This window comes from Kribbella deserti (assembly GCF_042434725.1).
GTDB lineage: Bacteria > Actinomycetota > Actinomycetes > Propionibacteriales > Kribbellaceae > Kribbella > Kribbella deserti.
In genome coordinates this window covers 401600-457947 of record NZ_JBHLTC010000018.1, presented here as the reverse complement: position 1 = coordinate 457947, position 56348 = coordinate 401600, and the positions used below count along the sequence as shown (strand labels likewise).

The 56348-nt window shown below is 68.3% G+C and carries 53 protein-coding genes (2 of these 53 running past the window's edge); 25 read left to right on the top strand and 28 right to left on the bottom strand.

Going from position 1 to position 56348, the window contains the following annotated elements:
* Together ACFFGN_RS15430 and ACFFGN_RS15425 are read right to left on the bottom strand one after the other, a co-directional pair.
* Positions 1 to 335: the 5' portion of a 3-hydroxyacyl-CoA dehydrogenase NAD-binding domain-containing protein gene (locus tag ACFFGN_RS15430; RefSeq protein WP_380047920.1), read on the bottom strand. The gene continues 1810 nt to the left of window position 1, outside the view; 335 of the gene's 2145 nt are visible here — the first part of the coding sequence; its start codon is at positions 333 to 335; its stop codon lies beyond the left edge, outside the window.
* Positions 332 to 1555, bottom strand: a complete 1224-nt coding sequence (locus ACFFGN_RS15425) for an acetyl-CoA C-acetyltransferase (protein WP_380047918.1) — start codon at positions 1553 to 1555, stop codon at positions 332 to 334. The genes ACFFGN_RS15430 and ACFFGN_RS15425 overlap by 4 nt, the downstream gene beginning before the upstream one ends.
* A gap of 91 nt (positions 1556 to 1646) precedes the next feature.
* Between ACFFGN_RS15425 and ACFFGN_RS15420 the strand changes: the two genes are divergently transcribed.
* Together ACFFGN_RS15420 and ACFFGN_RS15415 are read left to right on the top strand one after the other, a co-directional pair.
* Positions 1647 to 2399, top strand: a complete 753-nt coding sequence (locus ACFFGN_RS15420; protein ID WP_380047916.1) for a MerR family transcriptional regulator — start codon at positions 1647 to 1649, stop codon at positions 2397 to 2399.
* A gap of 112 nt (positions 2400 to 2511) precedes the next feature.
* Complete coding sequence (locus tag ACFFGN_RS15415; protein ID WP_380047914.1) at positions 2512 to 2940, top strand: VOC family protein; 429 nt, start codon at positions 2512 to 2514, stop codon at positions 2938 to 2940.
* 30 nt (positions 2941 to 2970) lie between these two features.
* Here the strand turns inward: ACFFGN_RS15415 and ACFFGN_RS15410 are convergent, their stop codons facing one another.
* The 3 genes from ACFFGN_RS15410 to ACFFGN_RS15400 form a co-directional block, all read right to left on the bottom strand.
* A complete protein-coding gene (locus ACFFGN_RS15410; protein ID WP_380047912.1) occupies positions 2971 to 4113 on the bottom strand; it encodes an acyl-CoA dehydrogenase family protein in 1143 nt (380 codons plus the stop codon).
* A gap of 85 nt (positions 4114 to 4198) precedes the next feature.
* Positions 4199 to 5320 carry a CaiB/BaiF CoA transferase family protein gene (locus ACFFGN_RS15405; protein WP_380047910.1) on the bottom strand — a complete coding sequence of 374 codons (1122 nt, stop codon included), beginning with the start codon at positions 5318 to 5320 and terminating at the stop codon, positions 4199 to 4201.
* Positions 5321 to 5727: 407 nt separating this feature from the next.
* Positions 5728 to 7188 (bottom strand): cobyric acid synthase, encoded by a 1461-nt coding sequence (locus ACFFGN_RS15400; RefSeq protein ID WP_380047908.1) that lies wholly within the window; start codon positions 7186 to 7188, stop codon positions 5728 to 5730.
* Positions 7189 to 7627: 439 nt separating this feature from the next.
* On the opposite strand from ACFFGN_RS15400, the gene ACFFGN_RS15395 reads away from it, so the two are divergent.
* From ACFFGN_RS15395 to ACFFGN_RS15385, 3 genes are all read left to right on the top strand, one after another.
* Positions 7628 to 8026 (top strand): GNAT family N-acetyltransferase, encoded by a 399-nt coding sequence (locus ACFFGN_RS15395; protein ID WP_380047906.1) that lies wholly within the window; start codon positions 7628 to 7630, stop codon positions 8024 to 8026.
* Complete coding sequence (locus tag ACFFGN_RS15390; RefSeq protein WP_380047904.1) at positions 8023 to 8544, top strand: YbaK/EbsC family protein; 522 nt, start codon at positions 8023 to 8025, stop codon at positions 8542 to 8544. Before ACFFGN_RS15395 ends, ACFFGN_RS15390 begins: the two co-directional genes overlap by 4 nt.
* Positions 8545 to 8608: 64 nt before the next feature.
* Positions 8609 to 9538, top strand: a complete 930-nt coding sequence (locus ACFFGN_RS15385) for a 1-phosphofructokinase family hexose kinase (protein WP_380047902.1) — start codon at positions 8609 to 8611, stop codon at positions 9536 to 9538.
* A 51-nt stretch (positions 9539 to 9589) separates the two neighbouring features.
* On the opposite strand, the gene ACFFGN_RS15380 is transcribed toward ACFFGN_RS15385, so the two are convergent.
* The gene (locus tag ACFFGN_RS15380) at positions 9590 to 10015 is read right to left on the bottom strand and encodes an organic hydroperoxide resistance protein (RefSeq protein WP_380047900.1); all 426 of its coding nucleotides are present in this window, start codon (positions 10013 to 10015) and stop codon (positions 9590 to 9592) included.
* A gap of 28 nt (positions 10016 to 10043) precedes the next feature.
* Positions 10044 to 10997 carry a quinone oxidoreductase family protein gene (locus ACFFGN_RS15375; protein WP_380047898.1) on the bottom strand — a complete coding sequence of 318 codons (954 nt, stop codon included), beginning with the start codon at positions 10995 to 10997 and terminating at the stop codon, positions 10044 to 10046.
* Between the two features lie 80 nt (positions 10998 to 11077).
* Here ACFFGN_RS15375 and ACFFGN_RS15370 point away from each other — a divergent pair, with 80 nt between their 5' ends.
* Positions 11078 to 11725 carry a TetR/AcrR family transcriptional regulator gene (locus tag ACFFGN_RS15370; protein WP_380047896.1) on the top strand — a complete coding sequence of 216 codons (648 nt, stop codon included), beginning with the start codon at positions 11078 to 11080 and terminating at the stop codon, positions 11723 to 11725.
* 3 nt (positions 11726 to 11728) lie between these two features.
* On the opposite strand, the gene ACFFGN_RS15365 is transcribed toward ACFFGN_RS15370, so the two are convergent.
* The 5 genes from ACFFGN_RS15365 to ACFFGN_RS15345 form a co-directional block, all read right to left on the bottom strand.
* Positions 11729 to 12478, bottom strand: coding sequence for a sulfite exporter TauE/SafE family protein (locus ACFFGN_RS15365; protein WP_380047893.1), 750 nt, complete (start codon positions 12476 to 12478; stop codon positions 11729 to 11731).
* Positions 12479 to 12627: 149 nt separating this feature from the next.
* The gene (locus ACFFGN_RS15360) at positions 12628 to 13761 is read right to left on the bottom strand and encodes an SPFH domain-containing protein (protein ID WP_380047891.1); all 1134 of its coding nucleotides are present in this window, start codon (positions 13759 to 13761) and stop codon (positions 12628 to 12630) included.
* A gap of 922 nt (positions 13762 to 14683) precedes the next feature.
* Positions 14684 to 15202: an SPFH domain-containing protein gene (locus tag ACFFGN_RS15355; RefSeq protein WP_380047889.1), complete on the bottom strand. Its 519-nt coding sequence runs from the start codon at positions 15200 to 15202 to the stop codon at positions 14684 to 14686.
* A gap of 2 nt (positions 15203 to 15204) precedes the next feature.
* Positions 15205 to 15684, bottom strand: a complete 480-nt coding sequence (locus ACFFGN_RS15350) for an NfeD family protein (RefSeq protein ID WP_380047887.1) — start codon at positions 15682 to 15684, stop codon at positions 15205 to 15207.
* Positions 15685 to 15760: 76 nt separating this feature from the next.
* Positions 15761 to 16543, bottom strand: coding sequence for an ABC transporter ATP-binding protein (locus ACFFGN_RS15345; RefSeq protein WP_380047885.1), 783 nt, complete (start codon positions 16541 to 16543; stop codon positions 15761 to 15763).
* A gap of 77 nt (positions 16544 to 16620) precedes the next feature.
* Between ACFFGN_RS15345 and ACFFGN_RS15340 the strand changes: the two genes are divergently transcribed.
* On the top strand, positions 16621 to 17364 hold the full coding sequence (locus tag ACFFGN_RS15340; protein ID WP_380047883.1) for an Rv1486c family protein: 744 nt from the start codon (positions 16621 to 16623) through the stop codon (positions 17362 to 17364).
* A 546-nt stretch (positions 17365 to 17910) separates the two neighbouring features.
* Positions 17911 to 19131, top strand: a complete 1221-nt coding sequence (serB, locus tag ACFFGN_RS15335) for a phosphoserine phosphatase SerB (protein ID WP_380047881.1) — start codon at positions 17911 to 17913, stop codon at positions 19129 to 19131.
* Positions 19132 to 19146: 15 nt separating this feature from the next.
* On the opposite strand, the gene ACFFGN_RS15330 is transcribed toward serB, so the two are convergent.
* Positions 19147 to 19560: a hypothetical protein gene (locus tag ACFFGN_RS15330; protein WP_380047879.1), complete on the bottom strand. Its 414-nt coding sequence runs from the start codon at positions 19558 to 19560 to the stop codon at positions 19147 to 19149.
* A gap of 200 nt (positions 19561 to 19760) precedes the next feature.
* Between ACFFGN_RS15330 and ACFFGN_RS15325 the strand changes: the two genes are divergently transcribed.
* From ACFFGN_RS15325 to ACFFGN_RS15305, 5 genes are all read left to right on the top strand, one after another.
* A complete protein-coding gene (locus tag ACFFGN_RS15325; protein WP_380047877.1) occupies positions 19761 to 21200 on the top strand; it encodes a glycoside hydrolase family 16 protein in 1440 nt (479 codons plus the stop codon).
* An 86-nt stretch (positions 21201 to 21286) separates the two neighbouring features.
* Positions 21287 to 22348, top strand: coding sequence for a cyanophycinase (locus ACFFGN_RS15320; protein ID WP_380047875.1), 1062 nt, complete (start codon positions 21287 to 21289; stop codon positions 22346 to 22348).
* Positions 22345 to 25152, top strand: a complete 2808-nt coding sequence (gene cphA / locus ACFFGN_RS15315; RefSeq protein ID WP_380047873.1) for a cyanophycin synthetase — start codon at positions 22345 to 22347, stop codon at positions 25150 to 25152. The genes ACFFGN_RS15320 and cphA overlap by 4 nt, the downstream gene beginning before the upstream one ends.
* Positions 25153 to 26237: 1085 nt before the next feature.
* Positions 26238 to 26780: a SigE family RNA polymerase sigma factor gene (locus tag ACFFGN_RS15310; RefSeq protein WP_380047871.1), complete on the top strand. Its 543-nt coding sequence runs from the start codon at positions 26238 to 26240 to the stop codon at positions 26778 to 26780.
* On the top strand, positions 26780 to 27340 hold the full coding sequence (locus ACFFGN_RS15305; protein WP_380047869.1) for a RodZ family helix-turn-helix domain-containing protein: 561 nt from the start codon (positions 26780 to 26782) through the stop codon (positions 27338 to 27340). Before ACFFGN_RS15310 ends, ACFFGN_RS15305 begins: the two co-directional genes overlap by 1 nt.
* Before the next feature lie 163 nt (positions 27341 to 27503).
* On the opposite strand, the gene ACFFGN_RS15300 is transcribed toward ACFFGN_RS15305, so the two are convergent.
* The 5 genes from ACFFGN_RS15300 to ACFFGN_RS15280 all read right to left on the bottom strand — a co-directional run bounded on the left by ACFFGN_RS15300 (position 27504) and on the right by ACFFGN_RS15280 (position 31987).
* A complete protein-coding gene (locus tag ACFFGN_RS15300; protein ID WP_380047867.1) occupies positions 27504 to 28367 on the bottom strand; it encodes a hypothetical protein in 864 nt (287 codons plus the stop codon).
* Positions 28368 to 28407: 40 nt separating this feature from the next.
* Positions 28408 to 30105, bottom strand: a complete 1698-nt coding sequence (locus tag ACFFGN_RS15295) for a Mur ligase family protein (protein ID WP_380047865.1) — start codon at positions 30103 to 30105, stop codon at positions 28408 to 28410.
* A gap of 35 nt (positions 30106 to 30140) precedes the next feature.
* Positions 30141 to 30911 carry an enoyl-ACP reductase FabI gene (gene fabI, locus ACFFGN_RS15290; protein ID WP_380047863.1) on the bottom strand — a complete coding sequence of 257 codons (771 nt, stop codon included), beginning with the start codon at positions 30909 to 30911 and terminating at the stop codon, positions 30141 to 30143.
* A 50-nt stretch (positions 30912 to 30961) separates the two neighbouring features.
* Positions 30962 to 31666 (bottom strand): 3-oxoacyl-[acyl-carrier-protein] reductase, encoded by a 705-nt coding sequence (gene fabG / locus ACFFGN_RS15285; RefSeq protein WP_380047861.1) that lies wholly within the window; start codon positions 31664 to 31666, stop codon positions 30962 to 30964.
* 108 nt (positions 31667 to 31774) lie between these two features.
* Positions 31775 to 31987 (bottom strand): dodecin, encoded by a 213-nt coding sequence (locus tag ACFFGN_RS15280; protein ID WP_380047859.1) that lies wholly within the window; start codon positions 31985 to 31987, stop codon positions 31775 to 31777.
* A 155-nt stretch (positions 31988 to 32142) separates the two neighbouring features.
* On the opposite strand from ACFFGN_RS15280, the gene ACFFGN_RS15275 reads away from it, so the two are divergent.
* Both ACFFGN_RS15275 and ACFFGN_RS15270 read left to right on the top strand, forming a co-directional pair.
* Positions 32143 to 32442: a DUF3099 domain-containing protein gene (locus ACFFGN_RS15275; protein ID WP_380047857.1), complete on the top strand. Its 300-nt coding sequence runs from the start codon at positions 32143 to 32145 to the stop codon at positions 32440 to 32442.
* 212 nt (positions 32443 to 32654) lie between these two features.
* Positions 32655 to 32867, top strand: coding sequence for a hypothetical protein (locus ACFFGN_RS15270; RefSeq protein WP_380047855.1), 213 nt, complete (start codon positions 32655 to 32657; stop codon positions 32865 to 32867).
* A gap of 34 nt (positions 32868 to 32901) precedes the next feature.
* Here ACFFGN_RS15270 and moaA read toward each other — a convergent pair whose 3' ends face one another.
* A complete protein-coding gene (gene moaA / locus ACFFGN_RS15265) occupies positions 32902 to 33918 on the bottom strand; it encodes a GTP 3',8-cyclase MoaA (protein WP_380047853.1) in 1017 nt (338 codons plus the stop codon).
* 149 nt (positions 33919 to 34067) lie between these two features.
* Here moaA and ACFFGN_RS15260 point away from each other — a divergent pair, with 149 nt between their 5' ends.
* The 3 genes from ACFFGN_RS15260 to ACFFGN_RS15250 all read left to right on the top strand — a co-directional run bounded on the left by ACFFGN_RS15260 (position 34068) and on the right by ACFFGN_RS15250 (position 37497).
* A complete protein-coding gene (locus ACFFGN_RS15260; protein ID WP_380047851.1) occupies positions 34068 to 34892 on the top strand; it encodes an SURF1 family cytochrome oxidase biogenesis protein in 825 nt (274 codons plus the stop codon).
* The gene (locus ACFFGN_RS15255; protein ID WP_380047849.1) at positions 34783 to 36618 is read left to right on the top strand and encodes a glycoside hydrolase family 15 protein; all 1836 of its coding nucleotides are present in this window, start codon (positions 34783 to 34785) and stop codon (positions 36616 to 36618) included. Before ACFFGN_RS15260 ends, ACFFGN_RS15255 begins: the two co-directional genes overlap by 110 nt.
* A gap of 120 nt (positions 36619 to 36738) precedes the next feature.
* Complete coding sequence (locus ACFFGN_RS15250; RefSeq protein ID WP_380047847.1) at positions 36739 to 37497, top strand: SDR family oxidoreductase; 759 nt, start codon at positions 36739 to 36741, stop codon at positions 37495 to 37497.
* Between the two features lie 30 nt (positions 37498 to 37527).
* Here ACFFGN_RS15250 and ligD read toward each other — a convergent pair whose 3' ends face one another.
* Positions 37528 to 38586: a non-homologous end-joining DNA ligase gene (gene ligD, locus ACFFGN_RS15245; protein WP_380047844.1), complete on the bottom strand. Its 1059-nt coding sequence runs from the start codon at positions 38584 to 38586 to the stop codon at positions 37528 to 37530.
* A gap of 168 nt (positions 38587 to 38754) precedes the next feature.
* Between ligD and ACFFGN_RS15240 the strand changes: the two genes are divergently transcribed.
* The 3 genes from ACFFGN_RS15240 (at position 38755) to msrB (ending at position 43326) form a co-directional block, all read left to right on the top strand.
* On the top strand, positions 38755 to 40350 hold the full coding sequence (locus ACFFGN_RS15240; RefSeq protein ID WP_380047842.1) for a M4 family metallopeptidase: 1596 nt from the start codon (positions 38755 to 38757) through the stop codon (positions 40348 to 40350).
* 126 nt (positions 40351 to 40476) lie between these two features.
* Entirely contained in the window at positions 40477 to 42870 is a 2394-nt protein-coding gene (locus ACFFGN_RS15235) for a DUF8508 domain-containing protein (protein ID WP_380047840.1), read from the top strand.
* A gap of 36 nt (positions 42871 to 42906) precedes the next feature.
* Complete coding sequence (gene msrB / locus ACFFGN_RS15230; RefSeq protein ID WP_380047838.1) at positions 42907 to 43326, top strand: peptide-methionine (R)-S-oxide reductase MsrB; 420 nt, start codon at positions 42907 to 42909, stop codon at positions 43324 to 43326.
* Between the two features lie 66 nt (positions 43327 to 43392).
* On the opposite strand, the gene ACFFGN_RS15225 is transcribed toward msrB, so the two are convergent.
* From ACFFGN_RS15225 to hemE, 5 genes are read right to left on the bottom strand one after another with little or no spacing between them, the layout of a single operon-like run.
* Entirely contained in the window at positions 43393 to 44205 is an 813-nt protein-coding gene (locus ACFFGN_RS15225; RefSeq protein ID WP_380047835.1) for a putative protein N(5)-glutamine methyltransferase, read from the bottom strand.
* A 28-nt stretch (positions 44206 to 44233) separates the two neighbouring features.
* A complete protein-coding gene (locus ACFFGN_RS15220) occupies positions 44234 to 44629 on the bottom strand; it encodes a VOC family protein (RefSeq protein ID WP_380047833.1) in 396 nt (131 codons plus the stop codon).
* Positions 44626 to 45339 carry a hydrogen peroxide-dependent heme synthase gene (gene hemQ, locus ACFFGN_RS15215; protein WP_380047831.1) on the bottom strand — a complete coding sequence of 238 codons (714 nt, stop codon included), beginning with the start codon at positions 45337 to 45339 and terminating at the stop codon, positions 44626 to 44628. Before hemQ ends, ACFFGN_RS15220 begins: the two co-directional genes overlap by 4 nt.
* The gene (gene hemG / locus ACFFGN_RS15210) at positions 45336 to 46760 is read right to left on the bottom strand and encodes a protoporphyrinogen oxidase (RefSeq protein WP_380047829.1); all 1425 of its coding nucleotides are present in this window, start codon (positions 46758 to 46760) and stop codon (positions 45336 to 45338) included. Before hemG ends, hemQ begins: the two co-directional genes overlap by 4 nt.
* Positions 46757 to 47875 (bottom strand): uroporphyrinogen decarboxylase, encoded by a 1119-nt coding sequence (hemE, locus tag ACFFGN_RS15205; RefSeq protein ID WP_380047827.1) that lies wholly within the window; start codon positions 47873 to 47875, stop codon positions 46757 to 46759. The genes hemG and hemE overlap by 4 nt, the downstream gene beginning before the upstream one ends.
* A gap of 74 nt (positions 47876 to 47949) precedes the next feature.
* Here hemE and ACFFGN_RS15200 point away from each other — a divergent pair, with 74 nt between their 5' ends.
* Together ACFFGN_RS15200 and ACFFGN_RS15195 are read left to right on the top strand one after the other, a co-directional pair.
* Positions 47950 to 48552, top strand: a complete 603-nt coding sequence (locus tag ACFFGN_RS15200) for a DUF3000 domain-containing protein (protein ID WP_380047825.1) — start codon at positions 47950 to 47952, stop codon at positions 48550 to 48552.
* Positions 48549 to 49865, top strand: a complete 1317-nt coding sequence (locus ACFFGN_RS15195; protein WP_380047823.1) for a ribonuclease D — start codon at positions 48549 to 48551, stop codon at positions 49863 to 49865. Before ACFFGN_RS15200 ends, ACFFGN_RS15195 begins: the two co-directional genes overlap by 4 nt.
* Positions 49866 to 50951: 1086 nt before the next feature.
* On the opposite strand, the gene ACFFGN_RS15190 is transcribed toward ACFFGN_RS15195, so the two are convergent.
* From ACFFGN_RS15190 to ACFFGN_RS15180, 3 genes are all read right to left on the bottom strand, one after another.
* A complete protein-coding gene (locus ACFFGN_RS15190; RefSeq protein ID WP_380047821.1) occupies positions 50952 to 51440 on the bottom strand; it encodes a glutathione peroxidase in 489 nt (162 codons plus the stop codon).
* A gap of 10 nt (positions 51441 to 51450) precedes the next feature.
* Positions 51451 to 52167, bottom strand: coding sequence for a dienelactone hydrolase family protein (locus ACFFGN_RS15185; protein WP_380047819.1), 717 nt, complete (start codon positions 52165 to 52167; stop codon positions 51451 to 51453).
* A gap of 63 nt (positions 52168 to 52230) precedes the next feature.
* Entirely contained in the window at positions 52231 to 52926 is a 696-nt protein-coding gene (locus tag ACFFGN_RS15180; protein WP_380047817.1) for a hypothetical protein, read from the bottom strand.
* A gap of 188 nt (positions 52927 to 53114) precedes the next feature.
* Between ACFFGN_RS15180 and ACFFGN_RS15175 the strand changes: the two genes are divergently transcribed.
* Together ACFFGN_RS15175 and ACFFGN_RS15170 are read left to right on the top strand one after the other, a co-directional pair.
* The gene (locus ACFFGN_RS15175) at positions 53115 to 54314 is read left to right on the top strand and encodes a thiolase family protein (RefSeq protein WP_380047815.1); all 1200 of its coding nucleotides are present in this window, start codon (positions 53115 to 53117) and stop codon (positions 54312 to 54314) included.
* Positions 54311 to 56348, top strand: partial view of a 3-hydroxyacyl-CoA dehydrogenase NAD-binding domain-containing protein gene (locus tag ACFFGN_RS15170; protein ID WP_446685194.1) — the 5' portion only. 89 nt of this gene lie beyond the right edge of the window; only the first 2038 of its 2127 coding nucleotides appear in the window; its start codon is at positions 54311 to 54313; its stop codon lies beyond the right edge, outside the window. Before ACFFGN_RS15175 ends, ACFFGN_RS15170 begins: the two co-directional genes overlap by 4 nt.

Genomic DNA, 56348 nt, shown 5'->3' with positions numbered 1-56348 from the left:
CCACCACCCAGGGCCGCCCCGTTGATCGCGGCAACTACCGGGACACCGAGCGTCTCGATCACCCGGAGCTGGCGCTTGACCTCTTCCAGCGTTTCGAACACCTCGGCGGCGTTCTCCGGCTTGATCTGGCTCAGCATCTGAAGGTTGCCACCGGCAAAGAACGTGTCCTTCGCGCTGGTGATCACGATGCCGGTGATCGCGTCCTTCTCCGCCTGCAGCCGCTCGACCGTTTCGGCCATCGCCGTGATGTACCGGTCGTTCATGGTGTTCGCGCCGGCTTCGGGATCGTCGATCGTCAGCGTGACGACGCCGTCGGTGTTGCTCCAGGAGATCATGCGAGCCTCTCGATAATCGTTGCGACGCCCATACCGCCGCCGACGCACAGGGTGGCCAGGCCGTAGCGGAGCTCACGCCGCTCCAGCTCGTCCAGCAGGGTTCCGATCAGAATGGCGCCGGTCGCGCCGAGCGGGTGGCCGAGCGCGATCGCGCCGCCGTTCACGTTGACCTTGTCGTGCGGCACCCCGAGATCCTTCATGAAGTGCAGTACGGCGGCCGCGAACGCCTCGTTCATCTCGAACAGGTCGATATCGCCAACCTCCAAACCGGCCTTCGCCAGCGCCTTACGGGCGGCGGGCGCCGGTCCGGTCAGCATGATGGTCGGCTCGGCACCACTCACGGCGGTAGCGACGACCCGGCCGCGCGGCGCCTGACCGAGCGCCTCGCCGGCCTTCTCGCTGCCGACGGCGACCAGCGCGGCGCCGTCGACGATGCCGCTGGAGTTACCGGCATGGTGGACGTGGTTGATCCGCTCGACCGTCACGTACTTCTCCAGCGCCACCGCGTCGAACCCGCCGTGCTCACCGATCGCCGCGAACGACGGCGGCAGCCCGGCCAGCGTCTCGACACTCGTACCAGGCCGGACCAGCTGGTCGTTGTCCAGAATCGGCAGGCTGTTGCGATCCACGACCGGAACCACCGAGCGGGTGAAGTAGCCGTTGGCCCAGGCCTTCGCGGCACGCGCGTGCGACTCCGCGGCGTACGCGTCGACATCGGTGCGGGACAAGCCGTCGATCGTCGCGATCAGGTCCGCGCTGATGCCCTGCGGAACGAAGCTGGTCTGGATCGCGGTCTCCGGGTCCATCGCCCAGGCGCCGCCGTCGGATCCCATCGGCACCCGCGACATCGACTCGACGCCGCCGGCGAGAATCAGGTCTTCCCAGCCGGAGCGAATGCGCTGCGCGGCCTGGTTCACCGCCTCCAGCCCGGAGGCGCAGAAGCGGTTGAGCTGCACGCCACCGGTGGTTTCGGGATAACCCGCCGCGAGCACCGCCGTACGGGCGATGTCCATGCCCTGGTCGCCGATCGGTGTGACGACGCCCAGGACGACGTCGTCGACGACCGCCGGGTCCAACTCGGGATGGCGCGCGCGTAGCTCGGTGAGCAGGCCGGTGATCAGCTGGATCGGTTTGACCTCGTGCAACGCGCCGGTGGCCTTACCCCTGCCTCGGGGCGTCCGGATCGCGTCATAGAGAAAGGCGTCGGATGGTGCGGTCATGGTGGTCCCGTCGGTCGACCGGTAACGGATGAGTTGATTGTGACAGTTCCACTGTCACGATGGTCAAGTGGGTCCCACTATGATCTGCGCCATGTCACTTGAGCGCACGGCCGAGGGTGCCAGCGGTTCGGCGACGCTGACCGTCGACGAGCTGTCGGCCCGCGTCGGCATGACCGTGCGAACGCTGCGGTTCTACGCCGGCCGTGGCCTGATCCCCCCGCCGGTACGGCGCGGCCGCGTCGGCTACTACGGCCCTGAGCACATCGCGCGCCTCGACCTGGTCCGCGAGCTGCAGGCCCACGGCTTCACCCTGTCGGCCATCGAGGGCTATCTCGAGCGCATCCCGGCGGACGCCACCCCGCAGGACATCGCGTTGCACCGCACGCTGCTCACCCCGTGGATGCGGGACCTGCCGGAGACCCTCGACCGCAAGGCCCTGGTACGTCGTACCGGGCGGGACCTGACCGACGACGACATCGAGATGCTGGTGGCTCTCGGAGTGGTCGAGCCCACGCCCGACGACGACGTGTTCCAGGTGGCGACGGCCCACCTCAGCCTCGGGGTGGAACTGCTCGACCTGGAACTCCCGGTCGAGGCGGCGCTCGCGGCCGGGCGCATCTTCACCGAACACGGCCGGGCCATCGCCGAGGAACTGACCGAAGTCTTCCGCAAAACCGTCTGGCCACACTTCCGCGACGGCGGCAGCACGCCAGAACACCTCCAGCAGCTGATCGAACGGTTCAAGCCTGTCACGATCCAGGGCCTGGTCCTCGCCTACGAACGAGCCGTCGGCGAAACCCAGCGCGACACGATCCGCCGTACCAGCAACCGTCCCAAGCGCTGAGTTCGCACAAGCCTGTCTCCGCCGACAAGGTGGCCGGTTGAGCGTGCTCCGGCTGCGGTGGATCGAGGATAAGGCAGGTGCGTCTCCCGAGGCGCCTTGTTACGGTGCAGCGGTGTCAGCGATCAGGCAGTTTCAGGTGACCTTCGATTGCGCGGAGCCGGAGCGTCTCGCTCGCTTCTGGTGCGAGGTGCTGGGGTACGTCGTACCGCCACCGCCGAAGGGGTTCGAGACTTGGGACGAGTACAACAATTCACTGCCGGCTGAGAAGCGCGGGTCGTCGTTCGCCTGCGTCGATCCGACCGGCGTTGGTCCGCGGCTGTTCTTTCAGCGCGTGCCCGAAGGCAAGGCCGTGAAGAACCGGGTCCACCTTGACGTACGGGTCGGCACCGGACTCGTGGGCGAGGAACGCCTCGCCGCCCTCGAGGCCGAATGCGCGCGCCTGGTTCCGCTCGGCGCCGTACACGTCCGCACGCTGTATGACGGCACCGACTCGTGCATCCCGATGCTGGATATCGAGGGCAACGAGTTCTGCATCGACTGACCGCCAAAGGCGCATGGTGCGGAGTGACCGTCACAGGCCCATGGTGCGGCCGATGATCTCCTTCATGATCTCGGTGGTGCCGCCGTAGATGGTCTGCACTCGGGTGTCGAGGTAGGCCTTCGCGATCGGGTACTCGGTCATGAAGCCGTAGCCGCCGTACAACTGCAGGCACTTGTCGACCACCTTCTTCTGCAGCTCGGTGGTCCACCATTTCGCCATCGCCGCCTCGGACACGGTCAACGTGCCGGCGGTCAACTCGGTGATGCAGCGGTCGACGAAAACCCGGGCGATCTGGGTTTCGGTGGCCAGCTCCGCGAGCACGAAACGGCTGTTCTGGAAGGAGCCGATCGGCCGTCCGAAGGCCGTACGTTCCTTCACGTACTCCACGGTCGAGGCGAGCATGTTCTCGCAGGCCGCGGCCGCGACGACCGCGATGGTCAGACGTTCCTGCGGCAGCTTCTCCATCAGGTAGATGAAGCCCTTGCCCTCTTCGCCGAGCAGGTTCGTCGCGGGCACGCGCACGTTGTCGAAGAACAACTCGGCGGTGTCCTGCGCTTTGAGCCCGATCTTGTCCAGATTGCGCCCACGTTCGAACCCGGGCATGCCCCGCTCGACAACGATCAGCGAGATCCCCTGATATCCCGCGGCCGGATCCGTCTTCGCGACGACGATCACCAGATCCGCGAGAATTCCGTTGGAGATGAAGGTCTTCTGGCCGTTCAGGATGTACGAGTCGCCGTCGCGGACCGCCGTCGTCTGAATGCCCTGCAGGTCACTCCCGGCCCCGGGCTCGGTCATCGCGATCGCGGTGATGGTCTCGCCCGAGCAGAACCCGGGCAGCCAACGGGCCTTCTGCTCGTCGTTCGCGTAGTCGAGCAGATAGGCCGAGTTGATATCGGTATGAATGGTGAACCCCGGACCACTCGCTCGCGCCCGGGTGATCTCCTCGATCAACACGGCGTTGAACCGGAAGTCCCGCGCGCCACCACCGCCGTACTGCTCGGGCATCATGAACCCGAGCAGGCCCTTCTCCCCCGCCGCGGCCCACAGCTCGCGCGGCACGATCCCGGCCTCTTCCCAGGACTCGTGGTGCGGCACGATCTCCTTGTCGCAAAAGGCCCGGGCGGTTTCCCGGAACGCGTCATGGTCGGCATCGAAGATCTGACGTTCCACGCGAACTCCTAGCTGGTGGCGGGACCTCTGCTTGCTGGACTGCTGCTGGCTGAACGGCTGCTGATGGCTAGACGACTGCTGTGGCTCAGGCTTGTACGGCGGCACCGGAGGCGAGTAGGTCCTCGACGGCGGTGACACCCCAATCGGTGAGGGCCGCGCGGGTGTGCTCGCCGGGGCGTGCGGGCGGTTGGCCCAGGGCACTCGGCGTACGGCTGAACCGTGGCGCGGGCGCCGGCTGCCGTACTCCCCCGTGGTCCACGAAGGTGCCGCGGGCAACGAGATGCGGGTGATCGTTCCCCAACGGCAGTACGGGCGACACGCACGCGTCCGTCCCGTCGAAGATCTCGGTCCACTCGGCCTGGGTCTTCGACGCGAAGGCCTCGGCAAGAACCTTGCGGAGTTCGGGCCAGTTCGCCGGGTCGTAGCGATCGGGCGGGGTGATACCGAGCAGCCGGATCAACTCGTCGTAGAACGCTGGTTCGAGCGCGCCGACGGCCATGTGCAGGCCATCCGCAGTCTCGTACACGTCATAGAACGGCGCACCGGTGTCCAGCAGGTTGACCCCGCGCTCGTTGCGCCAACCACCCGAGGCAAGTCCACCCAGCAGGAACGTGGTGAGATGCGCGGCGCCATCCACGATCGCCGCATCAACGGTCTGCCCCTGACCACTCGACCGGGCCTCCACCAGGGCCGCGAGTACGCCGACCACCAGGTACAACGAACCGCCGCCGAAATCCCCAAGCAAGTTGACCGGCACCTGCGGCGGCCCACCAGTGCGACCGATCGCGCCAAGCGTCCCGGCGATCGCCAGGTAGTCGATGTCGTGCCCCGCCGACTGCGCGAGCGGCCCGTCCTGACCCCATCCGGTCATCCGCCCGTACACCAGGCGCGGGTTGATCTCGCGGCAGTCCTCCGGCCCGAGCCCCAACCGTTCGGCCACGCCCGGGCGAAACCCCTCGATCAAGATGTCCACCTGCGCAACAAGCTCCCGCACGGCGTTGACGGCCGCCGGATTCTTCAGGTCCATCGCCACGCTCCGCCGCCCCCGGTTGAGCAACTCCAACTCAGGCGGCCCCAGCATCAGCCCTCCACCCGGCCGGTCGATCCGCACCACGTCCGCGCCCAACTCGGCCAACATCATGCAGGCAAACGGCGCCGGCCCGATCCCAGCCAACTCCACAACCCGAACCCCACTCAGCGGACCCATACCAGCATTGTGACAGTACAACTGTCACAGTAGTCAACCCACCCCGCCCCACCCGACCTTCCAACGCCCGACCCGGAGTGCCCCACCACCCCGAAACTTTCCAACGGTCGGACCCGGAATGCGGCACCACCACGCCAAAACTTTCCGACGGTCGGACCCGGAATGCGGCACCGCAAGGCATTTCACGCCCCCCGTGGGCGGTGACGCTCGACAGGTCCGAATTCCGGGTCCGACCGTTGGAAAGTTTCGGCGGTGGTGGTGCCGCACTTCGGGTCCGACCGTGGCCGGGGGAGCGTCAAGTGAGGCCGACACGGTGGGTGCCGAAGGGGCGGAGGGGGTCGCATTTCGCGTCCGACCGTCGGAAAGTTTTTGACGGCGGCTGATCCCTGGGGAGGGCGTGGGGGCGGTTAGGGCGTGGGGGCGCCTGGGGGGATGAAGGGGAGGTTGGGTGGGGCGCCTTGGTCGATCAGGGCCAGGAGGGCCTTGGTGTCGAGGTGTTCTTCGATGGCGTCGGCGAGGGTGTCGAGGCGTTGTTCGCGAAGCGCCGCGAAGCTGGTTCGGCCGTCGGGGGCTGGTTTGCCGGTCAGCGCGGCCACTTCGGTGAGGAAGGCTTGCCGGGCCTGGTCGTCGTCGAGTAAGCCGTGCCAGATCGTGCCCCAGGTTGTGCCCGTGCGGCAGCCGCCGGGAAATGCCTCCGCGGGTCCGGTCACCGAGACCACCCCGTGGTGGATCTCGTACGCCGTTGGGGCCGGTCGGGCGAGGACCTTTTCGCGTTCGAAAACAGTTGATACCGGCAACAACCCGAGCCCGGTGGTGGTGCCGCCGCCCTCCACGCCGTACGGGTCGTCGATCGAACCACCCAGCAGTTGGTACCCGCCGCAGATCCCGAGCAACGGCCGGCCCGCGGCGGCCCGGGCCACGACCGCGTCCGCGAGACCCGTTGAACGCAACCAGGCCAGGTCCGCGGCAGTCGCGCGCGAACCCGGTAGAACCACCAGATCGGCATCGCGGACATCGGCCGGATCCGCGGTGAAGAAGACGCTGGTCGTTGGTTCGACGGCCAGTGCGTCCAGATCGGTGAAGTTGCTGATCCGCGGGAAACGCACCACCGCGATGGTCAACGCACCACCCGACGTCGCGCGCCGGGCCGGTACGTCGAGGGCGTCCTCCGAGTCCAGGTACAAGTCGGGCAGCCAGGGCAGCACGCCGTACGTCGGACGGCCGGTCGCGTTGCGGAGCATGTCGATCGCCGGTTGTAGCAGGGTCTGATCGCCGCGGAACTTGTTCACCACATATCCGCTGATCAGCGCCTGGTCCTCGGCGTCGAGCAGCGCCACCGTGCCGAACAGCGACGCGAACACCCCGCCGCGATCGATATCGCCCACCACGATCACCGGCGCCGCCATGTGCCGGGCAAGACCCATGTTCACGTAGTCGGATTGCCTGAGGTTGATCTCGGTCGGACTGCCCGCGCCTTCGCAAACCACCACGTCGTACCGGCCGGCCAGGTCGTCATATGCCGCGAACGCCGCCTTGGCCAGTTCAGCCCGCTGGGTGAGGAAATCCCGGGCGGACAACTCGCCCCACGGCTCCCCCATCAAGACGACGTGACTGCGGCGGTCGCTGCCGGGTTTGAGCAGCACCGGGTTCATCGCGGCCTCCGGCTCCGCGCCCGCCGCGACGGCCTGGATCCACTGGGCCCGGCCGATCTCGGCACCATCCGCGCAGACCATCGAGTTGTTCGACATGTTCTGCGCCTTGTACGGCGCCACCCGCACGCCTTGGCGCGCCAGCCACCGGCACAGGCCCGTCACCACGGTCGTCTTGCCCGCGTCGGAGGTCGTACCTGCGACCAGAATCGAGTTCACCCGCCGATCCTAGAGCCGCCCTCACCACCGCCATGGCCTGGCCGCCGTGTGACAACGCTTGCCAATGGGTACCAGGCTCCGATCGATCGACCGAGGAGGGGACCAATGACAAGTAAGCCCTGGGTGCAGCGTGGCGTCGTCACGCTCGTTTTCGCTCTCCTGCTGCTGGTCAGCAGCACTACCGTCCTAGGCCAGCTCTAACGCCTGGTGAATCTTGGGCACTCACCCCATGACGCCAAGGCCGCGAAAATGTCCAGCAGGCTCACCAAGACGGGGTCGGCGCAAGGCAAGCGGTGACTGGGCCGATCGGTCACTGCTCATGCACGCCTCTCCTCCCGGCCTATCCCACGGTTCCGGCGCCCGCACCTCGCGTGAGCGGAATCAAAACGTCCCGCTCGTCCTGCCCGGCACCGCGCCAGCGCCCTACTAAGGTGGAGACATGGAGAACGAGATCACCGTTGCCGATGCCCGCGAGAAGAGCCGCTACGAAGCGCATGACGCCGACGGCAACCTGATGGGCTTTGCCGACTACCGGTTGACCGGCAACACGATCGCCTTCCTGCACGCCGAAACGCTGCCCGAGTACCGCGGCCGCGGTGTCGCCGGCCGGGTCGCCCGCAAGTCGCTGGACGACGCACGCGACGCGGGCCTCCGGGTCAAGCCGTCCTGCCCGTTCTACCGCGACTACGTTTCCGAGCACGATGAGTACGCCGACCTGGTGGATGCCGACGGCCCCGACTCCCTGGAGCCCGCCGGCGCCTCCGACTCCGAAGCCGAGCCGCAGGAGCACCCCAACGGCGAGAACGAGACCGGCGCCGGCGAGGTCTCCGCCCGATGAGCAAGCTCGACTGGCAACCCGCGAAGACCCAGCCCGACCTGCTCGCACCGCCCGTGGTCGCGGCCATCGACACCATCGAGGCCCAGGTCGCGCCGATCGACCCGGGCCTGGCCGACACGGCCGCCTTCTGCGCGGAGTACGACGTACAGCTCGGCGAATCCGCGAACTGCGTGATCGTGCACGGCAAACGCGCGGGCGAGTCGACGTACGCCGCGGTGCTGGTGCTCGCCACCCACCGGGCCGACGTGAACGGCGTGATCCGCAAGCACCTCGGCGTCCGGAAGATCTCGTTCGCGGCGCAGGATGAGGCGGTCGGCTCGACCGGCATGGAGTACGGCGGCATCACGCCCGTCGGCCTGCCCGCCGACTGGCCGATCCTGGTCGACAGTGCCGTCGCGGCGGCGGGACCGGTCGTCATCGGCAGCGGCCTTCGCGCCTCGAAGCTGCTGGTCGAGGGCGCCGACCTCGCGAAACTGCCCAACGCCGAACTGCTCGACCTGGCCACCCCGACCGCCTGATCGCGCGCGATTGCGTCGCGCGGCCCCGGGTACCGGTGCGACTGACCGATCGGAAGGGGTAGCGATGAACGAGCGGGTGATGGTTTTCGCGCCGGCTCCACAGTTGACGGTCACGATCGAGCAGCTCGGCGACGAGCCCGAGTTGCACCTGCACGCGGGCGGGCAGGGATTGTGGCAGGCCAGAATGATCGCGTCGCTGGGTGTGCCGGTGACGTTCTGCGCGGTTCTCGGCGACGGCGAGGTGGGCCGCGCGCTCACCTCCTTGATCGAGGCCGAAGGCCTGGAACTGAAGGCGATCCGGCGCGCCGCCGACAGCGGATGGTACGTGCACGATCGCCGCGACTCGGAGCGGGAGACCGTCGCCGAACATCCCGGTACTCCGCTGGGCCGTCACGACAGTGACGAGTTGTACGCCCTGGCACTCGCCGAAGGTCTTCGCGCCGGTATGTGCGTGCTGAGCGGCGCGGCCGATCCCGGGCTGATCGCGCCCGAAACCTACAAGCGCCTCGGCATGGATCTGCAGCACAATGGCGCGCGGGTCGCGGCGGACCTCAGCGGTGACCACCTGGGCGCCATCCTCGAAGCGGGCCCGATGTTCCTCAAGGTAAGTGACGAGGAGCTGTACGCCGACGGGCTGGCGAACGAGTCCGACGGCAACACCGGCATCGTGAAGGCGATCCACCAGCTCCGTGAACGTGGTGCCGACACCATCGTCATCAGCCGGGCGGAGAAACCCGCGGTCGCTCTGGTGGAAGACGAAGTGGTCGAGGTCCATCTGCCCGATCTCAGCGTCAAGGAACATCGCGGCGCGGGCGACTCGATGACCGCGGGCGCGGTCGCCGTACTGGCGAAGGGCGGCGACATCCGGTCCGCCATCAAAACCGGCGCTGCCGCGGGCGCGCTCAACGTCACCCGGCACGGACTCGGCACCGGCCGTCCCGACGCCATCGCCGAACTCGAGAAGCGGATCCGCCTCGAGCCCCTGGAAACGTGACGGAAGCCCGGTCCTCGCGAAGGAGGGACCGGGCTTCTGAACGAAGGCGGATCAGGCGACGGCGTGGCTCACGTCGATGTTGCCGCGGGTGGCGTTGGAGTACGGGCAGACCGAGTCGGCCGCGGCCACGAGCTGCTCGGCGACCTCACGCTCGATGCCAGGCAGCGTCACTACCAGGCGAACCTGCAGACCGTACGCGGCACCGCCGTTGATCGGGCCAATACCGACCTCAGCCTCGACGGTCGACTCCCCCGCCTCCTGGCGAGCCCGGCGGGCAACCAGCTTCAGGGCGCTGTGGAAGCAGGCCGCGAACCCGGCGGCGAACAGCTGCTCGGGGTTGGTGCCGTCACCGGAACCACCCATCTCCTTGGGCGGCGAGACAACTACGTCGAGCTTGCCGTCGTCGGTGGCGACGCGACCGTCGCGACCACCCTCAGCGGTGGCGTGCGCGGTGTAGATGACCTTGTCGAGAGACATGCGGTATTGCTCCTTCGAGGGTTGGGGATCAGCGGGAGGGGTCGAGCACGAGCTTGCCGACGCTGCGGCGCTCGCGGAGATCAAGGTGGGCCTTGGCGACCTCGGACATCCCGTACTCCCCGCCGACCAGCGGCTTGAGCTCACCCTTGGCCGTCAGGTCGAGCAGCTCGGCCACGGGGTCGGCCAGCAGCGACGGGGTCGTGAAGCAGTCGGCGAGCCAAAAGCCGATGACCGACTTCGAGCCCTTCATCAGCCGACTGGTCTCAATCGGCTTCGCGTTCTCGCGAGAGGCCGACCCGAAGGTCACGAGCCGGCCGAACCGGCCCAGCGCGTCGAACGACTCGTCGAAGGTCGGACCGCCGACCATCTCCAGCACGATGTCGATCGGCTTGCCGCCGTTCGCCTCGATGATGCGGTCCTTGAGGCCTTCGGGGTTGCCGTCGATCGCGACATCCGCACCGAGTTCCAGCGTCTTCTGGCGCTTCTCGTCACTGGAAGCCGTCGCGATGACCCGGCCGGCTCCCCAGCGCTTGGCGAGCTGGATCGCGAGCGAACCAACACCACCCGCACCGGCGTGCACGAGCACGGACTCGCCCGCCTGCAGATGCGTCGACGTCTTGAGCAGGTGCCACGCGGTGGTGCCCTGCAGCACGATGGCCAGCGCGTCGCCGTCGCTCACCTCGTCGGGAAGATCAAAGGCGTACGCCGCGTGGGCGACGGCCTTCTCGGCGTAGCCACCGGAGCCGACCAGGGCCACGACGCGACGGCCGTCCTCGGTCCGGCCGACCACCTCACCACCCGGAATCATCGGCAACGTGGCGCGCTGCAGGTAGCTGTTCTCGACCTGATGAGTGTCGGCGTAGTTGATGCCGGCACGGTCCACATGGATCAGCACCTGGCCGTCGCCCGGCTTGGGCTCCTCGACCTCGCTGACATTGAGTACCTCGGGGCCACCGAACTCGGTGATCTGCACGGCTCGCACAACAATTTCCCTTCTGGTGGAAAGCTTCTCTACGTTGTACTGTACACCGTACGTTATCGATTCCAAAGGAGACCCACGTCATGCCCAGAACGCCGCGGAATACGCTCAGTCCAGAGCTGATCGTCGAGACCGCGCTGGGCTTGATGGAGGCCAAAGGCACCAACGGCTTCAGCCTGCGCGCGCTGGCGGGTGAACTGGGTGTCGGCCCGATGGCGATCTACACCTATTTCCGCAACAAGGACGAGTTGTACGACGCCGTCCGGGATCACCTGCTTGCGACGGGCGCGCCGACACCGGGTGACGGCCCGTGGCAGGACCAGGTCCGCTCGATCTGCGGCGGACTGCGGGACCTGATGCTGCAGCACCCTTGCCTGGTGCAACTACTCGGGGGCCGGCCGTTGAGCGGGCAGGAAACCGTCGGGCTCGCCGAGATCCACCTGCGAGTGCTGCGCTCGGCGGGGTTCGGCCCCGAGGACGCGGCGCGGGCGCACATCGCCTTGTTCACCTACGTGCTCGGGTCCACCTCGTGGGAGACCCAGCTGAAGGCGGAGCGCCAGGACCCGGAAGGCCGGCGGCGGTTGCGTGCGACGATGGAATCGCTGTCTTCGGCGGATTACCCAACGGTGGTTGAGCTGGCGCCGGAGCTTTCCCTGACGTCGGGCGGTCCTGAGCAGTTCGAGTATGGCCTGGACCTGCTGCTGGCCGGCCTCTCCGCGCGATTGGGCTGACGCCTACAGCAACATGGTGGCGACAGCGGTGACGCCGATGATCACGATCAAGGCCCGGAGCGCGATAGGCGGAAGGCGCCGGCCGTAGCGGCCCCCGATCAGACCGCCAACGGTAGAACCGAAGGCGATCAGTGCGACCGCCAGCCAATTGACGTCCGCCACGATGACGAAGAGTACGGCGGTGATGCCGTTCACCACCGTAGCCAGCACGTTCTTGAGGCCGTTCATTCGCTGCAGGTTCGGGTCCAGGCCGATACCGAGAATGGCCATCAGCAGAACGCCTTGGGCCGCGCCGAAGTAGCCGCCGTAGATACCGGTGAGGAACACCGCCGGGATGACCCACCAGGCGCCGCGATGCTTGGCGCCGTTCGGCAGGTTGATCTTGCGCGAGAGCCACGGCTGCAGAACAACGAGCGTGCAGCCGAGCAGGATCAGGCCGGGAACGACGGCGTCAAAGGCGGATCCGGGCAGCTTCAGCAGCAGCACTCCCCCGACCACGGCACCGATCAGCGAGGCCGGCACCAACCGGAAGATCCGTCCGCGCTGTCCGGCGAGTTCGCGGCGATAGCCGATCGCGCCCGCGGCCGTACCGGGCGCGAGGCCGATGGTATTGCTGACGTTCGCCAGCACCGGTGGCAATCCAGCCGCCAGCAAGGCCGGGAATGTGAGCAGCGTGCCCGATCCCACGACCGCGTTAATGGTGCCCGCGCCGACTCCGGCCGCCAGCACGAGGACCGCCTCGAACCATGTCATCGTCGTCAGACTCTACGCACCTGGACATCGTTTGCCGTATCAGTCTCGTCACACGGAAGGTGATGTCGCGCAGCTCACAACTCCACGCAGACGCAAAGCGCCCGGTGACTCCGCAAAGGAGCCACCGGGCGCTGCGTGCGTTCGAGAGGTCAGATAGTCGGAGGCTGGTCCTGGACCGGCGAGGTGGACGACGGCGTCACGGGCTTGCCGGAACCGACGGCGGCCTTCTGGGCAGCCGCGATGGCTTCCTGCACGGCGTTGTCGGCCTCGGCCACGGCCTGGGCCTGGTCCGTCGGCGATCCCGACTCGACCTCCGGCGTGGAGGACGGGCTGTCCAGCTCGGGCTCGGGGAACGGGCCCTCGGCCTTCTGCGGAATACCGGCGATCTGGCCGACGGCACTGCCGAGGCCTTCCATCGCCTTGCCGATCTCGCTCGGAATGATCCACAGCTTGTTCGAGTCGCCCTGGGCGATCGAGGGCAGCATCTGCAGGTACTGATAGGCCAGCAGGCCTTGGTCCGGCTTGCCGGCGTGAATCGCGTTGAAGACGGTCGTGATGGCCTGCGCCTCACCCTGGGCCTTGAGGATCCGGGCCTCCCGCTCGGCCTGCGCACGCAGAATGCGGGATTCCTTGTCACCCTGAGCAGTCAGAATCGCCGACTGCTTCTGACCTTCGGCCGAGAGCACGGCCGACTGGCGCATACCTTCGGCGGTCAGAATGGCGGCGCGCTTGTCCCGGTCGGCACGCATCTGCTTCTCCATCGAGTCCTGGATGGAGGGAGGCGGGTCGATCGAGCGCAGCTCGACGCGGTTGACGCGAATACCCCACTTGCCGGTGGCCTCGTCCAGCACGTAGCGCAGCTTCTCGTTGATCTCCTCGCGCGACGTCAGCGTCTGCTCGAGGTCCATGCCACCGATGATGTTTCGCAGCGTCGTCATGGTGAGCTGCTCGATGGCCTGGATGTAGTTCGAGATCTCGTACGTCGCGCGGACCGGGTCGTTGACCTGGAAGTAGATGACGGAGTCGATCGACACCATCAGGTTGTCCTCGGTGATGACACCCTGCGGCGGGAATGCGACGACCTGCTCACGCATGTCGATGGTGTAGCGAACCTTGTCGACGAACGGCATCAACAGGTTCAGGCCGGGCTGCAGGCCGACCTTGAACTTGCCGAACCGCTCCACGATGCCGACCGTCTGCTGCTGCACCACCCGGACGGATTTGATCAAGGTCACGATCACCAGAACGGCGACCAGTGCCAGGATGACTATGAACGCGGTCACGGGACCCTCCAACTCGAACTGCACCTGAGAACCGACAGTCTTTCGTATGGACGGGCCAGCCACCACCGGGGTTCCCTCACGATCCGGCCACACCTTGCCGGCGGCCTTCAGTTCTTTGTCGCGAGTGGTCGCGTGTGAACCACCCGTGGCCGGATCCACCGACGCCCGGTGGTCACCGCACGATGCGCCGGGCGGTCCCACGCGCGCCCTCCTGGCAAGCATCGTGTCGCTTGTGCTGGTCGTGCCGATTGGGCCGGTTGGGCCGGGTTGTGCGGTTTGGCCGGGTTCGTTGGTGGGTGGCGCCGCTGGTGGTGGCGGGGGTAGATCCTTTCCCACGGTCGGACGCGAAATGCGGCGGTTGAGGCCGGCCAGTACCGGGTTTTGGTGCGGCTGCCGGGTATTCGTACGACTACCTGGCTGCAACCGGGTAGCGCGCAAACAGCCCGGCAGCGGCCGCGCTACAACCCGGCAGTCGCGCAGTAGCCCGGTACTCGGGCAACAATCGGCATCCAGCCGCCACCTCGAAACCGCACGGGCCAGCTGGCGCGGTGTCGTGCGCGTGGCCAGCCATCGCGCCGGTGGGTTAACCCCGGAATCCCAGGTGGTAACCCACGTCGACCGTGGCCAGCCACTCTCTCGCCGGCCATCCGTCGGCCTTCTCGCCGGGCCTGGCCGACCGTGTCGGCGTCCCCATCTCAAACGCGACCACGCGGCGGATCGCAGCGACGTCCGCCCGTCTGATCGCCGCGGATCGCCTGGTGAGCGCGGGGGTTAATCCGTGAAAAGGGAGGTGGCCCCGTCGAATCGCGGACGTTGACCTTCCGTCTCGCGAGTTTACCCTCGAAGAGTCGGATTCGCTCTGCAGGTAAGGGGATTCAGTTCATGGCGCGCTCAAGCCGTCGCCTCGGCGGTGAGTCAGGGCTTAGGCGCTTGGTGCTGAGGGCAACGAGGCCCGTTCGACGGCGGGTACGTCGACTTCGGTGATCCGGAGTCCCCAGGCCGCCGCGGGCTGCGCGAGGGCTGTCGCGATGGCCTGGCGGATGTGGTGCCGCCCGGTCAGGGCGCCGTACTCGTCGAGGGTGCCGGTCACCTGCCGCGCGGCGAGCGTCGCAACCTGCTCGAGGCCCTGGTGGAAATTCGCGACCTCGTAGACGGCGAGGCGCGGATCGATGACCTGGAAGTGGATGACGGGTTGAGCCGAGACCACCTTGTTGTCGTTCGTCACGAGCGGCATCGCCGCCAGCTGCAGCACCATCGGCCGCAGGCTGACCCGATGCGCGACCTTGTCCACGAACGGAATCCGAAAAGCCACACCGGGCTGCAGTACGGTCTGGAACTTGCCCAGCCGTTCAACCAGGCCAGCGGTGTCCGGGGCCACCCGGGTCACCGAGGCCGCCAGCAGGACGAGCACCAGCAGCACGGCGACGAGCAGAACCACCACGACTAACCAAGCTCCTTGTGCGGAGGCGGATCCCCGATCGGATAGACCACGGCGGTCGCGCCGTCGATCTTCATCACCTCGACGCGAGTGCCGGGCGGAATCGTCGACACGTCGTCGTACGGCCGGGCGGTCCACAGCTCACCGCCGAGCCGGATCGAGCCGCCGCCGTCGGGATGGATCTCCTTCACCACCACGCCACTTCGGCCGACCTCATGCGCGTGACCGGTCTTCAGCTCACCATGGTGATGCAGCTTCTTCACCAGCATCGGCCGGATCGCCACCAGCATGGCCGCCGCGGTGATGATCGCGACGAGGATCTGCAACCAGACCAGGCCCGGGAACACCACCGCCGCGCCGGTGGCGGCGAGCGCTCCGGCGGCCAGCATCAACAGGGTGAAGTCGAGGGTCGCGAGTTCGGCGAGAGCGAGCAGCGCCGCGATGGCGGCCCAGATCGCCCAGGGGTTGTCGCCCAGCCAGTCCATGCGCCCAGACTAGCCGTTGTCAGGGCCTCGGAGACCGGCGCGCACGACGTGTTCGCGTCGTACGGCGTCGGTGGGGTCAGACAGCGCGGGCGGAGTAGCGGTTGTTGGCGAACTCGAGGGCCAGCGGCAGACCGAACGTCTCGCTCAACGTCTGCGAGGTAAGGGCCTCGTCCATCGGCCCGGCCGCGACGATCTTGCCCTGCTTGAGCAACAGGGCGTGGGTGAATCCCGGCGGGATCTCCTCGACGTGATGCGTGACCAGCACCATCGCGGGCGCGCCTTCGGCCGTCGCGATACCGGATAGCGAACGCACGAGCTGTTCGCGCCCGGCGAGGTCGAGACCCGCGGCCGGTTCGTCCAGCAGCATCAGCTCGGGATCGGTCATCAACGCGCGCGCGATCTGAACGCGTTTGCGCTCGCCTTCGGACAACGTGCCGAAGGTGCGTTCGGCCAGGTGCCCGATGCCGAGGTCCTTCAGCAACGCGGCGGCCCGTTGGTGGTCCAGGTCGTCGTACTCCTCGCGCCACCGGCCGAGCACGGCGTACGACGCGGAGACGACAACGTCCGAGACGCGCTCCGACTTCGGCAGGCGATCCGCGAGGGCGGCGCTGGTGAGACCGATCCGCGGCCGCAGTTCGAACACGTCGATCGTGCCGAGCACATCGCCGAGCAGCCCGGCGACCCCTGTGGTCGGGTGGATCTGGGCCGCGAGCACCTGTAGCAAGGTCGTTTTACCGGCGCCGTTCGGCCCGATCACGACCCACCGATCGGTCTCGTCGACCGTCCAGTCGATGCCGTCCACCAAATGCGAGCCGCCCCGCACCACCGAGACGCCCGCCAGCTCAACCACCGAAGTCATGGACCAAAACCTACGGGGTCGGTCCAGCGCCTTCGCAGCAGGGCCGCGCGGTTGGCCGGGATGAGATGATCTCCGACGTGCTGACCACTGCTGCCTCGGTGCGTTTCACCGTCTGGACCAACGCGATGCTGACCAGTGCCTGCGACCCGGACACGGCCGCGCGCAAGATCCTCGGCGACGACGTCGGCCACCACGTCGCCGGCCTCGCCGCCCATCCCGCGCCCGCGACGTTGCCGGTCGCCCTCAACCTTCTGCGTACGGCGGGCGCGACCGAGGCCTACCTCGCCCTACCCGTGCCGGGTGATCCGATCGGCCTCGCTGGCCCGACCGCGTTCAACGAGGCCGCGCTCGAATCGGGCGAGGCCGTCGTCGTGGCCGGGGCCTCGGTCGGCCTCGTTCCCGCGTACGTCGGCCCGGCCGTCCAGTGGACGGTGATGCCGGCCAGCACACCACCTCCCGCGGATCTCGGTGAGGCCGACCGTGGTCTGCGTCTGGCCCTGATCGACGCGGCCGAGTCCCTCGCGGCGCTGGATGTCGCCAAGTGGAAGCCGGAAATCGCCGACGCCCTGCTGGACATTCGCAAGATCGGCCGGGGTGATGGGGATGACCTCGCCCCTGGCTACGAACCCCGCGCGGTCAAAGCGGCCGCGACCGCCCGTCGCTGCCTGGCGATCGCCGAAGCCGCCCTCGAAGACGACGGCGCCGCCGTCACCCGGGTAGACGCCGACCTCCGCCGCCGCGCCGTACTAGACCTTGCCGCCGCCGCCCGCCGCGCCCTGGTAGCCGCCTGCGGCCCACCCCTCCCCGACCTCCTCCGCTGACAGTCATGAGGTGAGGGCGATGAGGCTCGCCTCGCCGCCTTCCGCTTAGCCCGTCAGGGCGGGGCGGACCGCCGCACCGACAGTTGACGGGAGGTGTCTGTGAACGCTCGGCGCATCGATGCTCGGTCAAGGCCCATCCGCGTCGTCTGACAGGTAGACGCCGAAAGAGTGCGGCTCGACGTCTCAGCTGAGGGCTCGACGATTGCGTCCTGCGCGACTTCGCGGGTGCCGGGACTTCGCGCCACTACCGGGTTGTGGTGGCACCAGTGCCGAGTAGTTGTACCGCTACCCGGTTGAAGGCAGGTACCCGCAACAAAAGTCGGCAGCCGACCACGGCTTGTCCGGCCAGCCGGTATCCGCCAGAAGTCGATCGACCGGAGCCGAACCAAATGCCGCCAGCTCTCCCCCGCACCGTTCGCTCACCTTGGCGGAAGCAGTGCAACACGCCGAGCGAAGGCGCCCAGGCTCGCGGCCACCTCGACCGCAGCTTGAGATTGGGGTCCGGTGGGCGGACGGGGGTGGGGGTTCGGTAGATTCAGGTATGCCATGAATGCGCAGCCGCCGGTCTCGCCCGAAGCCCCGCCGAATCGCCCGACTCTGCTGGTCACGTTGACCGGTACGGATCGTCCGGGCCTTACCTCGGCGGTGCTCACCACGCTGGCCGGCAAGAACCTCGAGGTGATCGACGCTGAGCAGGTCGTACTACGAGGGCATCTCGTGCTCGGGGTGCTGCTGAACGCGCCGCGCGACGACTCGTCGCTGAAGGCGGAGCTGGCTCAGCTCGCGGCCGACCTGGATGTCGAGATCGAGGTCAACATCGGCCTTGGCGACAACGAGCCGCGCCGCAAGGGCCGTAGCGGTGTCACCGTGATCGGGCATCCCCTGACCGCCTCGCAGCTCGCCGCGATCGCCGGCCGGATCGCGGATACCGGCGCCAACATCGACCGCATCAGCCGGATGGCGCGTTACCCGGTGACGGCCATCGAGATCGCGGTGTCCGGTGCGGATCCGGAGTCGCTGCGTACGGTCCTCGCCCTCGAAGGCGTGGCCCAGGGCGTCGACGTCGCCGTACAGGCTGGTGGGCTCTATCGCCGGTCGAAGCGGCTGATCGTGATGGACGTCGACTCGACCCTGATCCAGGGCGAGGTGATCGAGATGCTCGCGGCCCACGCCGGTCGCGAGGCAGAGGTCGCCGCCGTCACCGAACAGGCGATGCGCGGCGAACTCGACTTCGCCGACTCCCTGCGGTCCCGGGTCGCCACCCTCAAGGGGCTCGACGCCTCGGTGCTGGACAAGGTGTACGACGCGATCGAGCTCGCGCCTGGCGCCCGTACGTTGGTCCGCACGCTGAAGCGTCTCGGTTATCGGTTCGCCATCGTGAGTGGCGGGTTCAGCCACATCACCGATCGGCTCGCGGCGGATCTCGGCATCGACTACGCGATGGCCAACCAACTCGAGATCGTGGACGGTCTGCTCACCGGCCGGGTGATCGGCGACATCGTCGATCGCGCCGGTAAGGCGACGGCCCTGCGCCGGTTCGCGGCGGACCTGGACATTCCGTTGTCCCAGACGGTCGCGATCGGCGACGGCGCGAACGACCTCGACATGCTGGCCGCGGCCGGTCTCGGCGTCGCCTTCAACGCCAAGCCCATCGTCCGCGACGCCGCCGACACCCACCTGTCGGTCCCCTACCTCGACACGATCCTGTACCTGCTCGGCATCAAGCGCGAAGAAGTAGAAGCCGCCGACGCCGACCAGCACCACTGAGCCCCGGCCGGCCGTTCACCACCTGCGGGCGACGCTGCGCGCGTTAGCCGCCAGTACTACGACCAGTAGACCGAGGCAGCCTCCGAGGCGGAACCGGCCATCGCTACGACACGCGAGCTGGACCGGCAACATGCTGGAGTCATCGGGCACGCCCCGAATGGTCGAGATCGACGGCGCCGAGGCGCAATGCACCAGGCTGCCGTCCTGCGGATCGGCGACCACGACCGGGCTGAACACCACCATCGCCAAGGCGAAGACCGCCGCCAGACAGGCTGCCAGAATGGTCGCTGCCGACGCGTCGAGGCAACGCCGCCGCGACAGCATCATGCCCGCGATCACAGGTGCGGCGAAACCGATGGCCAGCAGCACGAACGCGACCCACTGAAGCGACGGTCCCCACTCGAAGTAGATCCGTTCGCCAGATGGCACGGCGCCACCTCCTTCCTCAACCAGACGCTGTTCTGCGTGTGGAAGTTCGGCGCCGAACGACGCTGACGGGAATCCGACACGTAGCCAGCTGTTGACCGTAGGTGATGAGAGCGCTTCCATGAGGCGAGAACCGGGACGTGGGTCGCGGACAAACCGCCCTGCGGCGCGTACCGGTGGAACCTGGAGGTCGGCTCATGCGCATGACGGAAGTGCTCCCAGCGACCCGGCCGCAACGCCGGCGACGGCAGCGCTGGCGGGGACAGCTGCTACTTCGAAAGCGGCGGACGGCGTTGATCGCGGCCGTGGCAGCGCTGGTGGTCGCCGTACCCGTGAGCATCGCGGCCCAGGCGAGTGTGCCGCCGCCTCCGGCCGGATGGACGATGGTGTGGAGCGACGACTTCACCGGGCCGGCGAACACTCTGCCGTCATCGGCGAACTGGATCATCGACACCGGGCACAACTACCCGGGCGGTCCCGCGAACTGGGGCACGGGCGAGATCCAGAACTTCACCAACAGCACCCAGAACGTCGCCCACGATGGCGCGGGCAATCTCCGCATCACCCCGCTCCGGGATGGCGCCGGGAACTGGACGTCGGCCCGGATCGAGACGCACCGCAGCAACTTCCGGCCACCCGCGGGCGGAGTACTGGCTATCGAAGGCCGGATCCAGATGCCCAACGTGACAGGCCAGGCGGCGCTCGGGTATTGGCCCGCGTTCTGGGCACTCGGTTCGCCATACCGAGGCAACTACTGGAACTGGCCGGGTATTGGCGAGTTCGACATCATGGAGAACGTCAACGGCATCAACTCGGTTTGGGCCGTACTGCACTGCGGAGTCAACCCAGGCGGCCCCTGCAACGAAACCTCGGGTATCGGCGCCAACCGGGCTTGCCCGGGTTCAACCTGCCAATCGGCCTTCCATACCTACAGGTTCGAGTGGGACACAAGCATCTCGCCGAACCAGTTGAGGTGGTACGTCGACGGCCAGCAGTTCCACACCGTCACGCAGAACCAACTACCTGCAGACACCTGGAACAACATGACGAACCACGCGGGCTACTTCATCTTGCTGAACGTCTCGATCGGTGGAGCCTTCCCGAACGCCCTAGGCGGCCAGACGCCTACAGCAGCAACCGTGCCGGGTCGTCCCATGCTTGTGGACTACGTAGCGGTTTCGACTCGTGGAGGTGGCACCCAGCCGCCCACCACTCCCCCGCCGGGTGGAGGCGGTAGCGCGTACAGCACGATCCAGGCCGAGGCCTACAGCCAGCAAGGCGGTGTAATCGTCGAAGGCACCTCGGACAGCGGCGGCGGCCAGAACATAGGTGCAGTGGCCAACGGCGACTGGACGGTCTACCCGAAGATCGACTTTGGCAGTACGGCGGCCAGGCAGTTCAGCGCCCGGGTGGCGTCCGGAGCCGGCGGTGGCGTCAGCGGCCTGGTAGAGGTCCGTCTGGACAGTAGAAGCAATCCACCCATCGGCAGCTTCGCAATCGGCAATACCGGCGGCTGGCAGAGCTGGCGAACCGTGCCCGCCAACATCAGCGGCGTCACCGGTATACATGACGTCTATCTGACCTTCACCAGCGGCCAACCAGCGGACTTCGTCAACGTCAACTGGTTCACCTTCGCGAGGTAGTGGCCCGACCCCAGCAGGGCGGCTCCGGTCCGGTGGATCGGAGTCGCCATGCCGGTTTGGGGGGTGGGAGCACCTATCCTTCGCGTATGTCTGAACAGCATGGCGAGACACAGGTCGCGGGCCGCGGGGCCCTCTTTGCGATCGGCGGTGCCGAGGACAAGCTCAAGAAGCGCATGGTGCTCCAGGAGTTCGTCGACGCCGCCGGTGGTTCCGAAGCGCGCATCGTGGTGGTGCCGACGGCCTCGGCGCTCGGCCCTGACGTCGTCGATGTGTACGCCGCGCTCTTCTCCGCCCTCGGCGCCAAGCAGGTCGTCGGAGTCCGTCCCGAAACCCGTGAGGACGCCGAGGACCCGGCCTTCGTGGAACCACTGCACACCGCCACGGGCATCTTCATGACCGGTGGTAACCAGCTCAAGCTCAGCGGCGTCGTCTCCGGTACGGCGTTCGGCAAGGCGGTCACCGACGCCCACGCCCGCGGCGCCACCGTCGGAGGTACGTCGGCGGGCGCGAGCATCCTGGCCGAGCACATGATCGCCTTCGGTCGCGCGGGCGCCACCCCGCGGCAGCGGATGAGCCAGCTCGCCAGCGGCCTCGGCCTGGTCCAGGGCGCGATCGTCGATCAGCACTTCGCGCAGCGCAATCGCTATGGCCGCTTGCTGTCCCTGGTCGCGCAGTCGCCGGGCCTGCTCGGTATCGGCGTCGACGAGGACACCGCCGCCGTCGTGCACGGTGACCACCTGGAGGTTGTCGGCCGCGGTGCCGTCACGATCTTCGACGGCAGCAACATCACCACCAACGCACACCACGCCAAGCGGTCGGAGACCCTGCTGGCCTCTGGCGTGGTCTTGCACGTTCTGCCCGCCGGTGCGACGTTCAACCTGAAGGCGCGCGCCCTCGTGTCGTACGGCGGACAGCCCCCGGCGGAAGAGCTCGCGGAGATCGAGCGGGCCGAGGCCGACCTGAGAGCCCTGGCCGCGGAGATCGCCGCCGACGGGGTTTCACCCACCTACTACGCGGAGCGCAAACGCCGGGCCGCCAGTCGCAAGCCGAAGAGACCCGTGGCGGCAGCCGACGCAGCTGCCGCCGAGATCGTCGTACCGGCTGAGACTCCACCGACCACCCCGAGCACAGACAGTGGGAGCGCATGAACCAAGAGCAGGGCACCCGGCCCAGCCCCGACCTGAAGATCATCGAGACCCGCGTCTACCGCGGTCCGAACATCTGGAGCTACGACCCGGCCATCCACCTGGTGGTCGATCTCGGCTCGCTGGAGGACTTTCCATCGAACACGATCGACGGCTTCACCGAGAACCTCCTGGCGCATCTTCCCCGGTTGGACCAGCATCATTGCTCGCGCGGCAAGAAGGGCGGCTTTCTCGAGCGCCTGGACGAGGGAACGTGGCTCGGGCACATCGCCGAGCACGTCTCGCTGCAGCTGCAGCAAGAGGCCGGCCACGACATGCGGCGCGGCAAGACCCGCCAGGTCAAGGGTGTGCCCGGTCGCTACAACATCATCTACTCGTACGCCGATGAGGCCGTCGGCCTGGCCGCGGGTGAACTCGCCGTCCGGTTCGTGAACCACCTGGTGCAGCCGGAGCCCGACTTCGACTTCACCACCGAGCTCGAGCGGTTCATCAAGCAGGCCGAGCGAACCGCTTTCGGTCCGTCCACCCAGGCCATCGTCGAAGAGGCGATGTCGCGCGACATCCCCTGGATCAGGCTGAACAAGCATTCCCTGGTGCAGCTCGGCCAGGGCGTGCACGCGAAGCGCATCCGGGCCACGATGACGTCCGAGACCGGCTCGATCGCGGTCGACGTGGCCAGCGACAAGGACCTCACCACCCGGCTGCTCGCGTCGGCCGGCCTGCCCGTTCCCCGGTCGGACTCGGTCCGGACCGTCGACGACGCGGTCAGCGTGGCGAACAGGATCGGTTATCCCGTCGTCTGCAAACCCCTCGACGGCAACCACGGCCGCGGCGTCTGCCTGAACCTGCAGAGCGCCGACGAGGTGCGTGAGGCCTTCCCGATCGCCGCGGACCAGTCCCGCCGCGGCTGGGTGATCGTCGAGAACTTCGTCACCGGTAAGGACTACCGCTGCCTGATCATCAACGGCCGGATGGAGGCCATCGCCGAGCGCGTACCGGCCCACGTGGTCGGTGATGGTCAGCACACCGTGGCCGAGCTGGTCGAGATCACCAACGCCGATCCGCGCCGTGGTGTCGGGCACGAGAAGATCCTGACCCGGATCACCGTGAACGCCGCCGCCGTCGAGCTGGTCCGCAGCCAGGGCTTCGAGATGGACGACGTACCGCCCGCGGACACGATGGTGAAGCTCACGCTCACCGGCAACATGTCCACCGGTGGGATCTCGATCGACCGCACCTTCGAGGCCCACCCGGAGAACGTCGAAATCGCCGAAGAGGCCGCCCGGATGATCGGGCTGGACATCGCCGGTATCGACTTCATCTGTCCCGACATCGCCCAGCCGGTTCGAGAGACCGGCGGCGCGATCTGCGAGGTGAACGCGGCACCGGGCTTCCGGATGCACACGCACCCGACCATCGGCGATCCGCAGTACATCGCGAAACCCGTGGTGGACATGCTGTTCCCACCCGGTACGCCGAGCCGCATCCCGATCGTGGCCGTCACCGGCACCAACGGCAAGACCACCACCTCGCGAATGATCAGCCACGTCTTCAAGGGCATGGGCCACAAAGTCGGTATGACTTCGACCGACGGTGTTGTCATCGACGAGCGGCTGGTCATCCGGGCGGATGCCTCCGGCCCCAAGTCGGCCCGGATGGTGCTGCAGAACCCGCGCGTCGACCTGGCCGTGTTCGAGGTGGCCCGCGGCGGCATCCTGCGCGAAGGCCTCGGCTACGAGCGCAACGATGTGGCCGTCGTGCTGAACATCCAGCCCGACCACCTCGGTCTGCGCGGTATCGACACCCTCGAGCAGCTCGCCGATGTAAAGGCCGTGCTGGTCGAGGCCGTACCGCGAACCGGTTTCGCCGTACTGAACGCCGACGACCCACTGGTGCGGCGGATGCGCCGCCGTTGTTCGGGCCAGGTGGTCTGGTTCAGCGTCGCGGAAGCCGGTAGCGAGGTCCGCGAGTACATCGAGAGCCACTGCCGTCGCGGTGGTCGCGCCGTCGTACTCGATCGCTCGGATCTCGGCGACATGATCGTGGTCAAGCACGGCCGCCGGTCCATGCAGTTGGCGTGGACTCACCTGCTGCCATCGACCTTCGGCGGCCGCGCGATGATGAACGTGCAGAACGCGATGGCCGCCGCGGCCGCCGCCTTCGCCGCGGGCGCTCCGCTGCACGACATCCGGCAGGGCCTGCGCACGTTCTCGACGTCGTACTACCTGTCCCCCGGCCGGCTCAACGAGATCCAGGTCGACGGCCGGACCGTCATCGTCGACTACTGCCACAACGCCCCGGCGATGCGCATGCTCGGCGACTTCGTGGACAAGCTCGGCGACAATCTGGCTCAGTCGTCCGATATCGGCCGGGCCTCGCGCATCGGCGTGATCGCGACGGCCGGCGACCGGCGCGACGACGACATGCGCGAACTGGGCGAGATCGCGGCCCAGCACTTCGACGTGGTCATCGTGCGCGAGGACGTCCGCCTGCGTGGGCGCAAGGCCGGTGAATCCGCCGACCTGATCACCGAAGGCGTGCGCACCGCGATGGAGAACGGCGCCCGCTGCCGCCAGATCGAGACCGTGCTGGACGAGCTCACCGCCGTCCGGCACGCGTTGGCCCGATCCAACCCGGGCGATCTGGTCGTTCTCTGCGTCGACCAGCACCAGACCGTGCTCACCGAACTCGAGTCGGTCTCCCACCTCGCCCAAGCCGGCGCCCGTTCCGGCGACGAAGGCGGCGACCCCGACTTCGTCAAGCCCGACGAACCCAAGTCCGAAGGAGAACCCCCCACCCCGAGCTAACCCCTGCCCGGCGTCTCGCCTTCTTCCCGCGAGCGGACGCGCCCGAACGCTCCGTCGGGAGCGGATGCATGCCGTGGGCGCGTCGGAACGCCTTGTCGGGAGCGGACGCGCCCGAACGCCTTGTCACGGCCGGACGCTTCGTCGTGAGCGGGCGCGCCCGAACGCTTCGTCACAAGTGGACGCGTCCGAAACGCTTCCTCGGGAGCTGATGCTTCGTCACGAGTGGACGCTTCCGAACGCTCCGTCGGGACGGCCGCATGCCGTGGGCGCGTCGGACTCGGCCGTACGTCGGACTCGGTCACGTCGGACTCGGTCGTACGTCTGACTCGGGGGCACGTGTCACTCGGTCGCAGGTGTCACTCGGTCGTACGTCTGACTCGGTCGCAGGTGTCACTCGGTCGCAGGTGTCACTCGGTGACACGTCTCACTAGTCGTACGTCTCGCTCGGTGGCGCGTCGCGATGGCCGGGTGCCAGGTTTCGCGGCCGCTACCTGGCTGCAGCCGGGTAGCGCGACCAAAACCCGGCAGCCGGCGAACCAAAACCCGCTAGCGGCCCTGAAACCCGCCAGCCGAGTGCTCGGTCGACCTGGCGCAACGCACTTGGCGAGGTCCTGCGCAACAACCTCACCGCGAGTGGTCGCGTACAAACCCGGCCACTCGCGGCAGCAGGCACGAGTGCCGCCGCCCGCAGCAGGGCCAGCCACGCGCGACTGATCGTCGAGAGGCCCGGCTTGCCACTGCCACGAGTGGACCCGTTCACACCCGACCACTCGCCGCAGGTGGCGGGTGACCCGGGCGCCGGACTGACCGCGTCCGTACGCGACCATCCGCCGCAGAAGGCCGGCTTGCCTTTGCCACGAGAGGACCCGTTTGTACGCGACCACTCGTCGGAGATCGGGTGGCGCTCTCGTGAGTGGATCCGTTTGTACGCGACTACCCGTCGCCAGCGGGTCGGGGGCACGCAAGCGAGTGGGCGTGGTTGCACGCGTTGCCCGCTGTGGAGGGTGGGGTGAACAAAAGGGGGTGAGGTGGCGTCAACCTCAGCGGGGTCCCAGGGCGTTTGGTGGGATGAGGAAGGGACACCGATGAGAGAACGAAATACGGCCGGACGGGATCCGGGTGATGACTTCGATGCCTTTGTGCGGGCTCGGTGGACTACCACCGCGCGGTTCGCTTATGCGCTGACGCTGGATCGGCAGGCGGCCGAGGACCTGGCGCAGGAGTCGTTCGCCAAACTGTGGTTCCACTGGCAGAAGGTGGGCGCGGAGAACCCGGACGGGTATCTGCGCCGCATCGTCACCACCACGTTTCTGTCCGGCCGGCGCCGCCGCTGGATCGGTGAGCGCCCCACCGCCGCCGTACCGGACCACCCGGTCGGTCCCGAGACGGGCCGGATTGACGATCAGCTGTCACTGCGGCAGGCGATGGGCCGGCTCAGTCCGCGCCAGCGCGCCGCCGTGTATCTGCGGTACGCCGAGGATCTGCCCGAGCAGGTGGTCGCCGAGCTGATCGGCTGTTCCGTTGGCACCGTCAAGACCCACGCCAGCCGTGGTCTGGCCGCACTCCGCGGCGATCAAACACTCGAGTCCGCCGGCGTGTTCGCCGGTATCGCGGAAGGCCATGCCTGATGACCGATGACCTGAAGAGAATGTTCGACAACCTCACCGACGCCCGGCCGGAGCCGACCGATCCGACTGCCCGTGTGCATGCCAAGATCAAGCACAAGCGCCACCGTCGACGTACGGCCATGGTCGTGGCGACCGCTGCCGCGAGCGTGCTGGTGATCACGGCGGTGCCCGCGCTCGGCAACCTCGGCGGCGGCGACACCGGCGTGAGTGACGCACCGGCGCCCGCCGACACGCCCACCCCGCTGCCGAACATCACGGGCACGCCCAAGCCGGTCCCGGATCCGACGAAGCCACCTACCAGCGAGCCGACGGCGAACCCGACCAAGCCCGCTGCGACACCGACGCCGAACCCGACCAAGCCTCCGGCGACGCCGAAGCCGACCGCCAACCCCACCAAGACGCCCACCGGCGTGCCAACGCAGACGCCGAACCCGACGAAGGCGCCCAGCACCAAGCCGACGCCGAACCCGACCAAGCCCCCGGCGACACCGACGCCGACGCCCAACCCCACCAAGACGCCCACACCGATCCCGAACCCCACCAAGGCGCCGTCGAAGTAGCCACCGCTGCTCTGGGGTTTGCGTTCATTCGTCGGAATACGGCCGATAGCTATCCTGCATACCGGCCGTATTCCGACAAATGACGCAAACCCCAGACGGCAAACCCCAGACGGCAAACCCCAGACGGCAAACCCCAGACGGCAGGACCAGTCAGGGGCGAAGGTCAGGGGCGGCGTGGGAGAAGGCGGCGGACGGGTTCTTCGCGATCGATCCAGTCGAGGTCACCGGGGATGAAGGCGTCGTTACCCCGGCCGTCCAAGGCGGAGTCGGCCGGCAATGCGGAAGGCGGCGGTAAAGCCCGTACCTTCATCGCGGTCATCGGGATCGCGAGGAAGAAGGCCGCCGCCAGCCAAGGCCAGTACGCCAGCAGAAACGGGCCGAAGGCAAGGAAGAACGCGTCCGAGGCGCCATCCGCGACCAGGTCGGCGCTCAGGCCCTTGCCCAGATCGCCCGCCACCCGCGCGCACGCCTCGATGAAGGCGAACGACGCGACGTACGCCGCGGTGATGGGCAACCAGTAGTAGGCCGCGCGCCAGCCCGTCCGCCAGATCGCGACGTGGAACAGCACGGCCAGTCCGATCGCGATGAGCAGGCCGTTGAGCTCCCACAGCCAGCGCCACTGGGCCAGCGGTTCCCCCGGCAACACGATGTACGACGCGAGCGGCAACGTCAGCGCGAAGGCCGCCGGAACCGACCGCCGGCTACCCAAGGCGCCCGCGAGTGATCCGGCCAGGCTCGCCACGGACAGCACGATCCACAGGCCGCGCGCCTCGATGAACGAGTGGTCGCTGAACCACCAGGCCGCCGAGGCCAGCAACAAGCCGAGCCCGAGCGAGGCCCGGACCCGGCCTACCAGCAGGCCGACCGCCACGCCGCCGGTGAAGCCGCCGATGATCAGCACGTCCACCGAGGAAGTTGCCGACGGCACCAACGCCCCGGGATTGCCCGCGCTCAGGTACGACGGGGTGAACCCCAGCACGAACCAGGCGGCGATCGCCGACGGGACGGACCACAGTGCGCGCAACATGACGACCTCTGACACTGGCCGTGTGCGGGCGAGGAACCGGTCAGTGCTGTGCTCGTTCGACCTTGCTCTTCAAGGTCTCCGGACTATCGACGGTAGCTCCCTCGGCCCGCAACCAGGCGTCAAGACTCGCCCGATCCTGCAAGGCCATTACCGCGACCACGTCACCGGCCTTGGCTTCGTCGAACAGGAAGTTGGCCGCCTCCAGCTCGGACGGGAACGACGGCACGTCCTCGACGCCGACAGACCGGGTGCCGATCCGGAACACCTCGTCGAGTTCGCGCGGATCGCGCCCGCGAAGGTAGTCGCCCTTGTGGCCGATCACCACCCGGTCGGCCACGCGCGCCCCCATCTCCCCCATCGCCGTGACCATGTCGTCGGCGCGGTCGCCGGGTGAGCCCAGCGCAAGCAGCAGCCGCCCGCCGGGAGCGCGGACGCCGTTCATGATCTCCAGCAGGGCTTCAAGACCGGCCTCGTTGTGCGCGAGGTCGATCACCACGGTGAAGTCGCGCACCGAGTACATGTTCATCCGGCCCGGGTTGTGCTCCGGCCCCGGCCGGAACGAGCTCAGGCCCTCCACCACGGCGGTCTTCGGCAGGCCGAGGCCCAGCGCGGCGGACGCGGCGGCGAGCGCGTTCTCGACGTTGAACCGGGACAACCCGGCCAGCGTCATCGGTACGTCGACCACCTTCAGCAACGGCGTCGGATCGTCCGAGCCCGACAGCACGGTGATCCAGCCGTCGAGCACGGTGGTCGCCCGGCCGCCCTCGTCCAGCACGGTCCGGATCGACGGCGAATCCGCGTCCCGGGAGAACACCCAGCACTTCGCGGGCGAACCGAGCCGCATCGCGAACGTGCGCGGGTCGTCGCCGTTCACCACGCACCAGCCGCGCGGCCGGGTGATCTTCGTCACCACGGCCTTCACCTCGGCCAGCTGGTCCACCGTGTCGATGCCACCGAGGCCGAGGTGGTCCGCGGAGATGTTCGTGACCACCGAGACGTCGTTCCAGGCGACACCGATACCGCGACGCAGGATCCCGCCACGGGCTGTCTCGGTCACCGCGAGCTGCAGGCCCGGGTGGGCCAGCACGGTTCCGGCGCCGGACGGGCCCGAGTAGTCGCCGTACTTCACCAGCTCGCCATCGACGTACACGCCGTCGGTACTGGACCAGCCGACGTGCAGACCGGCGGCCCGGCCGATGTGCGCGATCATCCGGGACGTTGTGGTCTTGCCGTTCGTACCGGTGATGGCGACGACGGGGATCTTCGGGCGCAACGTCGGCGGCGGGTTGCCGGGCGGTTCGTCCCGGACCCGCTCACCGGCGGTGGTGATCACCTGAGCCAGTTCCTCGTCGGGCCGGCCGAAGGCGTCGAGCACCTCAGCGATCGCCGAGCCGAGCGCCTTCGCCCGGTCCTCGTGCACCCACGGATACGCCACCACAACTCGCCGTACGTCGCTCTCGGGCCGGACCCGGACGCCGAGGCGCCCGATCCCGGACTCGCGGGCCAGGCGCCGGACCACATGGCCGACCACCCGGATCGCGAAGCGCTGCCGAAAGCCCGAGCCGATCCCGCCCGGGCGGGTGCTGCCGAGCCCGAGGGCCGACGCGAACGCCTTGGCCTCGGGCGCGGGCGCGTCCATCAGGGCGGTGAGATCCAGCGTGAGCTTGATCGCGGCACGGCTGAAGTAGAGGTTGGCGCCGTCCAGGACACGGAGCTCAACGAGGGAGGTGGTGCTCATTGGCGATTCAGTTGCCCCTTCTGGGCGTTGAGGGCTCAGGCGCCCATCGCGTGGAAGCCACCGTCGACGTGCACGATCTCGCCGGTGGTGGCGGGGAAGAAGTCGCTCAGCAGGGCCACGATGGCCTTACCGGCGGGCTCCAGGTCGGACGGGTCCCAGCCGAGCGGGGCCTGGTCCAGCCACGGGCCTTCGAACTTCTCGAAGCCCGGGATCGCCTTCGCGGCCAGGGTCTTCAGCGGCCCGGCAGAGACGAGGTTGCAGCGGATACCGTTGGCGCCGAGATCGCGCGCGAGGTACCGCGAGGTGGATTCGAGCGCCGCCTTGGCCACGCCCATCCAGTCGTAACCGGGCCAGGCCACGGTCGCGTCGAAGGTGACACCGACCACGCTGCCGCCCGGGCTCATCAACGGCGCGCAGGCCATCGCGAGCGACTTCAGCGAGTACGCCGAGACATGCAGGGCATGCGAGACGTCCTCCCACGGGCCTTCCAGGAACTTGCCGCCGAGGATCGTCTCGGGATTGCCGTACGCGATCGAGTGCACGACGCCGTCGAGGCCGTCCACGTGCTCACGGACCTGGTCGGCCAGCCCGGCGAGGTGCTCGGCGTTGCTGACGTCGAGCTCCAGCACCGGCGCGGGCGACGGCAGCCGCCCGGCGATGCGCTTGGTGATGTTCAGCGCGCGGCCGAAGTTCGAGATCAGGACCGTCGCGCCCTGCTCCTGCGCGACCTTGGCGGCGGCGAAGCCGATCGAGGAGTCCAGCGTCACCCCGGCGATCAGGATCCGCTTACCGTCGAGAATGCCCACGAGAACAGCCTTTCTGCAGAGGAGAAGAACGGGCTACCAGCGGCGTCGGGCTAGTTGCCCATGCCGATACCGCCGTCGACCGGGATCACCGCGCCGGTGATGTAGCCGGCCTCTTCGGAGGCGATCCAGCGCACGGCGTTCGCGATCTCCGTGGTCAGGCCGAAGCGGCCGAGCGGGATCTGGCCCAGGTACTGCTTCTGGGTCTCCTCGGGCAGTACGGCGGTCATGTCGGTCTCCACGAAACCGGGCGCCACCACGTTGGTGGTGATACCGCGGGAACCGAGCTCACGCGCCATCGACCGGGCCATACCGATCAGGCCGGCTTTGCTCGCGGCGTAGTTGACCTGGCCGGGCGAACCGAGCATGCCGACCACGGACGAGATGAAGACGATCCGGCCGCGCTTGAGCCGCAACATGCCCTTGGCAGCCCGCTTGGCGACCCGGAACGAGCCGGTGAGGTTGGTGTCGATGACCGACTGCCAATCGTCCTCGGACATGCGCAGCAGCAACGTGTCCCGGGTGATACCGGCGTTCGCGATCAGCACCTCGACCGGACCGTGCGCGGCCTCGATCTCGGTGAAGGCGGCGTCGACCTGCTCCGGCACGGTGATGTCGCACTTCACGCCGAGGAACCCGGCCGGCGGCTCGCCGCTGCGATAGGTGACCGCGACCTTGTCGCCCGCCTCGGCGAACGCGGTGGCGATGGCCAGGCCGATGCCCCGGTTGCCACCGGTGACCAGTACCGATCTACCCACGGATACATCCTCACTCTCGTCCAACGGACCCGTCGCGCCGAACGCTATCGCCGTACCACCCGGTACGACGAAGCCGGGCGGTCCGTTTCGCTTCCGGGGCCGGGCGGATCAGCTGTCTTCGAGCCGGAAACCGACCTTCAGGCCGACCTGGTAGTGGTCGATCTGGTTGTCCACGATGTGCCCGCGGATCTGCGTCACCTCGAACCAGTCCAGGTGCCGCAACGTCTCCCCGGCGCGCTTGATGCCGTTGGTGATCGCCTGATCGACGCCCTCCTTCGACGTACCGACGATCTCGGTGATGCGGTAGGTGCGGTCGGCCATGACAACTCCTTGGCTCGGGCCGGCCCGGTCTACCCGGTCCGGCGGTTGTTGCGGTTGCTCCGGCCGGATCTGCCCGGTCGGGACGTTGTTGCGGTTGCTCCGGTCGCGCCCGCGTTGGAGCCGCGGCGTACCGTGATTGTTGTCGAGGAGGATAGATGCCGAAGCTGAGCCGCCGGAGCGACGAGCCGGTGATCGCGGTCACGAGTGCGCAACCAGCCCACTCCGAGGAGCTGGACAGCCGGATCGCGCGATACGCCTGGATGATGTCGCTGCGCATCGTGTGCTTCGTGCTCGCCGTGGTGACCCCGTCACCGTGGCGCTGGGGCTTCGTTGTCGGTGCCGTTTTCCTGCCGTCGGTGGCCGTCGTACTGGCCAACGCGCGCAAGACCGCGAAGGCCAAGAAGGTCGATGCGTTCGTCGCGCCGGCACGTCCGCAGCTCGACACCAAAAAGTGATCCGCGCCGGGACTGGATTCTGAAGACACATCCATGCCAGAATCTCCCGCGTGCTCTGAAACACGTCGTTGAAATTTCAGAGCAGAGTGATGCGGCGTCGGACGGCTCCCCCCGTGGCTGTCCGACGTCGCTTCATTTTGCCCGGGGCCAATTGAGGAAATATGCCAGGACAAATTGCTGCCCCGTCAGGAATGTTGTCAGGAGATACCGAAATGACTTTCGATCCCACCCCGGCCGGCGAACTGCCCACGGTCTGTTCCTCCCGGGGCTGCGGCAATCCAGCCACCTGGCGGCTGCTCTGGAACAACCCGAAGATCCATACCCCAGAACGGCGTAAGACCTGGCTTGCCTGTGACGACCACAAGCAGAGCCTGTCGGACTTCCTGGGCGCCCGATCGTTCCTGCGGGAAGTCGAGCCTTTCTGAAAGCCGGGCTTTTCCGACTTTCTCCCGCCGGCTATTAACCGCCGATGGCCGACATCGGCCGCGCGGGTTGCAGGAAGGCCGGATCGTCGATGCCATGACCGGGTAGTTTTCCGCGCATCGCGGCCCGCCAGCGTTCGGCCAGTTCGAGGTCGTCCGCGCCAGCGCGCAGTGCCGTTCGCAGGTCGGATTCGGTCCGCGCGAACAGGCAGTTGCGAACCTGTCCGTCGGCAGTCAGCCGGACCCGGTCGCAGTCCCCGCAGAACGGCCGCGTCACCGACGCGATGATGCCGACCGTGGCCGGGCCACCCGCGACGGTGAACAACTCGGCCGGCGCGCTCCCCCGGGCCGCGGCATCGGTCGGCCGCAGATCGAACGGATCGGCCAGCAGCTCGAGGATCTCGTCGGCCGTCACCATGTCGGCGCGGCTCCACCCGTGCTGCGCGTCCAGCGGCATCTGCTCGATGAAGCGCAGGTCGTAGCCGTGATCGAGGCAGAACCGCAGCAGCTCGGGCGCCTGGTCGTCGTTCACCCCACGCATCAGGACGGCGTTGACCTTCACCGGTGTCAGTCCGGCGCGCTGCGCGGCGTCCAGGCCGGCGAGCACGTCCTTGAGCCGGTCACGCCGGGTCAGTTGCTCGAAACGGTCCGGCCGGACCGTGTCGAGGCTGACGTTCACCCGGTCGAGCCCGGCCTCCTTCAGCGCCTCGGCCTGCCGGGCCAGCCCGATGCCGTTGGTGGTGATGGAGATCTCCGGCCGGGGCGTCAGCGCCGCCGTGCGCGCCACGATGCCCACCACGCCGCGGCGCAGCAACGGCTCGCCACCGGTGAACCGGATCTCGGTGACGCCGAGTTGCTCGACGGCGACCGTGACCAGCCTGACCAGTTCGTCATCGGTGAGCAGCTCCGGTTTGGCCAGCCAGTCCAGGCCTTCCTCGGGCATGCAGTAGGTGCAGCGCAGGTTGCAGCGATCGGTCAGGGACACCCGTAGATCCGTCGCGACCCGGCCGAAGCCGTCCGCGAGTCCGTTGCTGGGCCTCACAGGATTGTTCACCGTCACCTGCCTCTCCGACCCAAGCCTACGGCCCCGGTCCACACCGACCCCCTTGACGGCGACCGGCCGGTGAGACGGACGCCGCTGATCCGGCCGCGAAGTACCTGGCTGCTGACCGGCCGGTGACGCGGATGGCTTAGGTTCGGGGTGTGCGCAAACTGCTCACCCTCCGCTGGCTGACCGCCGCAGCGATGATCGTCGTACTGGCCATCATCTGCTTCGTGCTCGGCGAATGGCAGCTGTCCAGGCTCGGCGAGCGGCGCGAACGCAACGACGTCACCCGGTCCAACCTGGCCGCGACCCCAGCTCCGGTGCTGGACATCGTCGGCCCGGACAAGGTTGTCGGTGAGGCCCACGACTGGCGTACGGCGACCGCGACCGGCACGTACGACGTGAGCCGCCAGCTGGTGATCCGGTATCGCAACGTGTCCGACCGGCGCGGATTCGAGATCGTCACGCCGTTGCGCCTGGCCGACGGCAGCGTGCTGCTGGTGGATCGTGGTTTCCTGCCGCGCGGCAACAACAGCTCCGAGGTGCCACCGATCCCGGCCGCACCGACCGGCGAGGTCACCGTCACCGGGCGGTTGCGCCGCAGTGAGCGCGGCGGGGACACCAAGGGCGTCGTACCGGTGGATGGCAGTGCGCGGCTGATCAACGCGCCGGCGATCGCTGAGGCCACCGGCCAGCCGTTGATCGACGGCTACCTGCTGGCCGATTCGCAGCAACCGGCGGCCGATCCGGCGTTCCGCCGGCTGCCGCCGCCGGAGATCGACAGCGGCCCGCATTTCTTCTATGCGCTGCAATGGTTCTTGTTCGCGCTCCTCGCCCTGGGCGGACTGGTCTACTTCACGAGAAGGGACGTACGTGACGGATCGCCCGAATCCCGCGAACCCGAGGCGGTTGCCGCCGGACCGGCGGATCGAGGACTACGCCCTGATCGGGGACACCCAGACAGCGGCGCTGGTCTCGACTGACGGCTCGATCGACTGGTTGTGCTTTCCCCGGTTCGACTCCCCCGCGTGTTTCGCTGCCCTGCTCGGCACCGAGGACAACGGCCACTGGCGGATCCGGCCGCAGGACGCGACGGCCACCAGCACCCGGCAGTACCGCGGTGACACGCTGATCCTGGAGACGGACTGGGTCACGCCGACCGGTTCCGTGCGGGTGATCGACTTCATGCCGCCGCGTGACGCCGCGCCCGACGTGATTCGCGTCGTGCAGGGCATCTCCGGCCGGGTGGCGATGCGGTCGGAGCTGCGCCTGCGCTTCGACTATGGCCACATCGTGCCGTGGGTCCGCCAGGTCGACGGCCAGGTCGTCGCGATCGCCGGACCGGACGCGGTGGCCCTGCGCAGCGACGTCCACCAGTACGGCAAGGACTTCGCGACGTACGGCGATTTCGAGATCTCCCCCGGCGACCAGGCCTGGTTCGTACTCACCTGGCACGCCTCGCACGAACCGCTGCCGCGACCGGCCAACGCGATGGAGAGCCTGGACCAGACCGAGTCGTACTGGACCGAGTGGATCGCGCGCAGCCGCGACGCCGGTTCGTCCTCGGAAGAGGTCAAACGCTCGCTGCTCACGCTGAAGGCGCTCACCTACTCCCCGTCGGGCGGTATCGTGGCCGCGCCGACGACCTCACTACCGGAGGACATGGGCGGCGAACGCAACTGGGACTACCGGTTCTGCTGGTTACGCGACGCCACGATGACGCTGGCCGCCTTGATCCGCTCGGGTTATACCGAGGAGGCCTCGGCCTGGCGGGATTGGTTGCTGCGGGCAATCGCCGGATCACCGAAGGACGTGCAGATCATGTACGGCGTGACCGGTGAACGCCGGTTGCCGGAACTGACGGCCGACTGGCTACCCGGCTTCGGTGGTTCCCAGCCGGTCCGGATCGGCAACGCCGCCGCCGACCAGTTGCAGCTCGACGTGTTCGGCGAGGTCATGGACGTGCTCGCACTGGCCCGCGAAAGCGAGATCGGCCCGAGCGACGACGCGTGGTCCGTGCAGCAGGGGCTGATGAACCACCTGCAGGGCATCTGGCACGAGCCTGACGAAGGTATCTGGGAGGTCCGCGGCGATCGCCAGCACTTCACCTACTCGAAGGTGATGACGTGGGTCGCGTTCGACCGGGCCGCCCGCGCGGTCCAGCGGTTCGGCCTGAGTGGTCCGGCCAAACAGTGGCGCGCCACGGCCGACGAGATCCATCAGCAGGTCTGTGCCCAGGCGTACGACCCGGACCGGAACACCTTCACCCAGGCGTATGGCGGCAAGGCCCTCGACGCCTCGGTGCTGCTCATCCCCCAGGTCGGGTTCCTGCCGCCGACGGACGCGCGCGTGGTCGGCACGATCGAGGCGGTGCAGCGAGAACTCGCCGTGGACGGGTTCACCCGGCGTTACCGGACCGACCACACCGACGACGGCCTGAGCGGTGACGAGGGCGCCTTCCTGATCTGCTCGTTCTGGCTGGCGGACTCGCTCGCGCTGATCGGCCGGGTCGGCGAGGCCCGTGCCTTGTACGACAAGCTCGTTGCCCTTCGCAACGACGTGGGCCTGCTGGCGGAGGAGTACGACCCGGCGACCAAGCGCATGCTCGGGAACTTCCCGCAGGCCTTCTCCCACCTCGGCCTGGTCAACACCGCGTGGCACCTGAACGAGCACGACAAGTGCACCCCGCTCCGCCCGTCGTCGTACTAGCTCCGCCCACGTCGTACCGCTGTCGGATTCCTGCCGGCCGGGCCATGATCTGGGACACAGGAATCGCGGCGTTGTGGCAGGACCGTAGGTTGTCCGGCGAGCGTGAGGCAGGATTGGCCCGTGGACCTTCGACTGCGGGATCGAACCTATATCGTCACCGGCGCCAGTGGGGGGCTCGGTTTCGCGGCCGCGCAGGCCCTCGTGGACGAAGGCGCCCGGCTGGTGATCTCCAGCCGTGACGAGGAGTCGATCACCCGGGCCGCCGCCACCCTCGGCACCTCCCGCGTGGTCGGTATCGCCACCGACAACGCCGATCCCGAAGGCGCCGAGCGCCTCGTCGCGACGGCCGTCGCCAAATGGGGCAGCCTGCACGGCGCCCTGATCAGCGTCGGCGGACCGACGCCCGGCAGCGCGATGGACACCAACGAGGACGACTGGCGCAACGCCTTCGACAGCGTTTTCCTCGGCGGTCTGCGGATCGCGCGGGCGGTGGCTCGTTCCGGCGAGGACGGTACGTCGATCGCCTTCGTACTCTCGTCCTCGGTCAAGTCCCCCATCGGCGGCCTGGCCATTTCGAACGGCCTTCGCCCGGGGCTCGCGATGGTGGCGAAGACCCTCGCGGACGAACTCGGCCCCTCGGGAACGCGCGTCAACGGCCTGCTGCCCGGCCGGATCGCGACGGACCGCCTCAAGCAGCTTGACGGCAAGTCGGGCAACCCGGACGAGGCCCGCCGCCAGAGCGAGAAGCAGATCCCCTTGCGCCGGTACGGAACGCCGGAGGAATTCGGCCAGATCGCCGCCTTCGTGCTCTCCCCCGTCGCCTCCTACCTGACCGGCGCCATGATCCCCATCGACGGCGGCGCCCTCCGCACCCTCTGACCACCACGACCAGTCCGGCCGGCCCGAGGTTCAGTCGCGCGGGCGGTCCTTGGCGCGGGACGGCTGGACGCGGAGGGGTTCGCCCGGCATCTTCGGGTATTCCGGTGGGTACGGGAGATCGCCCTCGCCGTGGTCGCGTTCGTGCTTGGCGGAAAGCTCCAGCAGGGAATCCAGCGCGAAGGCCTTTTCGCCCACGGCCGCGTGGAGATCGCCCACCTTGGCGAACCGCGCGGGCATCGTCAGTACGTCGAAGTCGTCCGGCATCACCTCCGGCACCTCGTCCCACGTGAGCGGCGCGGATACCCGCGCGCGGGCGTTCGGGCGGACCGAGTACGCCGAAGCGATGGTCCGGTCCCGGGCCATCTGGTTGTAGTCGATGAAGATGCGTTCGCCGCGTTCTTCCTTCCACCAGTTGACCGTCACCTGGTCGGGCATCCGGCGCGACAGCTCGCGGCCCAGCGCGATCACCGCGCGACGGGCTTCGACGAAGGTCCAGCGCGGTTCGATCGGCACGTAGACGTGCAACCCGCGCCCGCCCGAAGTCTTCGGGAATCCCTCCAGCCCATGCTCGGCAAGCAGCTCCTGCAAGGCCGGAGCCACCCGCGCCGCGTCGGCGAAATCCGTGCCCGGTTGGGGGTCGAGGTCGATCCGGAGCTGGTCGGGGTGTTCCACCTCGGGCCGCCGTACCGGCCAAGGGTGGAAGGTGAGCGTGCCGAGGTTGACCGCCCAGGCGACGGCGCCGAGCTCGGTCGGGCAGAGCTCGTCGGCGGGACGGCCGCTCGGGAACTTGATCGTGACGGTCTCGATCCACTCGGGCGCGCCCTTGGCGATGCGCTTCTGGTAGAACGCGTCGCCCTTGTTGTCCATCCGGGTGGACAACCTCGCGCCCTCGAACCAGCCGCCGGGCCAGCGCTCGAGCGTGGTGGGCCGGTCCCGCAGGGCGCCGAGAATGCCGTCGCCGACCGCGAGGAAGTAGTTCACGATATCCAGCTTGCTCAGCCGTCGATCGGCGAAATACGGCTTGTCGGGATTGCTGACCCGGACCGTTCTGCCCGCGATCTCCAGCTCGATAGCTTTCGTGGCCGCCATGGTCCGACCGTATCGCCGTTCCGTAGCAATCCTGCGCAAAACGGGCGTTTTGCAGGGAATCCCGCGAGGTTTTACGAGCTATGGCCACGCTAGGTAACTCGGGGGTAACGTGCTCGCACCTCGATCCGGCACGTGAGGCGTCCGGGTCACTCTCGAAGGAGCATGGGGATGAAGAAATCCGCCCTCCTCGCCGCCGCCACCGCCGTGGCGACCGCGACCGCACTCGGACTCACCGGTCCGGCCACTGCCAACGGAGCGCCACCAGCCGCTCCCAATCCCACGCCCGCCGAGGCCGTCGCGCACGCCAAGGCGGCCATCCCGGACCGCCTCGCCGCCCTGCGCGCGACCGGCGCCGACGCCTTCCTGGTCCGCAACGTCTCGATCGACAAGGACGGCACCAGCCACGTCCGGATGGACCGGACGATCGCGGGTCTGCCCGTACTCGGTGGCGACGTCGTCGTACATCAGACCAAGGACGGCTCGTTCAAGGAGGCCAGCCTCTCGCAGACCGGCTCCGCCAACGTCGCCCGTACGCCGAAGCTGAGCGTGGCCCAGGCGACCGGCAAGGCCATCGCCAAGGGGTACAAGGCCGAGGGCAAGCCGCGCCTGGTGATCGAGGCCCGCAAGGGTGCGCCGCGTCTCGCGTACCAGATCAGGTCGCACGGCGTACAGTCCGACGGCACGCCCAGCGACGTCTCGACCACGGTCGACGCGCTCACGGGTGCGACGCTGGTTCGCGAGCAGCACGTGCACACCGCGGGCGGTGACGGCCAGAGCCTGTACTCGGGCACGGTCGGGATCGACACCACGCCGGTCACCGGTGGCTTCACGTTGACCGACCCGGTTCGCGGCAACGGTTTCACCACCGACGCCCAGAACAAGACCGACTCCATCTGGTGCCAGATCTTCGGTATCGGCTGTCCCGTCGCGGTCAGGTTCACCGACGCCGACAACCACTGGGGCAACGGCCTGAACACCAACCGGCAGACCGCCGCCGTCGACGCGCACTACGGCGCCGCCAAGACCTGGGACTACTTCAAGGTCAACCACGGCCGGAACGGCATCTTCAACGACGGCAAGGGTGTCGAGAGCCGGGTGCACTTCGGCACCAACTACGTGAACGCGTTCTGGGACGGCAAGCGGATGACGTACGGCGATGGCGACGGTGTCGTGGCCGGGCCGCTGGTGTCGATCGACGTCGCCGGGCACGAGATGTCCCACGGCGTCACCACGGCCACCTCGAACCTCACCTACTCGGGTGAGTCCGGTGGTCTGAACGAGGCCACCAGCGACATTTTCGGCAGCCTGGTCGAGTTCTACGCCGGCAACGCCTCCGACCCCGGTGACTACTACATCGGCGAGGAGATCATGAAGGACCGCCCGGCGCTGCGCTTCATGGACAAGCCGAGCCGCGACGGCAAATCCAAGGACTGCTGGTACTCCGGCATCGGCAGCCTCGACGTGCACTACTCGTCCGGCGTCGCGAACCACTTCGCGTACCTGCTGGCCGAAGGCAGCGGCCCGAAGGTGTTCGGCGGCCTGAACCACGACTCGCCCACCTGCAACGGCTCGACCCTTGGCGGCATCGGTCGGGACAAGGTCGGCAAGATCTGGTACCGCGCGCTGACCACCTACTTCACCACCGGCACCACCTACGCGCAGGCTCGCACCGCCACGCTGAACGCGGCCCGCGACCTGTACGGCGCCGGCTCGGCGGAGCAGAACGCCGTCGCGGCGGCCTGGTCCGCGGTGAGCGTCAACTGATCGTTTGACCTCCGTCACCGCCCGGGGAACCCGCACAAGGTTTTCCGGGCGGTACGGCGAAATCGGTGCCGCTTGTTCACCCATTGGGCCTCGACGCCGGGAAATTGTGGTGTGAGAATCCCCCGCATGTCCGCCCTGCAACGACCGCGGCGCCTCGGCGCTGTAGCGGTCACCACATCCCTTGTCTTGTCCGGCGTCAGCGTCCTCGGCACCACCCCCGCCCTGGCCGCGTCGTCCACCGTCGTCATCACCGAGGTGTACGGCGGTGGCGGCAACTCCGGCGCCTCGCACACGCACGACTTCATCGAACTCACCAACAACGGTTCGGCCGCCGTCGACCTGACCGGCTGGTCCATCCAGTACGCGTCGGCGACCGGCAGCAGCTGGACCAACAAGATCAACCTCAGCGGCACGATCGCCCCGGGCGGCGTTTACCTCGCGCAGGGTGCGACCGGCGGCGCCAACGGCGTACCGCTGCCGACGCCCGACGCGACCGGCACCGTGAACATGTCGGGCACCGCCGGGAAGGTGGCCCTGGTCTCGTCGACCACCAGCCTGACCTGCTCGACCGGCTGCGCCACGTTGCCCGGCGTCGTCGACTTCGTCGGCTACGGCACCACCGCCTCCTCCAGTGAGACGGCCCCCGCGCCTGCTCCGTCGAACACCACCTCGGTCACCCGCAAGGTGCCGACCGTCGACGCCGACAACAACTCGACCGAGTTCGCGGCCGTGCCCCCGACGCCGAAGACCCTGACCAGCACTCCCCCGGACCCGGATCCGGTCGACGCCCGGATCCACCAGATCCAGGGCGCGACGCACCTGTCGCCGCTGAACGGCCAGTTTGTTGGCAACGTCACGGGTGTCGTCACCGCCAAGACCACGAACGGTTTCTGGTTCCAGGACCCCGAGCCCGACGCGGACCCGGCCACCAGCGACGGCCTGTTCGTCTTCACCGGCTCCGCGCCGTCCGTTGTTGTTGGCAACAGTGTTGTCGTCAAGGGCAAGGTCACCGAGTTCCGCCCGGGTGGTTCGGGTGGCAGCGACAACCTGACCATCACCGAACTGACCCAGCCCGAGGTCACCATCACCGGTACGGCGCCGGTGCCCGCGGCAACGATCGTCGGCCCGGGTGGTCGCGTTCCGCCGGCCAAGGTGATCGAGGACGACTCGAACGGCGATGTCGAGACGACCGGCACCTACGAGCCGGCTACCGACGGCATCGACTTCTGGGAATCCCTTGAGGGCATGTGGCTCGGCCTCGACCAGCCCGGCGTGACCGGCCTGCGCAGCTCCTTCGGTGAACTGCCGGTGGTCCCGGCCGGTTCCGGTACGCGGACCGTGCGCGGCGGCATTGTGCTGCTGAAGGACGACAACAACCCTGAGCGGATCATGCTCGACGACGTGCTCGCGCCGATCCCGACCGCCAAGGTGGGCGACAAGCTCGCCGGTGTCGTGACGGGTGTGCTCGACTACTCGTTCGGCAACTTCAAGCTGCAGGTGAGCCAGACCCCGACCGTCGTGGACGGCGGGCTGCAGCGCGAGAAGACCCGCGCCTCGCACGCCGCGCAGATCTCGGTGGCCACCTTCAACGTGGAGAACCTCGATCCGAGCGACGGCCCGGCGAAGTTCAACGGCCTGGCGCAGGCGATCGTGCAGAACCTGGCCTCACCGGACATCCTGGCGCTGGAAGAGGTGCAGGACAACGACGGCGCGGTCAACAGCGGCACCACCGCGGCCGACGTCACGCTGAATACCCTGACCGCGGCCATTCGCGCGGCGGGCGGGCCGGCGTACCAGTGGCGTCAGATCGACCCGGTGAACAACGCCGAGGGTGGTGAGCCGGGTGGCAACATCCGGGTGGCCTTCCTGTTCCGCAAGGACCGGCCGGTGCGGTTCGTGGACCGCCCCGGAGGCGGTTCGACCGTCGCCACCACCGTCGTACAGAAGCATGGCAAGCTCCAGCTGAGCGCCTCCCCCGGTCGCGTGGACCCGGCCAACCCGGCGTGGGCCGCGGCGCGGGTTCCGCTCGCGGGTGAGTTCACCTGGCTGGGCGATCCGCTGTTCGTGGTGGCGAACCACTTCAGCTCCAAGGGTGGGGACGACCCGCTGTGGGGCCGTACGCAGCCGCCGGTGCGCAGCAGTGAGGTCAAGCGGCACCAGCAGGCCCGGTCGGTGCGGGGCTTCGTGGACCAGATCCTCAGCAAGGACGCTCGTGCGAATGTGATCGTGCTCGGCGACATCAACGATTTCGACTTCGCCGAGACCACGGACATCCTGGTAGGAAGCGGTAATACCGCTCTGATTGATCTACCGCGTACGTTGAAAGATGCGGAACGGTACAGCTACGTGTTCGAGGGCAACAGCCAGATCCTCGACCAGATCCTGATGTCCAGGAACCTGCTGCCCGGTCACGCGTACGACATCGTGCACATGAACAGCGAGTTCCCCGACCAGATCAGCGACCACGACCCGCAGGTCGTGCGGGTCACCCCGGTACCGAGGTGGTGGCCGTTCCCCTGATCGGTGGCGGGCTCGCGCTAGGAGGAGAGGTCCGGCATGACAGACGACACCCAGCGCAAGTACGTGGTGGAGAAGTCGGACGACGAGTGGCGAGCCCAGCTGAGCCCGGCGGAGTACCAGGTGCTCCGCCAGGCCGGCACCGAGCGGCCTTACACCGGTGAGTACACCGGTACCAAGACCATCGGCGTCTACCGGTGCCGGGCCTGCCAGGCGGAGTTGTTCCGCAGCGAGACCAAGTTCGACTCGCACTGCGGCTGGCCGTCGTTCTTCGCGCCACTGGCCGAGGAGCGGGTGGAGTACATCGAGGACGTCTCGATGGGTATGAAGCGGGTGGAGGTGCGCTGCGCGAACTGCGGCAGCCACCTCGGCCACGTCTTCGAGGGCGAGGGCTACGGCACGCCCACCGACCTGCGCTACTGCATCAACTCGGTCAGCCTGACGCTCGACCCGGCCTGACCTTCCGGCCGGTTCTACCGGTCGGCTCTACCGGTCGGCTCTACCGGTCGGCTCTACCGGTCGGCTCTACCGGTCGGCTCTACCGGTCGGCCGAGGCTCGGCCTTGTGGCCGATCACGACGGTGGCGCCGCGGTCCTCGTCGTACGTCGTTTGCGCGGTCAGGCCGCCGGCCGCCATCACCTGGGTGGCCTCAGCGGCCTGGCGGTCACTCGTCTCCACCAGCAGGTGGCCGCCAGGCGCCAGCCATCCGGGCGCTTCGGCGGCCACCCTGCGCAGTACGTCGAGGCCGTCCGCGCCGCCATCCAGCGCGACCCGTGGCTCGTGCAGCCGGGCCTCGGGCGGCATCAACGCCACCGCCTCGGTCGGCACGTACGGAACGTTCGCAAGCAGTACGTCGACGCGACCGGCCAGATCCGGCGGCAACGGCGCGAACAGGTCTCCCTCGAAGACCGTGCCACCAACCGCCTCGACATTGCGTCGAGCGCAGCGAACCGCGGCTGGATCCACATCGGCCGCGACCAACTCGACGTCATCCAGCGCGTCCGCCAAGGCGATCCCGAGGGCGCCCGAGCCACAGCAGAGGTCGACCACCACGGTTTTGCGCTGGCGCGGGCTGAGGTGGATCGCCTGCTCGACGAGGAACTCGGACCGCCGGCGCGGTACGAAGACGCCAGGATCGAGCGAGATCCGCAGCCCGCGGAACAAAGCCCAGCCGACGACCTGCTCGAGTGGTTCGCCGCTGACCCGACGGGCGATCATCGCGGTCAACACCGCGCCCGTAGCCGCCGTACCGATCAACAGGTCGGCCTCATCCTCAGCGAACACACAACCGGCGGCGCGCAAGGTCCCGACGACGGCGGAACGCGACGGTGCAACCATCAAGCCGCCCCCTCTCCACCCTCGACGGTTAGATCGGGGTGGCTAGGGCTACGGGGTTGCGGTCGGGGTCGGCTACGTAGGCCTGGCGTTCTCCCCACGGCATGTTCGCGGGGGCCTGCATGATCTCGTAGCCGGCCTCGCGCATCTTGGCCACCTCGGCCTCGACGTCCTCCACGTAGACGAACAACTCGAACCGGGGCGCCGTGCCGACTGTGACGCCTAGCTGCGCCTCGGGCCAGTTGTAGTCGGCAATACCCAGCGAGGACTCTCCACCGAGCTCTAGGCCGACGTAATGCGGGTCACCCTCCAGTGGGAACTGGTAGACCTGCTCGTAGCCGAGCTTGGTGTAGAACGCGACAGAGCGCCTCACGTTGCTTACGTACAGCACCGGGAAGGCCCTGCGTCTTATGCCAGACGGACTCATGCGAGGTTGGCAATCAGCTCGGCGAGTTCGGTCCGCTTACCGGTGTAGAACGGCACTTCCTCGCGCACGTGCCGGCGGGCAGTCGAGGCGCGCAGGTCACGCATCAGGTCGACCATGCGGTACAGCTCGTCGGCTTCGAACGCCAGCATCCACTCGTAGTCCCCGAGCGCGAACGAGGCCACGGTGTTGGCCCGGACGTCCGGGTAGCCACGGGCCATCTTGCCGTGCTCGGCGAGCATGAAGCGCCGCTCCTCGTCGGGAAGCAGGTACCACTCGTATGACCGCACGAACGGGTAGACGCAGATGTACTCACGGGGAGTCTCGTCAGCCAGGAAGGCCGGGATGTGGCTCTTGTTGAACTCGGCCGGGCGGTGCAACGCCATCTGCGACCAGACCGGCTCCAGGCTGCGGCCGAGCGAAGTCCGGCGCAGCTTGTGGTAGGCCTTCTGCAGCGCGTCAGGCGTCGGAGCGTGCCACCAGACCATGAAGTCGGCGTCGGCCCGGAAACCGGCCACGTCGTACCAGCCGCGCACGACCACGTCGTCCTCGGCCACCGCCTCGATGGCCTTCCGGACGCCGCTGGCCAGTACACCGCGGTCCACGTCCCCGATGGGCGTGTGCAGTCTGAAGACCGACCACATCGTGTAGCGGATGACGTTGTTCAGCTCGCGGGCCTTCGGCTTGGCGGTGCCTTCTACGGTCTCGGTCACGCCTTCATTCTGACCAACGGCTCAAGATGGTCACGCACCCGGGTGGCTGCGCGCGTGCCGGACGCCACACAGGCGGCGATCCCTACACCCCGGTACGCCGCCCCACAGACGGCTAACCCCGGTATGGCGGCGACGGCTCGTTCAACCCGGTCGACCCGGTCCAGGTGGCCCACGGAGTACTGCGGGAGCGCACCGCCCCAGCGAGTCACTAGCGACGCCACCACCGGCGTATCCAGGCCAATGGCCTTGCGCAGGTCTGACGCGGCTAGGGCGACTAGTTCCTCGTCGGACCGCTGCAGGACGTATTCCTCGCCTAGGCGTCCCACCGAGGCCCGAAGGACTAAAAGGTCGCCGCTGGCCTCGCGGCTCCACTCCCACTTGGCGTGGCTATACGTCGACGCCTTGATCGTTCGGCCCTCGACCGACGGCACTAGGAAGCCGGAACCGCTCGCGCCCTCCGGCCAGGCCTCACGCCGTACAGCCAGGGTGACGATCGCCATGCTCGCGTACTCCACCGAAGCCAGTTCCGCGGTTGCCGACGGGACCACGTCGGCAAGCATCCGGCTGGCGGGTAGAGCCGGTGCAGCCACTACAACCGCATCGGCCTCGACCAAGACGGGCGCGACGGCCGGACCGGTCTCAAGCGTGAAACCCTGCGCCGCGCGCGACACGCGCCGTACGGTCGTCTTGGTCTGGATCTCGACGCCCCGAGCCTTGAGGTCGTCGGCGAGCGCAGTGATGAGCTTGTGGACGCCACCCCTTACACCTGCGAATACCGGCCCGGGCGCGCGCTTCTTGCCTGCGGCCTGCATATCCGCCGTGGCCGCCAGTACCGACGGCGCGTCGGCTAGACGGGCGAACAGGTCCGGGACCGCCGCTGCGAGCGAGATGTCCTCCGCGCGACCGGCGTAGACCCCGCCGAGGAGCGGATCCACCAGCTTGTCCGTGACGGCTTGCCCCATGCGCTCGGCGACGTACCGGCCGATGGAGACATCTTCGGTCAGCCCCGGCGCGGGCAGGCCCGCCTCCGCGGCCACCCGCGCGGCCGCATCCGGCCCGAGCACGTCCGCGACCGCGCCCGCCTCGGCGGGAACACCCATCACGGTCGGCGGGATGGCGTGAATGCCGTCGCCGACCCACAAACCCGCTTTGGTCGTCGCCGGATGGACCAGTTCGCCTCCGAGCCCAACCGCCTTGATCAGGTCGACACCCTCGGGCCGGCGGGCCAGAACCGACTCGGCGCCCAGGTCGACCGGAATGCCCTCGAGTACGTCGCCCGCGAGCTTGCCGCCGAGCCGGGGCGATCCCTCCAGCACGGTGATGCGCGGCGGGTTGTTCCCAGTCGCCAGCGCGTGCGCCGCGGTCAGACCGCTGATGCCGCCGCCGACGATGACAACGTGCGGGACCTGTGGCCCGGTCATCGGGCGGATTTCGCGTGAACGGTCTGGACCACCTTCAGCAGAACGTCGGGATCCGCGTTCGGCGGTACGCCATGACCGAGGTTGAAGATGTGCCCGGGCGCGGCCTTGCCCTCGGCAAGGATCCGCTCGATCTCAGCGACCAACGGGCCCTCGCCCGCGAACAGCAGGGCCGGATCGAGATTGCCCTGCACAGGCTTGGCGGCAGATCCGTCCGCGGTGATCCGACGGACGGCCTCGTCGAGCGGAACCCGCCAGTCGACGCCGACGACATCCGCCCCGGCAGCACTCATCAACGGCAGTAGCTCACCCGTGTTCACACCGAAGTGCACGCGCGGTACGCCGTACGTCGAGAGGGCATCGAAGACCTTGGCCGAATGCGGCAGCACGAACTCGGTGTAGTCGCGCGGCGACAGCGCCCCCGCCCACGAGTCGAACAGCTGGATCGCGGACGCGCCCGCCTCGACCTGCACGGACAGATAGGCGATCGCGACGTCGGCCAGCCGGTCGGCCAGCGCGTGCCAAAGCTCCGGGTCGCCGTGCATCAGGGCCTTGGTCTTGGCGTGATCCTTGCTCGGCCCCCCCTCGACCAGGTACGACGCGACGGTGAACGGCGCTCCGGCGAACCCGATCAGCGGGGTCCCGCCCAGCTGCCGCACGAGCTCCTGCACCGACTCGGTCACATACGAGACGTCCGCGGGTGTCACCGGGCGGATCGCGTCGAGATCGTCGGCCGACCGCACCGGCTGAGCCACCACCGGACCGACGCCGGGCTTGATCTCCAGGTCCACGCCGACCGCCTTCAGCGGCAGCACGATGTCGGAGAAGAAGATCGCCGCGTCGACGCCGTAACGGCGAACAGGCTGCAGCGTTATCTCCACGACGAGGTCGGGCCGCATACACGACTCGAGCATCGTCGTGCCCTCGCGGATCGCTCGGTATTCGGGCAGTGAGCGACCCGCCTGGCGCATGAACCAGATCGGGGTGTGCGGTACCGGTTCGCCCCGGGCCGCCAACAGAAAGGCAGAACGCGTCAGGTCGGTGGTCGGTGAATCGGAGCCGTGCTGGGCGCCGGTGGGTGTGATCGCAGTTGGTGAAGGCAAGGACACACCCGCCATGATCCCATGCCTGAACATACTTTCCGGCGCGTCGCCATCGGCGTCGGAGAGTGATCGGCCGTAGGCTGCGAAGCATGGGTGCCCGCAAGCAGGTCGACGCGCCCCCCGCCGAGTTCGCCGAGGCTTTGACGCAACTGCGCGGGGCGCGGTTCCGGCCCGAAGTGTTCGTCGAGGAGATGCCCGCGCCGCAGCGGATAGCACCGCACGCGGCCGCGGTCAGTGCCGATGTGACCGTCGAGGGTGACGATGTCGCCACCGGCCGGTTGGTGCTGCTCTATGACCCGGCCGGCAACGACGCCTGGCAATCCACCTTCCGCTGTGTCGCGTACGTCCGGGCCGCGGTCGAGCCCGAGATGGTCACCGACGCGCTGCTCGGCGGCGTCGGCTGGACCTGGCTGATGGAGGCGCTGGCCGACCACGGTGCGCACTACCTTGCGCCGAGCGGTACCGTCACCCGCGTGGTTTCGGAGAGTTTCGGCGGCATGGCCGACGATGAGGCGACGGCGGAGATCGAGATCCGCGCGTCCTGGAGCGTGGCCGTCGAGCCCGGTGACGAGGTCGACGTGACCTCGCACGTCGAGGCCTGGGGTGACGTGCTGTGTACGGCGGCTGGGCTGCCGCCGGTTCCGCCGGGAGTGGTCGCGATGCCGACCCGGCGCGGTCAGCGGGGCCGATGAGCCAGGCTGACAACGAACCCACGATCCTGGCTGCCGAGGTTCCCGAGGACCCGACCGTCGAACTGCCGCTGCTGGAACTGCGCGACGGCCTCTCCGACGTGGTCGAGACCGCCCCTGAACTGGCCGAGGTGATCGAGGCCTTCCGCGGTGGCAGCGGCCCGGTCGCAGTCGACGCCGAACGCGCCTCCGGCTACCGCTACTCACACCGCGCTTACCTGGTCCAACTGCGCCGGGCCGGTTCCGGCTCCGCGCTGGTCGACCCGATCCCGTTCGGTGATCTGTCCGCCCTCGGCGACGCGATCATCGACGCCGAGTGGATCATTCACGCCGCGAACCAGGACCTGGCCTGCCTGGCCGAGGTCGGCATGGTGCCGCGCACGGTTTTCGACACCGAACTCGCCGGCCGCCTGCTCGGCTACCCCAAGGTCGGTCTGGCCTCCCTGGTGAGCGAAGTACTCGGCTACCGGATGCGCAAGGAGCACTCGGCGGCCGACTGGTCAACGCGGCCGCTGCCCGCCCCCTGGCTGGTGTACGCCGCGCTCGACGTCGAGATGCTGATCGAACTGCGCGACGCGATCGAGGCCGAACTCCGCCGCGACGGCAAATGGGAATGGGCCCAGCAGGAGTTCGCCGCGATCCTCCAGGCCCCGCCGAAGGAGCCGAAGCCCGACCCCTGGCGCCGTACCTCCGGCATGCACCGCATCCGCAACCGCCGCGGCCTAGCCGTCGTACGCGCCTTGTGGGAAGCCCGCGACCAAATCGCCGCCAAGGCCGACATCTCCCCCGGCCGGATCCTGCCCGACTCCGCGATCGTCGAGGCCGCCGCCGCGATCCCGGCCGACCGAGACACCCTGCAACGCCTCACCGCCTTCAAAGGCCGCGGCGCCCACCGGCACATGCGCGTCTGGTGGGAGGCGATCGACCACGCTCGCCGCCTGCCCGACTCGGAGCTCCCGAAGCAAGGCGCCCGGTACGACGGCCCGCCGCCGGCACGTGCCTGGGCCGACCGCGACCCCGACGCGGCCGCACGGTTGTCCGCCGCGCGCGCCGGGGTCAGCGAGATCGCCGAGCAGCACCGCCTCCCCACCGAGAACCTGCTCTCCCCCGACACCATCCGCCGCCTCGCCTGGTCTCCACCGGCCGACGCGGATCTGGCCGTCTTCACCGAGTTCCTCCGCACCCACGGCGCCCGCCCCTGGCAGATCGCCCTGACCGCGGAAACCCTCACCGATGCCCTAGCCACCAAACCCGCCCAAACCCCACCCCCGTCGCCCGAGCCCGACGACGCTCCCCCACTCGTCGACCCGGCCTGAGCGACCCACGCTTCGGCTTGCCGATGTTGCGGACCTTTGCGGCCTGACGTCTCGCCGGTCGCACTACGTATCAGGTCTGCGGGCGAGGTCTCCGGCTGATGCGCCTGGTTTCACCTACCGCCGCGCCGGCCTGGACATCACAGCCACCGCGCAGGTGGGTTACCACCCCGGAATCCGAGTGGCTAACCCACCTCGGGAGTGGCCAGCCACTCTCAGATCGTAGGCCTCTTTCGCCCGGCGACCGGGGTTTCGCGCGGCTACCGGCGTTCGGCCCGGCTACCGGGCTTTAGCGCGGCTACCGGGGTTTGCGCGACTGCCGGGGTTTGCGCGGCTGCCGGGGTTTGCGCGGCTGCCGGGGTTTGCGCGGCTGCCGGGGTTTTGCGCGGCTACCGGGGTTTGGTTTGCCCGCTGCCGAGTTGTTGCGCGACTACCCGGTTGCAACCGGGTAGTCGCGCAAAAAGTCGGCATTGGCCTTCGGAATGCCCGCGACCGCACCAACGTGTCGCCCTTGAGCACCATCCAAACCCACGGCACGGAACAACCCACCCAAGGAGCGGAACAACTCCACCTCATGACGCGTAACCCCGACGCGGAGCGTGCAGTAGTCCCGCGCGGAGCTCACGGCAACCCCGACGCGGACGTGCGGCAGTCCCGCGCGGCCTCACGGCAACCCCGACGCGGACGTGCGGCAGTCCCGCGCGGCCTCACGGCAACCCCGACGCGGAGCGTGCGAGACACCCGAAACCCGGCCAGACCTCACCCGTCCCCTGATAGCTGCCACCTTTGGTCGGTTCGGGCCGCGTCAAGGGCGCGCAGCGTCACCGCCAGGTGATTCCCAACCCTTGACGCGGCCCGAACCGACCTCACAATTCGGAAGAACTCAGGGGGACGGGTGACCACGGTTCCACCGGCTTCGGCGCTTCGAGCCGGGCCGGCGACGATTGCCCCGAATTCACCCGCCTAGGTCGGCGACCACCTGTACCGCCGTACGGAGTGGCACCAATCGACGCAGCGTCGGGAGCCGGCGCACAGTCGTCGTGGCGGCGGCCGACGTATCCGCCAAGGCGGCCTAGCGGAAGGTTCGCGTTAGTTCGGCAGGGTGGATTCGATGGCGGTTACGACCTCGGGGGATTCGGGGTCTACCGGGGTGCGGAAGCGGGCTACTACCTCCCCGGCTGGGGAGACCAGGAACTTCTCGAAGTTCCAGCGGACGTCGCCCGCCTGGCCTTCGGCGTCGGCTGCCTGGGTCAGTTCGGCGAACAGTGGGCTCCGGTCCGGCCCGTTCACGTCCGCCTTCTCCAGCAACGGGAAGCTCACGCCGTACGTGGTCGAGCAGAACGTCGCGATCTCCTCCGCCGTACCCGGCTCCTGCCCGCCGAACTGGTTGCATGGCACGCCCAACACGGTGAACCCGCGCTCCGCGTACTGCTGCTGGATCCGCTCCAGCCCGCTGTACTGCGGCGTCGCCCCGCACCGGGAGGCCACGTTGACCACCAGCAGGGCCTTGCCCTTGTACTCGGTCAGGCTGGTGTTCTCACCCGTCAGCGTGTGCAGCGGAATGTCGTACAGAGACATGGAAATCCGATCAGTCGAGGGGTAGGTGCTTCTTAAGAAACTCGGTCGTCCGCGCCCAAGCCTGCCGGGACGCTTCCGGATGGTGGAACATCGGGAGCGGGTTATCGAAGGCATGCCCCGCGCCCTCGTACAACAAGAACTCGGTCTCCGGATTCCCCGTCACAGCGGCGCGAATCCGCTCGACGGTCTCCAGATCGATATATGTGTCGGCCGTCCCGAAGTGATGCAGGCTGACCGCAGTCACCCGAGGCGCCAGCTCCAGCAAATTCGGCAGCGCCGATCCGTAGTAACTGACCAGCACATCCGGCGACGTCACAGCCGCGACGTTGAACGCCAATCCGCCACCAAAGCAGAACCCGACCAACCCAGCGCCACCGGTCACCTCCAACCGACCACGCAGGTGCTCGAACGCCACCGCCGCATCCGTGACCGCCGTATCCCAGTCGAGCCGCGTCAAGATCCCCGCGGCCTTGTCGACCAGATCCGCCGCACTCTCGTCCAGCTCGGTGTCGTCCAGCCGCCAGTAGATCTCCGGAGCGATCACGACATATCCGAGCGCGGCAAGGTCCGCCGCGCGCTCACGGATGTACGGCGAGACGCCGAAGATCTCCTGCAGCAGCAACAGTCCTGGGCCGGTACCGCCCGGCGGCAGCCAGAGATGGGCCGGCATGCTGCCCGACTCCGCCTCGATCCCGATAACCGTGGCGCCAGCCGCGTCAGAGCCCATGCTCGCAGCGTACGACGCGCCTCGGCTCAACCACGAACCAGCGTGTCGGTTGCCACCGAACGCTCACCCACGAACCGACGTATCAACCTCCACGGGCTGAGCCGGCGACGCGGCGTGCCGCCCGGGCCGGAGGGCCTCGCATTCCGCGATGGCTGCCGCGAGTACGTCGTACAGCAGGTTGTCCGGGTTCGGGATGCAGGCCTGGGCGATGCCTTCCACGGCGCAGGCGATCGCCCGTGGCGCGGTCCGCTTCGCGTAATCGGGTCTGCCCCGGTGCGGGCGGGCCGTGAACGAGCGGGCCCACCTCGCCGCGGCCGGTACCTGCGCGAGCGCCGAAGCCGACTCGGGCCGCAGGCTGTGCGCAGGCCGCCCCTCCAGCTCCGCGAGGACCTGCTCGGATACCAGCAGCGCCACGGCCAGGATGTGCTGGCGTTCCTGCGAGACCACGGGCAGGGCGATCCACAGGGTTCTTGTGGTGACGCGCGCTGAGAGCCGCGGGTCGTCGGTGGTCAGGCCGATCACCGACGGGATCAGCGGCGCGAGGCGATTGCGGTTGGCGTCGGTGGTGCAGTCGTTCACGTCGCGGGCGACGGCGGCCAGCAGTGGATGCGTACAGGAGGGGTGGTCCGACCACGGCTCCCCCGCCAGATACGACGCGAACTCCATGAAACAGGCCCCCTTGCGGGGATTCCGGTGCTTGCCACGCGACAGGATCGGCATGGCCAGGTCGAGGTTAACCGTGTTCTTCAGGTTGTTCATGAGGCGCTCCAAAGAGGTTCTCCTTCAGCCAGGATGCGCCCGATCGCGCTGACACGCCATGTTTCGGAGCCGGGTTTACGGGGTTGTCACGAGCTGTGAGCAGCGGCACAGCGGCCGGTGCTTTGGCGAAGGTGTTACCGGCGGGTAGCCTAGGGCTGCTTCCCACCCGTTCAGACGAGGAGGGCCTTGTGCCCCGAGAGATCCGCGATGTCGTGTTCGTCGACGGTGTGCGCACCCCGTTCGGCAAGGCCAAAGGCCAGTACGCCGAGACGCGCGCCGACGACCTGGTGATCAAGTGCATCCGTGAGCTGCTGCGGCGTAATCCGTCGCTGCCGCCGGAGCGCGTCGACGAGGTGGCCATCGCCGCCACCACCCAGATCGGCGACCAGGGCCTGACGATCGGCCGGACCGCCGCGCTGCTGGCCGGTCTGCCGAAGACCACGCCCGGCTACTCCATCGACCGCATGTGTGCCGGCGCGATGACCGCCGTCACCACCGCCGCGTCCGGCATCGCCTTCGGCGCATACGACGTGGCCGTGGCCGGTGGCGTCGAGCACATGGGCCGCCACCCGATGGGCGAGGGCGTCGACCCGAACCCGCGCATCATCGCCGAGAAGCTGGTCGATCCGTCGGCGCTGGTGATGGGCTCCACCGCGGAGAACCTGCACGACCGCTACCCCAGCATCACCAAGGCCCGCACGGACGCGTTCGCGGTGGCCTCGCAGGAGAAGGCCGCGAAGGCCTACGCCAACGGGCTGATCCAGCCGGACCTGGTGCCGATCGCGATCCGCTCCGCCGAGCAGGGCTGGGGTCTCGCGACCACCGACGAGCCGATGCGCCCGGGCACCACGCTCGAGGATCTCGCCAAGCTGAAGACGCCGTTCCGCCCGCACGGCCGGATCACCGCGGGTAACTCGGCCGGTATCAACGACGGCGCGACCGCCTCGATCATCGCCTCCGCGGACGCCGCCGAAGAGCTTGGCCTGACGCCGAAGATGAAGCTTGTCTCGTACGGCTGGGCGGGTGTCGAGCCCGAGGTGATGGGCATCGGCCCGGTCCCGGCGACCGAGAAGGCCCTGAAGATGGCCGGTCTGACGATCGACGACATCCAGGCGTTCGAGGTGAACGAGGCGTTCGCCGTACAGGTGCTGGCCTTCCTGGAGCACTACGGCATCGCCGACGACGACAGCCGCGTCAACCCGTACGGCGGCGCGATCGCCTTCGGTCACCCGCTGGCGTCGTCCGGCGTGCGGCTGATGGTTCAGCTGGCGAAGCAGTTCGAGCAGCGCCCGGAGGTCCGCTACGGCCTGACCACGATGTGCGTCGGTCTCGGCATGGGCGGCACGGTGATCTGGGAGAACCCCAACTACCAGGGAAACAAGGGATGAGCAGCATGACCGACCTGCAGAACCTGATCGACGAGGCCGTCGCGATCGAGACCGACGAGGTCGTCACGCTCGCCCCGTCGCGGGACGTCGTACTGCCCGGTGGTGCCGGCATTCTCGCGCTGATCACGCTGGACAACGGGCACGACCACACCAAGCCGAACACCTTCGGCCCCAAGGGCCTGGCGAACCTCAACACCGCCATCGACGCGGCGCTGGCCCGCGACGAAGTGAAGGCGATCGGCGTCACCGGTAAGCCGTTCATCCTGGCGGCCGGCGCGGACCTCACCGGCGTACCGAAGCTGGTCGACCGCGAGCAGGCGCTCAACCTCGGCCGGATCGGCCACGGCGTGATGCGCAAGCTGGTCGATGGCGGCAAGCCGTCGTTCGCGTTCGTGAACGGTGTCGCGCTCGGCGGCGGTCTCGAGGTGGCGCTGCACGCGACGTACCGGACCATCTCGGCCGCGGCGGGCATGCTGTCGACGCCCGAGGTCTTCCTCGGCCTGATTCCGGGCTGGGGCGGCAACTTCCTGCTGCCGAACCTGATCGGCGCCGACAAGGCCGTCACGGTCATCGTCGAGAACGCCCTGAACCAGAACAAGATGCTCAGCGGTCCGGCCGCCGTGAAGCTCGGCATCGGTGACGTGCTGCTGGAGCCGGCCGACTTCCTCGAGCAGTCGTTGCTCTGGGCATCGAAGGTGCTCACCGGCGAGATCGTCGTCGAGCGCCCCGAGGTCGACCGTGGCGACGCCTGGGACGCGGCCGTTGCCCGCGGCAAGGCCTTCGCGGACGCCAAGGTCAGCGGCGCCGCCCCCGCGCCGTACCGCGCGCTGGACCTCATCGCCGCCGCGAAGGACAACGACCGCGACCGCGGTTTCGCCGCCGAGGACGAGGCGCTCGCCGACCTCATCATGAGCGAGGAACTGCGCAGCGGGCTGTACGCGTTCGACCTGGTGAACAAGCGCGCCAAGCGGCCCGCGGGTGCACCGGACAAGTCGCTTGCCCGCCCGATCACCAAGGTGGGCGTGGTCGGCGCCGGTCTGATGGCGGGCCAGCTCGCACTGCTGTTCGCGCGCCGCCTCGAGGTACCCGTCGTACTGACGGACCTCGACCAGGAGCGGGTCGACCGCGGTGTCGGTTACGTACACGGTGAGATCGACAAGCTGCTGGCGAAGGGCCGGGTGAAGTCGGACAAGGCGAACCAGCTCAAGGCGCTGGTCTCGGGTTCGGTCGACCGGCAGGTGTTCGCGGACGCCGACTTCGTGATCGAGGCGGTGTTCGAGGAGCTCGCGCTGAAGAAGTCGATCTTCGCGGACCTGGAGAAGATCATCCGGCCCGACGCGATTCTCGCGACGAACACCTCGTCGCTGTCGATCACCGAGATGGCGGCGGATCTGCAGCACCCGGAGCGGGTGGTCGGCTTCCACTTCTTCAACCCGGTCGCGGTGCTGCCACTGCTCGAGATCATCCGGGCCGCGCAGACCGACGACGCCACGCTGGCGACCGCGTTCGCCGTCGGCAAGGGCCTGAAGAAGTCCTGCGTGCTGGTGAAGGACGCGCCCGCGTTCGTCGTGAACCGGCTGCTGACGCGCTTCCTCGGTGAGGTCAGCGCGGCGGTCGACGAGGGTACGCCGATTCCGGCGGCCGACAAGGCGCTGATGGCCCTCGGTCTGCCGATGCCGCCGTTCGTCCTGCTGCAGCTGGTCGGTCTGCCCGTCGCGCTGCACGTGGCCGAGACGATGCACAAGGCCTACCCGGACCGGTACCAGGTGTCGGAGAACCTTGCGAAGGTTGTTGCCGCGGGCAAGAGCTCGTTCTACGTCTGGAGCGCCGAGGGCAAGCCGTCGGTCGATCCGGAGGTCGAGGCCATCGTGACCGTCGGCGACAAGTCGTCCACCGCGGAAGACCTGCGCGCCCGGGTGCTCGCCGCCCTCGCGGAGGAGATCCGCATCATGCTCGACGAAGGTGTTGTCGCCGAACCGCACGACATCGACCTGTGCATGCTGCTGGGCGCCGGCTGGCCGTTCCACCTCGGCG

What these genes read in the sequence shown, in the direction of transcription:
- ACFFGN_RS15365 (WP_380047893.1), bottom strand. Translation starts at nt 12,478, where the DNA reads ATGACATGGTTCGAGGCGGTCCTCGTGCTGGCGGCCGGAGTCGGCGCG.
- ACFFGN_RS15225 (WP_380047835.1), bottom strand. Translation starts at nt 44,205, where the DNA reads ATGGTTGCACCGTCGCGTTCCGCCGTCGTCGGGACCTTGCGCGCCGCC.
- ACFFGN_RS15235 (WP_380047840.1), top strand. Translation starts at nt 40,477, where the DNA reads ATGTCCGCCCTGCAACGACCGCGGCGCCTCGGCGCTGTAGCGGTCACC.
- ACFFGN_RS15345 (WP_380047885.1), bottom strand. Translation starts at nt 16,543, where the DNA reads ATGACTTCGGTGGTTGAGCTGGCGGGCGTCTCGGTGGTGCGGGGCGGC.
- ACFFGN_RS15420 (WP_380047916.1), top strand. Translation starts at nt 1,647, where the DNA reads ATGTCACTTGAGCGCACGGCCGAGGGTGCCAGCGGTTCGGCGACGCTG.
- hemE (WP_380047827.1), bottom strand. Translation starts at nt 47,875, where the DNA reads ATGGCGGGTGTGTCCTTGCCTTCACCAACTGCGATCACACCCACCGGC.
- ACFFGN_RS15270 (WP_380047855.1), top strand. Translation starts at nt 32,655, where the DNA reads ATGACTTTCGATCCCACCCCGGCCGGCGAACTGCCCACGGTCTGTTCC.
- ACFFGN_RS15395 (WP_380047906.1), top strand. Translation starts at nt 7,628, where the DNA reads ATGGAGAACGAGATCACCGTTGCCGATGCCCGCGAGAAGAGCCGCTAC.
- hemG (WP_380047829.1), bottom strand. Translation starts at nt 46,760, where the DNA reads ATGACCGGGCCACAGGTCCCGCACGTTGTCATCGTCGGCGGCGGCATC.
- ACFFGN_RS15180 (WP_380047817.1), bottom strand. Translation starts at nt 52,926, where the DNA reads ATGAACAACCTGAAGAACACGGTTAACCTCGACCTGGCCATGCCGATC.
- ACFFGN_RS15240 (WP_380047842.1), top strand. Translation starts at nt 38,755, where the DNA reads ATGAAGAAATCCGCCCTCCTCGCCGCCGCCACCGCCGTGGCGACCGCG.
- ACFFGN_RS15350 (WP_380047887.1), bottom strand. Translation starts at nt 15,684, where the DNA reads ATGGACTGGCTGGGCGACAACCCCTGGGCGATCTGGGCCGCCATCGCG.
- serB (WP_380047881.1), top strand. Translation starts at nt 17,911, where the DNA reads ATGAATGCGCAGCCGCCGGTCTCGCCCGAAGCCCCGCCGAATCGCCCG.
- ACFFGN_RS15325 (WP_380047877.1), top strand. Translation starts at nt 19,761, where the DNA reads ATGACGGAAGTGCTCCCAGCGACCCGGCCGCAACGCCGGCGACGGCAG.
- ACFFGN_RS15425 (WP_380047918.1), bottom strand. Translation starts at nt 1,555, where the DNA reads ATGACCGCACCATCCGACGCCTTTCTCTATGACGCGATCCGGACGCCC.
- ACFFGN_RS15275 (WP_380047857.1), top strand. Translation starts at nt 32,143, where the DNA reads ATGCCGAAGCTGAGCCGCCGGAGCGACGAGCCGGTGATCGCGGTCACG.
- ACFFGN_RS15320 (WP_380047875.1), top strand. Translation starts at nt 21,287, where the DNA reads ATGTCTGAACAGCATGGCGAGACACAGGTCGCGGGCCGCGGGGCCCTC.
- cphA (WP_380047873.1), top strand. Translation starts at nt 22,345, where the DNA reads ATGAACCAAGAGCAGGGCACCCGGCCCAGCCCCGACCTGAAGATCATC.
- ACFFGN_RS15300 (WP_380047867.1), bottom strand. Translation starts at nt 28,367, where the DNA reads ATGTTGCGCGCACTGTGGTCCGTCCCGTCGGCGATCGCCGCCTGGTTC.
- ACFFGN_RS15305 (WP_380047869.1), top strand. Translation starts at nt 26,780, where the DNA reads ATGACCGATGACCTGAAGAGAATGTTCGACAACCTCACCGACGCCCGG.
- ligD (WP_380047844.1), bottom strand. Translation starts at nt 38,586, where the DNA reads ATGGCGGCCACGAAAGCTATCGAGCTGGAGATCGCGGGCAGAACGGTC.
- ACFFGN_RS15190 (WP_380047821.1), bottom strand. Translation starts at nt 51,440, where the DNA reads ATGTCTCTGTACGACATTCCGCTGCACACGCTGACGGGTGAGAACACC.
- ACFFGN_RS15390 (WP_380047904.1), top strand. Translation starts at nt 8,023, where the DNA reads ATGAGCAAGCTCGACTGGCAACCCGCGAAGACCCAGCCCGACCTGCTC.
- ACFFGN_RS15380 (WP_380047900.1), bottom strand. Translation starts at nt 10,015, where the DNA reads ATGTCTCTCGACAAGGTCATCTACACCGCGCACGCCACCGCTGAGGGT.
- ACFFGN_RS15185 (WP_380047819.1), bottom strand. Translation starts at nt 52,167, where the DNA reads ATGGGCTCTGACGCGGCTGGCGCCACGGTTATCGGGATCGAGGCGGAG.
- ACFFGN_RS15200 (WP_380047825.1), top strand. Translation starts at nt 47,950, where the DNA reads ATGGGTGCCCGCAAGCAGGTCGACGCGCCCCCCGCCGAGTTCGCCGAG.
- ACFFGN_RS15370 (WP_380047896.1), top strand. Translation starts at nt 11,078, where the DNA reads ATGCCCAGAACGCCGCGGAATACGCTCAGTCCAGAGCTGATCGTCGAG.
- ACFFGN_RS15295 (WP_380047865.1), bottom strand. Translation starts at nt 30,105, where the DNA reads ATGAGCACCACCTCCCTCGTTGAGCTCCGTGTCCTGGACGGCGCCAAC.
- ACFFGN_RS15220 (WP_380047833.1), bottom strand. Translation starts at nt 44,629, where the DNA reads ATGAGTCCGTCTGGCATAAGACGCAGGGCCTTCCCGGTGCTGTACGTA.
- ACFFGN_RS15385 (WP_380047902.1), top strand. Translation starts at nt 8,609, where the DNA reads ATGAACGAGCGGGTGATGGTTTTCGCGCCGGCTCCACAGTTGACGGTC.
- ACFFGN_RS15195 (WP_380047823.1), top strand. Translation starts at nt 48,549, where the DNA reads ATGAGCCAGGCTGACAACGAACCCACGATCCTGGCTGCCGAGGTTCCC.
- msrB (WP_380047838.1), top strand. Translation starts at nt 42,907, where the DNA reads ATGACAGACGACACCCAGCGCAAGTACGTGGTGGAGAAGTCGGACGAC.
- ACFFGN_RS15310 (WP_380047871.1), top strand. Translation starts at nt 26,238, where the DNA reads ATGAGAGAACGAAATACGGCCGGACGGGATCCGGGTGATGACTTCGAT.
- ACFFGN_RS15280 (WP_380047859.1), bottom strand. Translation starts at nt 31,987, where the DNA reads ATGGCCGACCGCACCTACCGCATCACCGAGATCGTCGGTACGTCGAAG.
- ACFFGN_RS15405 (WP_380047910.1), bottom strand. Translation starts at nt 5,320, where the DNA reads ATGGGTCCGCTGAGTGGGGTTCGGGTTGTGGAGTTGGCTGGGATCGGG.